This window comes from Spirillospora sp. CA-142024, from assembly GCF_050942325.1.
Taxonomy (GTDB): domain Bacteria; phylum Actinomycetota; class Actinomycetes; order Streptosporangiales; family Streptosporangiaceae; genus Spirillospora.
Genome location: NZ_CP192077.1, coordinates 496,965 through 551,473, shown reverse-complemented (window position 1 = coordinate 551,473; position 54,509 = coordinate 496,965). Strand labels below are relative to the sequence as shown.

Here is a 54,509-nt window from a genome sequence, read left to right as displayed (position 1 = left end):
ACCGCGACGGTCGTGGACCCGAGCCGCTCGGTCGCCCGGTAGAGCGCCTGCACGCCGCGGGTCGTCGGCCGGCCCTCGATGTGGCCGTCGCCGAGCGAGTGCTCGGTGGCGATGACGCGGGGCGTCCCGGCCATGCGGGCGGCGATCCGGCCGTAGACGCACGCCCGGTAGAGGTGCGTGTGGACGACGTCGTACCGTCCCCGGCGGATCAGCCGGGCGAGCCGGGGCAGCGCCGCGAGGTCCCGGTTGCCGCGCATCCCGATCTCGTGGACGGGGACGCCCGTGCGGCGGATCTCGGCGCCGAGGGTGCCCGTCCGGGTGAGGGTCGCTACCTCGCAGGACACCGGCAGGTGGCGCAGCAGCAGCGCGAGCTGGCGTTCGGCGCCGCCGTGCTCCAGCCCGGTGATGACGTGCAGGACCCGGGTCACACGCGGCTCCGCCGGCGCAGTTCGTGGCGGACGAGCTTCACGCGCATCCGGAGGGGCCCGTCCCGGTCGCCGACGTAGGTGCGGGGCAGCGCGTGCCGGGCCGGCTCCTCGGGACGGATGTCGCACGCGTAGTCGTAGCCGGCCGCCCGCACCGCCTCGATCTCGCGGGCGGTCGCGTGCCCGTAGGGGTAGGCGAAGCCGGTGACGGGCCCGCCGGTCAGGTCCTCCAGGACGGCCCGGCTCTCCTCCAGTTCCTCGCGGAGCTCGGTGTCGTCCGTCCCGGGCAGCGAGACGTGGTGGCGGCCGTGCGAGGCGACCTCCATGCCGGCGCCCGCCACGATCCGGACCTGCTCGGCCGTCATGAGGGGTTTGCGCGGACCGTCGTCCCAGGCGTTGTAGGTGCCGATCCGCCCGGACACGACGAAGACCGTCGCGCCGAACCCGTACCGCACGAGCGTGGGGACGGCCCTCGTCGCGAAGTCGGCGTACCCGTCGTCGAACGTGAGCCCGACGAGGCCGCGGGCCCGGCCGGCGTTGTGCGCGTCCAGCAGCTCGGCCATGCCGACGCCGCGCAGGCCCCGCGCCCGCAGCCACCCCAGCTGCCGCTCGAACCGGGCCGGCGACACCGTCACCAGATGCGGGTCCTCATCGAAGTGGTCGACCGAGTGGTACATCAGCACCGGCGGCGCCGGCCGGGCGGCTCGTGCGGGGGGCGTGGGAGGTCGTCCCCTCACAGGGGACCGCGCCGGTTCTGTCAGGCGTGTCGGTTCGGTCGGCTTGCTCACTGGTATCCCCCGATTCGGTACGGCCGCGCCGGACGAGCGCGCCGAGCGGCGCTGAAGTGATCCACGGCGAGAGCAGGACGCCGAAGGCGACCGCGGTCACGAGCCCGCCCGCGGCGAGGTGGACGGCCGCCGGCGCGTCCAGCGCCCCGGCGGCGAGCAGGCCCGCCGCGCAGGCCCCGGCGGCGGCGAGCACGAGCCGGGACACGTCGGCGCCGACCCGGCGCAGCGAGATCGGCGCGACGCCGCGCCGCAGCCCGGCCAGCAGCAGGACGGCGGCGAGCGTGATGCCGGCGGCGTTCGCGGCGGCCAGCGCGAGCGTCCCGGCGGCCGCGGCGAACGCGCCCGCCACCGCCGCGGTGACGGCCAGCCCGATGCCGAGCACGGCCGCCGGCCGCCAGGTCGGCCGCTTCTGCGCGAAGAACGCGCGGGCGGCGAGACCGACCGCCGACTGCCCCCACAGGCCGAGCGCGTAGACCCGCATGATGGACGCGGTGCTGCGCGTGTCCGCGGCCGTGAACTCGCCGTGCTGGAACAGCACCCTGACGACGGCGGGTGCGAACGCGACGAGGAACGCTGTCGCCGCGAGCACCATCGCGCTCGCCACGACGATGTCCTGCTGGACGCGGCGGGCGACCTGCGTGGTGTCGCCGTCCGCCGACGCGCGGGCGAGCCTGGGGAACGTCACCGTGACGATCAGCAGCGACAGCACCATCGGTACCTGCGCGACCTTCTGCGCATAGTTCAGGTGCGAGATCGACCCGTCCGCGAGCCCGGACCCGAAGAACCGCTCCACGAACACCTGCGCCTGCCGCGTCACCGTGTAGACGACGACGGGCGCCACCGCCGCGAGCCCCAGCCGCACGTCCACGCTCCCGGACGGAGTGGGGGCGTCGCGGAGGCAGCGGAGGAAGGCGGGGGTTTGCACCGCCACCATCAGGGCGCTGCCGCCGGCGACGCCGATGGCGGCGCTGGTGATGCCCATGAGCCCCGACAGGCCCGCAATCAGGGCGAGAATGCCGATGTTGTAGGCGAGGTAGATGGCGGCGGGCGGGCCGAAGCTGTGGTGGGCGCGGAGCGTGGCGCTCATGAAACCGGCGAGGCCGAACGTCACGACGGTGATCGCCGTCAGGCGGACGCACAGAACGGCCGGGCCGGGCTCGGTCAGGCCGGGCGCGAGAACCTTCACCACGAGAGGCGCGGCCACCACGAGCGTGACCGTGACCAGGGACAGGCCGAGCAGCATCCGGGCCAGGGTCGTGCCGACGAGAGGACGCAGGCCGTCCCCGCGCGCGAGGAGCCGCGTGACGACGGGGACCATGAGCAGCGCCATGGCGTCCTCGATGAGGAGGGGCGAAACGGTCTCGGGGATCGTCCAGGCGACGAGGAACGCGTCCGTGCTGCTGCTGGCGCCGAACAGGTGCGCCATGGCGAGGTCGCGCAGGAAGCCGAGCGCGGTCCCGGCGGCGATGAGCACACCGGACAGCACGGCCGCACGCCCCACGGAGGTCACCGCTCCACCTCCCCGAGCGCGCGGGACGCGGTGATGCCGAGGACGATGGCGGTGAGCGCGCACGTCGGCCCGCCCATGTCCGCGTAGAGGAAGTTGACCAGCAGGAACACCGTGAGGGCGACGGCGGCGAGCCAGAACGGGTCGCGGACGCGGCGGCGCGTCCACAGCCCGGCGACGATCATCGCGAGCAGCGTCGCGAGGCCGGCGAAGCCCACCACGCCCTGCTCGGACAGGAACAGCAGGTACTCGTTGTGCGGCGACAGGAGCGGCTGCCGGACGTACCCGTTGACGGGGTCGGCGGTCTCGCTGCCGGACGACAGTTCGATCGTGGCGTAGGTGTCGCGGTAGGCCGGGAAGTTCTTCACGCCGACGCCGGCGACGGGATGGTCCTCCCAGATCCGGACGGCGGCGGCCCACAACGCGTACCGGTCGTGCACGGACTGGTCGGGGTGGCCGATCGTGCTCACCATCGACTTCGAGCGCTCCACGACCGCCTGCCCGCCGCCGCCCGCGACGCCGGCGAACACGAGGAGTAACGCCCCGCAGCAGGCCAGCACCTTGACGGCCGTCCACCGGTCGAAGATCACCAGGGTGAGGACGGCGGCGGTGCCGAGCGCGATCCACGTCCCGCGGCTGAGCGCCAGCGCCAGCGCGGCGGCCAGCACCACCAGCCCGGTGAGGGCGGCGGGGACGGCGAAGACGCCGCGCCCGGGCGCCGACAGCGCGAACGCGGTCAGCACGAGGAACGCGAACCCGGCCACGATCGACATGGCCATCACGTCGAGGGAGCCGAACGTGCCGACCGCCCGGATGTTCTGGCCGCCCATCGACGCGCCGTTCCCGGTGACCGCCTGCCAGATCCCGTAGCCCGCCTCCACGAGCCCGAGGCCGAGCACCGACGAGCAGACGATCGCGAGGTCGCGCCGCTCCCGGACGAGCAGCACGACGGACAGCGGGACCAGCACGAAGATCTGCAGATCGCGGACGAACCCCGCCACACTGGATTCGATGTCGGTCGAGAGCACGGTGCTGACGCCGAGCGCGGCGATCAGCGGCCCGAACGCGGGAAGCGCGCGGCGCGGCATCTGGACCCGCCCGGTGACCAGCAGGAACGCGGCGACCAGCACGAGCGCGCCGCTGGCGACGTCGCCCATGGTGACCTGCACGCCTGGCCCGAACGCCTCCGCGCCGGGCGGGATCCCGACGGCGGCCACCGCCGCGGCGATCAGCCAGCTCGGGCGCCTCGGCAGCGACCCCGCGAGCCGGAGCGCGGGCGCGTGGGCCGTCATCCGGAGTCCCGGCAGAGCATCGCCCGGGCCGTCAGCAGCAGGATCCTCAGGTCGGTCGCGAACGACCAGTGGTCGATGTAGTGGTTGTCGAGCCTCGCCCGCAGCTCGATGGAGGTGTCCCCGCGGAACCCGTGGATCTGCGCCCACCCCGTCATCCCGACAGGAACGCGGTGGCGCAGCACATAGCCGGGGCAGGTGCGGGAGAACTGCTCCACGAAGTGCGGGCGTTCCGGGCGGGGCCCGACGAGGCTCATGTCACCGCGGACGACGTTCCACAGCTGCGGCAGCTCGTCCAGCGACGTGTTGCGCAGGAACCGGCCGACCCGTCCCATCCGCTCGTCGTTCTTCACCGTCCAGCGGGTGTCGGACTCCCGCTCGTCCGCCGGCTTCAGCGTCCGGAACTTCAGCAGGACGAACTCCTCGCCGCCGAACCCGATCCGCCGCTGCCGGAACAGCACACCGGGTCCGCCCTCGATCCGGACGGCCGCCGCGCACACCGCGAGCACCGGCAGGGCGAGGACGAGGAGCGGGCACGCGACGGCGAGGTCCAGCAGGCGTTTGGCGATGCGGGCCACCGGATCGCGGAGCCGCCAGTCGACCCGGGCGCACGGCAGCCCGGCGAGGTACTCGCGCCGCGCCGGCGCCACCGGGACGACGTCCGACGGCGGCTGGACGAGGAGCGTCTCGCAGGGCAGCCCGAACGAGATGCGCAGCACCGCGCCCAGCTGGCCGGGGTCGACGTCCTCGGCGACGACGACCAGCGTGTCCACCCCGTGCTCCTCGACGAGTGTGGGCAGGTCGGCCGTCTCCCCCAGCACGGGCGCGGCGCCCGGCGGCCCGGCGGGACGGCCTGCGGCCACCTGCCCGACCGCCGCGAGCCCGAACTCGCCACGTTCACGCAGGATGTCGAGCATGTGGGCGGCTGTTTGCCCCGTCCCGACGACCAGGGCGGACCGGGCCCGGGACCGGCGGCACCGGTACGTGCGGACGGCCGCGTTCGCGAACGCGCGGACGCCGAGCTGGACCGTCCCGCACAGGGCCGCCGTCCACAGCAGGAGCGTCCCGTCCGACAGCAGCACGGCCGCGACGGCGCCGACGAGCAGTGTCCGGGCGAGAAGCTGCGGCAGGTCGGCGAGGAGGGAAGGGGTACGGCGCGCCCTGTACAGCCCGCCGGACGCGTTGAGTGCGATGACCGCCAGGGCGGCGAGGCCCGGCAGGAGGCCGCCCCCGTTGAGGGCCACGGCCGCGGCCATCGTCCAGCCGTCCACGACGGCGAGGCACACCGGATACAGTCCGGCCAGGATTCGCGCACCGGTGGCGGCACGGCGGACGGTCGTTCCGCCGCCCGCCGGCATGAGCTCCGGGGCCGCGCCGGAGTCGACGGAGGGACTCAGCCCCTGGGCTCTCATCGCGCGTCCCTTCACAGACAAGAACTCACCTTGCGGGGGCCGTCGCAGGCGGCCACGGACCAGCATCGCAGCTGGTCAGAGCGTGGCTCGCCGCTTTTAACCAGGCCCGCCACTCTCTTGAGGAGAAGATCGACGATGCGTCCCGAGGGCGTACTGGACCGATAAAGATCCCGCGAATGGGCCACCCGATGCGAACCTTCGCGGGACCATGGACGTCTACAAGTGAGTCGGACGCCGAGAACCGGCCGTCCCGCCCTCCGCGGCGGGCCGGGAATAACGGGCCGTTCCGTGAGCGATCTTGTTGCCGTCCCGCGTCACGCGGGCCCGGCGGGATGTTGAGGGAGAACGGTGCGAGGTAAGGCGTTGGCGATGGCGCTGGTCCTGGGCCTGGCTACCGCGTGCGGCGGCAGCAGCGGCGGCGAGGGCGGCGGCGGAACGACCACGAAGGGCGACGACGGCGCCCCCCAGGTGACGATCACTCCGGCGAACGGCGCGGGCAAGGCCCGGCCCGACGAGGGCGTGACGGTCACCGCCGCGGGCGGCAAGCTCGGCCAGGTCTCGGTCAAGCTGAAGGGCGCCGACGTCCCCGGCACGCTGTCCGCCGACAAGACCAAGTGGCACTCGACGTGGACGCTGCGGCCCGGCGGCTCCTACCAGGTGTCGGCGACGGCGACGTCCGGGAAGGGCAAGTCCACCACCGCGACCAGCGCGTTCCGCGCCAGCCGCGCCACGGCCGCCACCCGCGTCAACAACGTCGTGCCGAGCCAGAACGAGACGGTCGGCACCGGCATGCCGATCCTCGTCCAGTTCAACAAGGCCGTCCCGGACAAGGCCAAGCCCGCGATCGAGCGGGCCATCGAGATCTCCTCCACCACCCCGACCGAGGGCGCGTGGCGCTGGCTGAGCTCCGGCGAGTCCTTCAACGGCCTCCCCTCCGTCGTCTTCCGTCCGAAGAGCCCGTGGAAGGCGCACCAGACCGTCACCGTCAAGGTCCACTACGCGGGCCTGAAGATCGGCGACGACGTCTTCGGCGACAAGGACGTCACCCGGACCTTCAAGATCGGCGACTCCCACACCGTCAACATCAGCGCCACGACCCACCGGGCCGTCGTCAAGAAGAACGGCCGCACCGTCCGCACCTGGGGCGTCAGCCTCGGCAGCGGCGGCGACGTCCAGGGTGACGGTGTCGACCACCTGCTCACCACCAGCGGCGTCCACCTGACCATGGACCACGTCCGCCTGGAGCGCATGCGCCCGCCCGGCAAGAAGAAGGGCGACCCGGGCTGGTACGACGAGAAGGTCCCGTTCGCGACCCGCATCTCCAACAGCGGCGAGTACATCCACCAGAACATGGACGACCCGTCCTGCCTCGGGAACCGCAACTGCAGCCACGGCTGCGTCCGCTCGCCCGCGAACGACGCCCAGTGGTTCTTCTCGTGGTCCTACCGTGGCGACCTGGTCAAGATCACCGGCACCAAGCGCAGCCTCCAGTGGACGAACGGCCTGGCCTACTGGCAGCTTCCCTTCGCCACCTGGGCCAAGGGCAGCGCCCTCGGCAAGACGATCACCACCACCCAGGGCTGACCTCCACGAACACGGGCTGACCAGCCACTAGTCTTCGCCTTCACCGTCCTTGTGCGACCGTGGAGCGAGCCGTGGCGTCGAAGATCGTCCTGCATATCGGCCTTCAGAAGTCGGGCACGACCTTCCTGCAGCAGGTGCTGCAGGCGGGCAGTGAGACGCTCGCCGAGGCGGGCGTCCGCTACCCCGTCCCCCTGGACTGGAACCGGGGGAGGCGGACCGTGGCCAACCACGAGTGGCCGAGCTACGGCCTGCTCGGCACCGAGTACCCCTGGGTGTCGAAGCAGCGGGCGTCCGAGGAGCAGGGCCCGTGGCGGGCCCTGCTGGACGAGGTGAAGTCCTGGCCGGGCACGGTGCTCCTGTCGGCCGAGGCCCTGTCGGTCGTCCGGAAGCCCGCCGTCCACCGGCTCCTGGACGCGCTGGGCGTCGACGACGTCGAGGTCGTCATCACGGCCCGGAGCCTGGACCGGTCGCTTCCCTCGCTCTGGCAGCAGCACATCCGCAACGGCCGGACGGTGAGCTTCGAGACGTATCTCGCCGGCCTCGCCGCACAGCGGGACAAGGGCTGGGACGACATCGAGACCGACCCCGCCGCCCACATCTGGCGGGCGTTCACCTTGAGCAGGCTGGTCCGGCGCTGGTCCGAGGCAGGGGCCGCCCGCGTCTGCGTGGTGACGACCCCCGGCAGGCCGCCGCACCTTCTGTGGCAACGCTTCGCCGAGGCGACCGGCCTGCCCGACCTGCCGATCGGGCTCGACGGGCGGACCCACACCGGCCTGACGGCCCCGGAGACGCTGGTGCTCTCGTCCATGAACGCGGCCATCCAGGAGACGTCCTGGAGCAGGCAGGACGCCGACCGGGTACGGCGGGTCGTCATCGACCGGCTCCAGACCCGCGAACACCGCGGAGGCAAAGTCGTCATCCCACCTGACTGGCGCGCTCGTCTCGCCGAATGGAGCGAGGATGACCTCGCCGCTCTCCAGCGCACGTCCGCACGCATCGCCGGCGACCTCGACGACCTGCGCTACACGTCCTCCCAGGAGGGAACCACGCCGACCGCCGAAGAGATAGCGCAGACCGGCGCCATCGCAGCGGTCGCCCTAGCGGAACTCGCCCTGCACGAGGGCCTGCTCCAACGCAACACCCGCCGCCTACGCCGCCGCCTCCTCCCCTGACTCACCAGGTGGACGGGAACACGCACCATCGGCAAGAACCATCGGTGTGTCAGCGTGCGCCAGGGCGCATCGCGGCCGCGGCGTCCGCGGCGACGGTGAGCGAGTCGGTGAGCGGTCGGCCGAGCAACTGGACGAGGTCGGAAGTGGTGTTGCCGAGGAACCCGTGGCGGACGCTGGTCGCGATCGAGGCGAGCATCGGCGGCTGGAACGGGAGCAGGGCGTCATCGGCGAGGAGCCGGGCGCGGTACTCGCCGAGCCCGATCGTTCGGTGCGCGACAGCGAGGTTTTCGGCGATGTCGGTGGCGGTGATCGGTTCGCCGACCAGGTCATAGGTCGTGCCGGCGTGTGCTGCCGGGTTACCGGCGACGACGGCTGCGGCTGCGGCCAGGTCCACCCGCGCCACCGCAGAGAGGGCGCCCTTGCCGAACGCTGATTCCAGGCCGTCGGCGGTCCAGGTCAGCAACGCGCCAAAGAGCTCGGCATAGAGCCCGTTGCGCAGGATCGTCCAGCCGAGTCCACTGGCCTTGATCATCTGCTCGGTGGTCCGGTGGGCGAGCGCGAAGCCGAGGTGGTCACCGCCGCTGGTCAGGCTGGTGTAGACCATGTGGCCCACGCCGTCCCGCACCGCAGCGTCAAGAACGGCCCGGTGACGAGCTATGACCTGGTCGTCCTCGGCATACCCCGCCGAGACGAGGACCAGCGTCGAAACGGCGGTGAGGTCGAGGGTCGCAGGGTCGTCGAAGTCGATGCGCCGCCGCCCATCGGCGGGCGATCGACTGCCGCCCAAGGCGGGCACCTTGCGCTCGGCCAACTCCTGGAGCGTGCGGGAGGCGAGCTGTCCGTTGGCGCCGGTCACCATGATCATTGTGGTTCTGTCTCCTACCGTGGTTCTCTTGAGTAACTACGGTGAGATCTTCAACCGACTGCGGTCGGCCCACAAGGAGGCAGTTTCGTGTCAGTGACGCACACCGGTGTAACCGCTGGAGCCGCTGAGCTGGAGCCGTGCGGGAAGTCGAACCATCCCGACTGCGGGATCCGAGACGTCCTTGACCGGGTTGGGGACAAGTGGTCGGTCCTCGTCATCGTCGAACTCGCCAACGGCCCGCGGCGGTTTCGGCAACTCCAGCGCGCCATCGATGGAATCTCCCAACGAATGCTGACCCTGACGGTGCGCCGGCTGGAGCGAGACGGCCTGGTCCTTCGGACCGTGTATCCGACCGTGCCGGCCCAGGTCGACTACCGACTCACCGAGACAGGCGCGAGCCTGACCCACCTCGTCAAGGCACTCGCCGACTGGTCGGTCGAACACCGTGCCGGCATCGCCCAGGCCCGTCAGTCCTACGACAGCGACCACCCCGACAACGAGATCCGATGATCAGCGAAACGTCATCGACGTCCTGACCCGCAACGCCTGACCGCAGCCACTCGCGCAGATCAAGAGGTCTGGACGGGCCGGAAAGCGGCAGGGTCCTCGCCGCGCCACTCCGGGCAGCGAGGCCGAGGCGGAGCACCTCTTCACCAGGTGGACGGGAACATGCGGTGCTTTAAGAGCAGATCGACCTGCTCCGCCGCGGCCTTGGCGTCCCCGCACGGGAAGAGGTACCCGGCCCGCCCCCGCTGAGCCTCGTGATAGGCCCACCTCCCACCGGCGACGGCTCGCACGCACCGCCACCCCCGTGCCCTGACCGCGAGCGCAAGGACCTCCAGGTACCGGACAGCCGTCCGCCGCCCCCGCCAGGTCCGCCACAGCACGACGTAGCGCCTCAGCACGCGACCCTCGCCCACACCCACTTGCCCGGCTTGGTCGGAGTCACTCCGCACTCGGCGGACAACGCCTGGACGAGCGGCATGGCCGTCGCGGCGGTCCTTGAGGCCGCCCCGGGCGACCTGGCGCAGCCCGTCGTGGTCGATGATCACGTCCCGTGAGACCTTGAGCTTGATCGAGCTGCGCTCCAGATCCAGGTTCAGCTGGAGCCGCCCGCCAGGCGTGGCGGGCAGGTGGCGCAGATCCAGGACGGTCGCGCCGCGGCGGCCGCGCAGCTCGATCCGGTCGGCGCGGGTCCAGTCGCCCAGCTTCTTGACGGCGGTGTGGCTCGTGGTCACGTGCTCGACGGTCGTCGCGCCCATCATGCTTCCTCTCGATAGTCGTGTATCTTGATGCTCAAGACATTTTTAGTTTGACGGTCAAGAGGTTTGAATGTCAAGAGAAAACTGGGACGAGCTTCGCCAGGCGGTCGCCGAGGAGATGCAGGCGATGCAGGCGGCCGTCGACGCCTACGACGAGGCGGCCGCGAAGGTACTCGGCGTCAACCGGACCGACCTGCGCTGTCTGGAACTGCTCAACCGGCACGGCGAACTGACCCCCGGGCGCCTGGGTACCGCGCTCGGCCTGACCGCCGGGAGCGTGACCGCGATGCTCGACCGGCTCGAACGCCTCGGCTACCTGACCCGCTCCCCCGACCCCGGCGACCGCCGCAAGGTCCTGATCCAGATCACCGACACCGCCCGCCAGAAGTCATGGGACCTCTACGGGCCGTTCGTCACCGAAGGTGAGACCTTCATGCGCGACTACACCACCGCCGAACTGGAACTGCTGGCCGGTTTCCTCCGCCGCTCCCGCGAGCTGTACGAACGGCATCTGGAACGCACCCTCCGACTGCGCGATCACCGATAGGGGGCGGCCGGGCACCACCTGCCGACGTCCGCGCTCCCGGCGCCGAAGAACTTGGCATCGCGGTCGAAGTCCCCGCGAGTGGTGAAGGTGACTTTGATCGGGCTCCCGGGAACGTCACGGGCTGCTGGCACACTGATCCGATGGACGAGCAGGAGATCGGGCGCTGGGTTGAGCTGGGCCACCGGCTCAAGGTCAGTCCGGGGGTGCACCGGCCGTCGACGTTCTCGGCGTTCCTGGCCTCGACGTTGGGCGACGCCCGCGACCGGGTCGTGGTGGACGCCGGGTGCGGGGCCGGCCTGGTCGCCCTTGCCGCCCTGGAAGCCGGGGCACGGCACGTCATCGCCCAGGACTACGACGGCGCGGCCCTGGAGGACACCGCCCGAAACGTCACCAACCTGCTCGGAGCCGAAGCCCGCAAGCGCCTGACCCTGTGGGAGGCCGACTGGCGCCTTCTCGGTCCGATGCGCGCAGACCTCCTGGCGGTCAACCCTCCGCAGCGCCCCTCCGCGCTGATGCCCGACGTGCCCGCCGACCAGCGTCATCTTCACGACGGCGGTGGCGCGGACGGCCTCGACGGCATCCGGCTGGTCCTGGCCCACACCACCGCCCACCACGTCCGGACCACGGCGGCGTCGGTACTGGACCCGGGCGCGCTCGACGTTCCCGACTGGGACGGCCCCCGACTCGTCGCCCACGCGGACCTGCCTTTCGCCCCACCATGGCGCAGCCTCCTCCCCGACCTGCGCGGCCAGGTGAACATCTGGCAGTTCACTCGTCGCAACGACGTGCGCGCTTGAGCTGCGACCGGTGATGCTTGGCCTGCCGCCTGCGCTGCTTGGCCGCCGTGCTCATCGTGAACACGTAACGCGGCCACTTGTCAGGATCGATCGCCTCACTGATCAGGGCCGCCAGCCATTCCCGGGCCAGCTCACGGTTGCGCCGACCGCCGTCAGGCCACTCGTCCATGACCATGACCGTGACCACTCCGTCGGCTGCCCCGTCCTCACGGATGTACCGGTTCTGAGCAGCGCGAACATGAACGCGATTGCCAAGCCGCTGTAGGGCGTGTTCGCGCTGTTCGCCATCGAGGATCGTGGTCGTGGTCAGGTTGAGGCTGAGCGAAACGGGGCTGAACCACACGCCCGCATCCTGACCGGGTGGCATCCGCCCCGAACGTGGACATCCCCACCGCAGTTCTTCCTCCACCAGTTGCACGGACGCGAGCCTCCGCCTCCTCGAAGCATGCGAAAAGCGGCCCTCCTCCGTGGAGGAGGGCCACCGGTGTTCCTTGGGGCCACGAGGGCCCCGGATCACCTTCAGCGTTCCGGAAGGACCTCCTCGGCCAGCCGAGCGGCCTCCTCGTCGGACTTGCCATCGGCCACGGCTTGCTTGTGGACCCTGTCACTCTCTGCGAGGAGTTCTTCCCTCGTCGGTTCCTTAGGCATCAGCCCTCCTTGGTTTTCGCGAAGCCTGAGGCTCCGAGCCACAGGCCAGAAGAAACCGTCCGGGCTTGCCCAACATCCGCATCATGTTCGGAGCGGGCATCGGCGGCGGCTCACACCGGTCGGTGTCCGCGTATCACGATCGTTGATGCGAGTCCGGCCCCGGCGCGGACGGTAGACACCGGCATCACCCAGCGGTGCCGACATCGGTCCCAACTCAAACCTGGAGTTCCCATGAGCACACTCGGCCTCGAGCCCGGCGCCTCCCTCAAGGTCGCGGTCGGCGTCAAAGCTGACGTGCACATCATCGTCGAGGATGACAGCGACACCGTCGAGGCCACCCTCGACGCCACCGGCGACCCCTTCCGGGAAGCCGCCGAAGGCGCCCGCCTCGACAAGGCGGGGCCAACGATCTACCTGGCGGTCACGCCGGCTTCCCCCGTGTGGGAAGTACGAAGCGGTCTCGGCAACAACACCTTCAACGGTCCCGTCGTCGTGCAGACGGGCTCCGGATGCACCCAGAGCGTGCACTTCGGAGGCGGAGGCATGGACGTCCGATCCGGAGACGGAGACGCCGACGGAGACGCCGACGGAAGCCTGAAGATCACCATCAGGGTCCCCAGCGGCGTCCAGGTCGACGGCATCGTCCTGGGAGACATCACCGTCTCGGGCAGCTACGACAGGAACCTCTTCACCATCGAACCCAGGGGTGGAGAGATGACCTACCTCTGAGGTTCACCCCTCCGAGGAACAGTCAGGGGGCCCGGTGTTCACCAGACCCTCTCGTTTGAAGCCGGCCCTGGGACCATCGACACAACTTGATCATGTTTTCCGGATGCTCCGGTGGCGGCTCGTGGCTTCTGAGATCATTTTCGGCGGCTCATTCTCGTTACCACGGAGGCTGCCGATGCGCATGCGAGCTCCGACGCTCGTCGTGGCTGCTGCGGTTCTGACCGCTCTGGGGATCAGTCAGGCGGACGCCCGGCAACGGGACGCCGGTACTGAATCCACCCGGCAGCAGGTCTTCACCCAGGCGGCGGGCACTTACCGCGTCCCCCAGAAACTGCTGCTCGCCGTCTCCTACCTGGAGTCCCGGTGGGACGCCAACCGGGGGCTGCCGAGCACGAGCGCCGGCTTCGGGCCCATGCACCTGACCGACGGCACGCTCAGCCGCGGCGTCGAGCATCTCGCCGGTGGCAAGGAGGATCCCCGGGGCGACCTCTCCCGTTCGCCGCTTCTCCCGAAGGGCGCCGTGAGCACCCCCAAGGCGGCCAAGGCGGGACCGGACACCCTGCACCAGGCCGCCCGGCTGACCGGAGCCACCGCGGACGCGCTGCGTTCGGACCCGGCGGCCAACATTCGCGGCGGCGCCGCCCTGCTCGCCCAGTACCAGCGTGATCTCCACAAACCGTTCAGCGCCGACCCGTCCTCCTGGTACGCCGCGGTGGCCCGCTACGGCGGCGGCAACTGGTTCGCCGGGCAGGTGTTCGACGTGCTCCGCACCGGCGCGTCCCGCACGACCGACGACGGTCAGCGGGTCACCCTCGCCGCGACTCCCGGGATTCGTTCCACCGGCGCGGCGGACAACGACGAGCAGACCGAGTGCCCGCCCGGCCTCGGCTGCGAATGGGTGCCCGCGCCGTACCAGCAGCTGAAGCCGGACGACCCGACGAGCTACGGCAACCACGATCTGGCCGACCGGCCGAAGAGCCAGAAGATCGACTACATCGTCGTCCACGACACCGAGACGCCCTACCCGAACGCCCTCGACCTGGTGAAGACCCCGACCTACCTCGCCTGGAACTACACGATCCGCTCAGGCGACGGGCACGTGGCCCAGCACCTCAAGGCCAAGGACGTCGGCTGGCACGCGGGCAACTGGGACGTCAACAGCAAGTCCATCGGCGTCGAGCATGAGGGCTACCTCGCCCAGGGCGGCGCCTGGTACACCGAGGCGATGTACCGCAGCTCCGCCGCGCTGGTGCGGTACCTCGCCGGCAGGTTCGGCGTGCCGCTCGACCGGGCGCACATCCTGGGCCACGACAACGTGCCGGGCGTCGACCCGGCGCACGTCCAGGGCATGCACGAGGACCCCGGGCCGTACTGGGACTGGGCGCACTACTTCACGCTGCTGAACCGGCCGCTGCGCGCGAGCGCCGGCGCGCGGTCGGGCGAGGTCATGATCCTTCCCGACTACGGCACGAACGTCGTGCCGTACACCGGCTGCGACGCCGCCGCCCCCTCGGCGCCCTGCCCGCCGCACGGCGGTGGCTCGATCATGCTGCGCACCGAGCCGCGCGACGACGCGCCGCTGGTCAAGGACATCGGCAAGCACCCGTCGGACGGCGCCGCGACGATGAGCGTGTACGACCACAGCGCCCGCGCCTCGACCGGCCAGAAGTACGCGGTGGCGGACCGGCAGGGCGAGTGGACGGCGATCTGGTACCTCGGCCAGAAGGCGTGGTTCCACAACCCGGAGAGCCGGCGGCTGGCGGTCGGCGTTCGCGGTGTCGTCGCGACGCCCAAGCCGGGCCTGGAGTCGGTGCCGATCTACGGTCGGGCCTACCCGGAGGCGGAGGCCTACCCTTCGGACGTGCCCGTACAGCAGCTCGCTCCGATGCAGTACACCTTCGCCGCGGGCCAGGCGTACGCGGTGACCGGGGCACGGTACGGCGAGTACTTCTACTCGAAGACGTACGACACCGCGAGTCAGAGGGTCGTGCGAGGGAAACTGAAGTACTACGAGATCCAGTTCGGCCATCGCGTGTACTTCGTGAAGGCTTCGGACGTGGTGCTCAAGCCCGTCAGGTAAGAACCAGGGGTGTCGCATTCGGCGTCTCTCGCCCGTCATAGAGGGTGAGAGACGCCGAATCTTGGGGAGGTCGCGGATGCAGTACGCCTTGATGATCTATGCCGAGCCCGGCCTCGGCGAGGGGCTCTCGGACGTGGAACGTGAGGCGGTGCGCGCCGAGTATTCGGCGCTGGCCGAGGACACGCGGTGCGTCGCGGACGCGCAGTTGGAGCCCGCCGAGACGGCGACCTGCGTGCGCGTGACCGGCGGCCGGACGCTGCTGACCGACGGCCCGTTCGCCGACACCAAGGAAGTACTCGGCGGTCTCTGCCTGATCGAGGCGGCGGATCTGGACGAGGCGCTGGAGGTTGCGGCGCGCCTCCCGGCCGCCCGGCTCGGCGGCGTCGTCGAGGTCCGTCCGGTCGTGCGGCACTGATCGTGCTGGAGCAGGTCTTCCGCGACGAGTGGGGCCGGGTGCTGGCCTCGCTGGTCGGGTACCTCGGCGACTTCGACAGGGCCGAGGACGCCGCGCAGGAGGCGTTCGCGATCGCGGCGCGGCGCTGGCCCGCGGCGGGCGTCCCGGCCAACCCGGGCGCGTGGCTGGTGACGACGGCCCGCAACCGGGCGATCGACCGGATTCGCCGGGAGCGCACCCTGGCCGAGAAGATCCACCTGCTGCCGCCGCCCGAGCCGGTCGTGGACGAGGTCGACGACACCGTGATCAAGGACGAGCGGCTGGAGCTGATCTTCACCTGCTGCCACCCGGCGCTGCCGCTGGAGGGGCAGGTGGCGCTCACGCTGCGGGCTCTCGGCGGCCTGGAGACCGCCGAGATCGCGCGCGCCTTCCTGGTCTCCGAGGAGACGATGAAGCGGCGCCTGTCGCGCGCCAAGGCCAAGATCAAGGCGACCGCGATCCCGTTCGCGGTCCCCGGCGCGCGGCTGCTGCCCGACCGGCTCGACGCGGTGCTCGCCGTGATCTACCTGATCTACAACGAGGGGTACAGCGGCCGGGTCGACCTCGGCGCAGAAGCCGTCCGGCTGGGGCGAGTGCTCGCCGAGCTCATGCCGGACGAGCCGGAGGCGCACGGGCTGCTGGCGCTGATGACGATCCATCACGCCCGGCGGCGGGCCCGGTTCTCCGGCGAGGACCTCGTGCTACTCGACGATCAGGACCGGTCGCTGTGGGACGCGTCCCAGATCGCGGCGGGACGGGCGGCGCTCGACCGGGCCCTCGCGCTGGGCGGGGGCGGCCCCTATGTCGTCCAGGCCACGATCGCGTCGCTGCAGACGCGGGAGCGGATCGACTGGCCGCGGGTCGCCGAGATGTACCAGCGGCTGGCCGACCTCACCGGCTCCCCCGTGGTCGAGCTCAACCGCGCCGTGGCGGTCGCCCAGGCCGGCGACCCCGCCGCGGCCCTGCGCGCCGTCGACCGGCTCGACCTGGACGAGTACCTCTACCTTCACTCGACCCGCGGCGAGCTGCTCCAGCGTCTCGGCCGCGACGCCGAGGCACAGGCGGCGTACCGCCGGGCGCTCGAACTGGCCACCTCGGCGCCCGAGCGAAGGTTCCTGAACCGACGCCTCGAAAAATTCTGATCCGGGCTGTCCCCCCGGCGGGTCCCCGTTCGTCGCCTGAGTATGAGCGACATAGAAACCACGGACATCACACCTGCCGCCGACTCGATCCCCGGCTACCTGATCGGCACCTGGAAGGCCGACCCGGCGCACTCCGAGATCGCCTTCTCCGTCCGGCAACTCATGATCAGCAAGGTGCGCGGGCGGTTCACCGACTACGACGTCACGCTCGTCACGGGCGAGGACCCGCTGGGCTCGTCGGTGACCGCGACGATCGACCTCGCGTCCATCGACACCGGCAACGGGCCGCGTGACGAGCACCTCCGCTCCGCCGACTACCTGGACGTCGAGAAGTACCCGACGATGAGCTACCGCTCCACCGGCGTCCGCCGGACGGACGACGGCTGGGCCGTCGACGGCGAGCTGACGCTGCACGGCGTCACCCGGCAGGTGCCGCTGGACGTCGAGGTGAACGGCTTCAGCCCGGACCCGTTCGGCGGTCAGCGGGCCGGCTTCTCCGCGACCGCGCGGATCGACCGGCGCGACTTCGGCATCGACATCAGCGTCCCGATGGACGGCGGCGGCATCGTGGTCGGCGACAAGGTGTCGATCAGCCTCGAAATCCAGGCCGTCCTGCAGAACTGACCACCTCGTAGACCCGAAGGAGAACCGACATGTCATCAGATCAGGCGGCCAGGAACAAGGCGACCTTCCACCGCATGCACGACGCCATGAACAGCGGCGATGCGGAGCTTTTCGCGAGGGCGATCGACGAGTGCGTCGATCCGGACGTGGTGATCCGCACGCCGTTGCCGATCGAGGAGACGGGGGCGGAGGCGCTGAAAGAGGTGTTCAGGAGGCTCACCCGGGCCTTCCCCGACCTGCACGTCGCGGTCGAGGACGTGATCGCCGAAGGCGACAGGGTCGTGTCCAGGAACACGGTCACCGGGACCCACAAGGGCGAGTACATGGGCGTCCCGCCGACCGGCAGGTCCATCACCTACAACGAGATCTTCATCTACCGCTTCGCGGACGGCCGGGCCGCCGAGACCTGGGGCGTCGTCGACGTCCTCTCGCAGCTGCGCCAACTGGGCCTCATGCCCGAACGCCCTTCCTGACCGCGGCGGCGTGGCCGGCGCCCCCATCCTCCGATCGGTGGATGGGGGCGTCGCCTTGGCCCATCTGCGGCTCCGGCTCGTGTCGCGAGACCACCGTCAAGACCCATCTGCTGCACATCTACCAGAAGCTCGGCGTCCGCGACCGCGCCTCCGCGGTGGCCGCCGCCTACGAACGCGGCCTCCTCGGCTAGCGGCGGATTAATGGCGGATATTGGTCCGCGAGAGGGGTGCAGATCGGGACATTTCACTAGGATGCTCGGGTGCGCGAAGATCAAGAAGTCCGGGCGGCCGACGACGGCGACAGCGTCCTGACCGCGCCGCTCCGGGTGGCGGACGCCGGCCCGGCCGAGGCGGACGAGCCGGCGGAGGAGCCCGTGGAGCGCAACACGATCATCGACACGGATCCGGCGCCGGTGCGGGCGTTCGGACGGGACGTGGAGCGGCTCGCCGAGCTGGTCGCGCAGCTGGTGAAGACCGCCGGCACGCTGGGCGACCGGCTGGACGGCGAGGTCCGGGGCGCGCTCGGCAGCGCCGAGAAGGCCCTGGCCGAGGCGCGCGGCGCCCGGCAGGAGGCCGCGGACGCCGACGCCCGCGCCGCGCAGGCCGAAGCCCGCGCCGAGACGGCCCGCCAGGAGACCACCGAGGCGCAGGAGGAACTGCGCAAGGGCTTGGCCGCCGCGAAGGCGAGCGTCACCGCGGCGCAGGAGAGCGAGGCCGCCGCGTGGAAGGAGGCCGGCGCCCACCAGCAGGCCCGCGCCACGTCCGCGAACGAGGCCGCGCACGCCGAGGGGCTCCGCAAGCGCGCCGAGGCGGCGTGGAGCACCGAGCACCAGGCCCGGACGGACGCCGAACGCGAGCGCGACGACCTGGCCACGCGGCTGTCCGCCGAGCAGACCGCGCTCGCCACCGCGCGGACCGACCTGGCGGACGCCCGCGCCCAGCTTGAGGACACGCGTGCCAAGCTGGAGACCGCGACCGACGCGGAGCGGCAGCTGCGGGCCCAGCTGAGCGTCGTCCAGGGCAAGGTCGCGGGGCTGACGGGGGAACGCGACTCCGCCGCGGCGCGCGCCGAGGCGCTGGCCGTGCGCGCCGACCGCGCCGAGCAGCTCGCCGACTCGGCCGCGGCCCGCATCGACACCGAGCGGGCCCGCGCCGACCGTGCCGACCTGCGCGCGGACGACGCCGAGACGCGCATCAACCGGGACGCCGCGACCGTCCGCGCCCTGCAGGACACGCTGCGCGCCGCGCTGGACCTCCCGTCCATGGAGGATCTCGACGACGGCCGCGGGGTGCGGGTCGGCGAGTCCGGTGCGGTGACCGTCCAGCCCGGCGGCCTCATCGGCGTCGACCAGGTCCCGGAGATGATGGACGGGGAGCTGGCCGGCCGCTTCGCCCGCGCGATCCTGGCCGTCCGCGTCCACCAGGCCACCCGTCGTCTCGCCGACGAGGCGGCCGTCGAAGACCCTGCCCTCGAAGACCCGGTCGTCGAGGACACGGCCTCCGAGGAGTAGGACGCTCGCCGGGCCCCGGCTACTGGGAGCTCTTCGGGATCTTGCGATCGGACGGCCGCTTCCGGCGGGACAGCATCCATGCCGCCCCTCCCAGCAGCGCCAGGAGGAGCAACCCGAAGACCGCCCCGGCCCGTTCCGACGCGCTCATGCCGCGCACCGTCCACCCGAGCCAGACCAGTGCCCCCATCGCGACGGACACGCTGACCACGAGATAGGCGACGACCCACGTGCTGAAGTAGACCCGCTTGCGCGGCGCGGCGGGCGGCTCGGCCAGTTGAGCCGCGGGCCCTGAGCTGGCCGCTTCCGGGCGCTTGTAGTAGGCGTACGGCCCCCATACGCCGCAGGGCTCCCACCCGTCCGGCCCGAGCCGCTCGGTGAGCTCCTCGCGTTGCCGCACGCCGGCCGTCTCGCGGCGGTACCGCCAGCGCATCGGCCGGTGCGGATCGCGGCGGCAGACGAAGCCGCCTATGCGGTCGAGCCCGTCGACCTCCCACCCCTCGGCGCCGAAGCGGTTCAGCAGTTCCCGCTCCTTGAGAGCATCGACCCGCAAGACCCAGCTCTCGGCACCGTCCTCCGGCTCCTCCGCGACATCGGCCACGCCCGTGCGATCCCGCTCGGTCAGTTGCGCCGCCATTTGCTCCACCGGGCCGAACTCCTCCTCCGGCTCGCTGCCAGCGTCCTCGGCATGCGCCTGCAGCTCCCCCACCACCGCCTCGATGCGCTCCTGCGGCAACTCCTTCTCCCGCAACAGCGCGGTGAGCTTCTGGAAGTACGTGACAGAGTCCGTCATGCCCTGCTCTCCCTCGCGTCCAGCATCTCTTTCACCGTGTGGTGGAAGGCCAGCCACGCCCCGCCCTGCTCTGCGAGGTCGTGCCGGCCGTCGGCCGTCAGCCGGTAGTAGCGGCGTCCCGGGCCGCGTTCCGCGGCCCGGAACTCCGCCTCCACCAGGCCCGCCTCCTCCAGCCTGTTGAGCACCGGATACAGCGTTCCGCCCTTGATCCGGCCCAGGCCGGCGCTGTCGAGCCGCTTGGCGATCTCGTATCCGTAGCTCTCGCCACCGGTGAGGCAGGAGAGCACCAGCAGATCGAGCACTCCCTTGAGCCAGCTGGCCCGCCTGTCTGTAGCCATACCTAGATGACACCACAGCGTAGGTAGGAATGCAATCTATTCTGGTTCTGGATCTACCGCAGCGGCTCAGGCCGGGGTCTGCTCGCGGGCCTGCCCCCGCCCTCTGGCCACGACCTCCACAAGGCGGACGCAGAGCATGACCAGGGTGAAGCCGATCAGGCTCTTCACCAGCAGGCTGGCGAGGTTCGGGAACTCGTCGGACGCCCCGATGTGGAAAAGGCCCACCCGGACGACGAGCGGCGCGCCCGCGGTCGCCAGCAACGCGCAGACCCGGCGTCCCTGGCTTGAGCGCGACAGCGTGGCGGTGATGAGGACGGCGGTGGCCAGCACGGCGGCGAGCTGCACGTACCCCCACCTCTGCGCGAAGTTGACCAGCCCGTTGGGGTCGCGCATGCTCACCAGGCCGAGGTCGCCCTGGTAGACGAAGGTGAACAGCGGCTGTGTCGTGAGGAGGATGAGCGCGGCCGCCATGGCGGTGACCCCCGCGATGCGTACACGGCCCAGGAGGCGGGCGCCGTGGCGAGGGCCGGGGGACGCGACAAGGGAAGCGGTGGCCAGCAGTGCGAGCGGCAGCGGGACGCCCGCGAGGGAGGCCGCCACGAAGGCGTAGGGATCTTCCTGGAATGTCGTCCCCCAGATCACGAGGACGACCTGGGCGGCGGTCACCGCGCAGGCCGCCGTGGCGGCGGGGCGGCGGGCGCCGTTCCAGGCCAGGGCCGCGATTCCCGCCCAGGCGAGCCAGTACGGTGCGGTCCCGAAGTTGACGGCGAGCCTGCCCGGCAGTCCCGCGCCTTCGTTCACCCGATCGGCGACGATCAACGACATCTGCGGGACGTTGACGGCGAACCGGACCCCGTCGGCGACCAGCATGAGCATCGCCAGGAACCCGGCCATGGCGAGCGCTCCGGGCCACGCAGACCCGGTGGCCCCGCCGGCGGCGCGGCGCAGCCGGATCCGGACGGCCCCGTACAGCAGGTCGGCGGCGTCGGCGAGGGACGGCCGGGTCTGATCCGGACGGGCCGCGGACAGCAGGACGTCCAGCATCTCCGTCTCGTGCCCGGCACGGTGCTCGGCCGGATACCAGGCGAGGAGCCGACGGTAACGGGCTTCGAGCGCGCTCACCGGTACCCCCTCGGAGAGAGGCCGGCGAAGGCGGGGGTGGCCCCGCCGCCCAGGCGCGGGAAGGCGGCGAGCCTGCGGGCTGCGATCCTCGTCCGGTGGTGGAGCGCCTCGACCTCGGCGGCGAGCGCGGCGGCGCCGTCCTCGGTGAGCCGGTAGTAGCGGCGCAGCCGGCCGTCCACGACCTCCTCGCGGTCGGGGGCGATCAGCCCCTCGGCCTGGAGCCGGTCCAGCGCGGCGTACAGGGTGCCGGCGCGCAGCCGGGTCCGCCCGGCGGAGATCTGCTCGACGTCGGACATGATCCCGTACCCGTGCTGCGCGCCGTCGGCGAGCGCGGTCAGGATCAGGAACGTCGGTTCCTGCATCGATTTGGGCATACGATCTTTATATATCGATCATCTGACTATGGCAATCGGAGTGCGGCGGGGGCTCCCTCCGGGACGGCGGGCCTGCCCGGCATGACCCGGTCGACGCGCCGGTAGGGGCCGCCGGGTTCGGGGCGGGGGTCCTTCTCACCGCGGTTCGGCCAGAACGCCATGGCGCGTTCGGCCTGGGCCGTGATGGTGAGGGACGGGTTGACGCCGAGGTTCGCGGTGACCGCAGAGCCGTCCACGATGTGCAGCCCCGGGTGGCCGTGGACGCGGTGGTACGGGTCGACGACCCCTGTTTCCGGATTCTCCCCGATGACGCAGCCGCCGATGAAGTGCGCGGTCGTCGGGATGTTGAACAGGTCGAACCAGGTCCCGCCAGGTGTGGCGTCCAGTTCCTCGGCGAGCATCCGGACGGCGTCGTGGGCGACGGGAATCCAGGTGGGGTTGGGCTCCCCGTTGCCCTGGCGCGCGACGAGCCTGCGTCGGCCCAGCCTGCCGCGCTTCTCGCCGATGGTGATGGAGTTGTCGGCGGTCTGCATGACCAGGGCGATCACGGTTCGCTTGGCCCAGTCCTTGAGGGACAGGCCGCGCAGGATGACGGTCGGGTGCCGGACGGACTGGCCGAGGAACTTCAGCCAGCGGGGCGCGCCGCCTCCGTCGACCAGCAGCGTCCGGATGACGCCCATCGCGTTGTTGCCCGCGCCGTAGCGGGTCGGCTCGATGTGGGTCTTGTCGTCCGGATGGAAGGACGACGTGATGGCGAGCCCGGTGCTGTGGTCGACGTCCTTCTCGCGGTGCCAGACGGTCATGCGCTCGACGCCGAGGAGCGCTTCGGAGTTGGTGCGGGTGAGCTCGCCGAGCCGGGGCGACAGGTGCGGGAGGCGGCCGGCCGCGCGCATCCGGTGCAGGAGGCGCTGTGTCCCGTAGGTCCCGGCGGCGAGGACGACGTGTTCGGCGGTCAGCGTCCTGCGACGTTTCCTCAGCGGTGTGGAGTGTGCGGTGGCGACCTCGTAGCCGCCGTCATCCCTGGGCGTCAGGCCGGTCACGGTCGTGTCGGGAATGACCTGGACGCCCGCCTTCTCGGCCAGGTACAGGTAGTTCTTGGTCAGCATGTTCTTCGCGCCGACCTTGCAGCCGATCATGCAGGAGCCGCAGCCGGTGCAGGTCGTCCGGCGGGGGCCGGCGCCGCCGAAGTACGGGTCGTCGGCGTCCTCCCCCGGCCGCTCGCCGAAGAACACGCCGACCGGCGTCGGGTGGTAGGTGTCGCCGACGCCCATCCGGTCGGCGACGCGCTTCATCGCCTCGTCGGCCGGGGTGACGAGGGGGTTCGTCGTGACGCCCAGCATGCGCCGGGCCTGGTCGTAGAACGGCTCCAGCTCGTCCTGCCAGTCGGTGATGTGCCCCCACTGGCGGTCCTTGAAGAACGGCTCGGGAGGGACGTACAGGGTGTTGGCGTAGACGAGCGAGCCGCCGCCCACTCCGGCCCCGGCGAGAACGAGGACGCCGGCCTTGCCGCCCACGAGATGGACGCGCTGGATCCCGCGCATCCCGAGCCGTGGCGCCCACACGTACCTGCGCAGCCGCCAGGACGTCTTGGGCAGCGTGTCCTCGTCGAAGCGGCGCCCGGCCTCGATCACGGCGACCCGGTAACCCTTCTCGGCCAGCCGCAGGGCTGACACGCTGCCGCCGAATCCCGAGCCCACCACGATCACGTCGAAGTCGAAGCCGTCACCGGGGTCCACCGCGCACACCACCTTCGGGAGAAGGAAGGGGCCGAGTGTGCTCCTCCGCCACGTCGCCCACCATGCACACAACGCAACGATCCAGACCCCGCCCTTGTCACCCGGGTGACAAGGCAACGGGTGACGGCCCTGGCCGTCACCCGTCGCTCGTCATCCGTCACCAAGCCTTCGGCACCTGCCGAAGCCCCGTACACGAGGGGCCCGGCGTCAGCCAGGCCCCTCCCTTCCGTTCCTCAGTGCCGCCTTCGGTCTTCGGTCAGGGGGCGTTGACCAGCCCGACCGGCGGCACCTTGACGGTGCGCTTGCCGGGCTTTCCACCGAGGATCACCTTGCGCAGCGAGATGTTGTTGCCGAGGTTGCCCTCGAAGAGCCGGTGCGCCGGGTTGGCGATCACCTGGATGTAGTAGGTCCCGTTGGGGAGTTTCGTCACGTCGAATGACTGGCCCGGCAGGGACTGTTCGTAGGTGTCACCGGAACCGACGTCGAGGACCTCGCGCACCGAGAGCGATGACAGATCGCCGCAGGCGGTGTGCAGGTCGGTGTTCTCGGGCTTCCAGTTGGCGTTCTTGACCAACTGGTTGATCGCGTCGGTGTCGGCCAGGCAGAAGGCCTCCTTCTGGCTGCGCACGACCTCCTTCTTGTCGGCCCGCAGAAGCCGGTAACCCGCGAAGTCCTTGAAGTGCCAGTGCTCGTGGCCGTCCCGCGGGTCCCATTCCATGCCGCCGGTCTTGACGTAGCCGACCTGCTTGCCGCTGCCGTCGAAGAAGTACTGGTAGGCGTCCATCAGTCCCTGCTTGACGCGGAACCCGTCCACGACGAGCGGGGAGGGGCCGGCGTTCCAGACGTTGGCGCTGAAGGCGAGGTAGTCGCGCTTGGCGGGGGCGGCGGTGCTCCTCTCCTCGCCGTGGTTCACCTCGATCCCCCATGCGGGCAGGGCGCGCAGGTCGGGCTTGGGCCCGGCCGGGACGCCTCCCTTCCCGGCCGGCTTGGGACCGGGCTTGAGCCTGGACGGTGCCGGGGTCCTGCGCGGGGCGGCCCTGTTCCCGCCGTCCTTCAGGGTCTTGACGGTCACCTTGATCTTCTTCGACGCGGCCGGGATGCCGAAGAACTGCCGATAGGGCTTGGTCACGCTGACGGCGGCGGTGTACTTGCCGTCGGGCAGCTTCACGGGGGCGTCGCCCTGCTCGGTGAGGTTGGTGGCCCAGCCGGCCTGGATGCCCCAGAAGGACCCGAGCGTCCACGGATTGTCGGAGCACCCGATGGGATAGGGAGACTTGTCGGGTGCGCCGGGCTTGACGCGGGAGGCCCCGGCGGCCGGGCAGGCGTCCTGGACGCGGTCCAGGACCTTCTTGCCCTTGGCGTCGGTCAGGGTGATCCGCAGGAACTTGGAGAACCCCGCGAAGCTCTTGACGAGCCCGGCCGGGAGGGGCTTGGACCGGTTCCCGGTGATCCAGGAGGCGGTGACCGGGTTCCGGTAGGACGTGCGCTGGACGTGCATCTCGAAGGGGGAGCCGGTGGCCCCGAGATAGACCCCGAGGTCGAGAGTGGTCTCCGGCGCGTCCTTGGACCTGGTGAGGGTCACATCGGACGAGGCGGCCAGAAGTTCGAGGCCGCCTTTGGGGGGAGCCGCGGCCTGTGCCGCGTGCACGCCCCCGACGGCGAGCGCGGAAACGCCCGCGAGGGCGATGGCGATGGAACGGCCCGTGCGTGAATCCCTGCTGATGACAATCCTCCATTGTCGGCGCCCGTGCGTCGCCGGGCGGACGGGTGGGGTGCGGGGACCTAAGGATGACGCCGGAACGACCACGACGGTTTTCCGCGAATTTGTACGGATTTCGTGACATAGCTCAGCGAAATCACCGCTCCACAGACCGTGCCAGGAAAATTGCCGAGTTATCTCTGACCCAAGTCGGGGTTATGGTGCGGGACGAAATCACCGTGCCGCGCCTAGGGCGCCGGTGGCAGGCACGGCGTTCTGGTACTACATGAGCCCGGCGTGGCGCCGGTCGCCGAGCACGCCGGGAGGCTTGACACGCAATCGCCCTGGTCGGTGGGCCGACCGTGAACGATCAAGGTCAGACGGGCGGCATCAGGTCGCTCTCGCTGATGGTGTACGTCAGCAGGGGGTAGACGAAGTCCGTTTCATTGTTCTCGCGACGCCGTAGTCGGTAGAACTCGCGCCTCTGCTCATCGTCGGCCGACATGAGGCGCGCACCCTGCGGAAGATATACCTGTCCGTCGCGAAACCGAACGACCGTCTTTGACGTCCGATAGGTCACACCCAACCATTGGTTGTCCATCGTCTGCACGGGCGCGTCGAGTACGATCTTGTGCCGTAGTCGTCGATTCGTGTCGACAGAAAACGCGACGATACTGTTGTGGGCGAGGGGGATCTCGAACTTCTCGCCACCGGACCTCTTTGATTCGAAGATCAGCTTCCTCGGCGGGCCCGCTTCGGGATGCCGGTAGCAGGAGAAAACGGCGATGAACGAACCGTCGGCCAGATCGAGAGCTTGGTCGGAATGGCTCCCCATGGTTTTGTAAGCGTTCGTGTAGTTCTCAATGAGAGCGTTGTTGAAGCCAACCGGAAGCGCCGCACGTTCCTGAATCCGTTGCGCCAGCCGATCGTGCACCGCCCGGAAACGCTGCGCCGGGCTGCCGTATCGGGAGGTGGTACGCACGAGAGGCACACCATCCGCCTCGTCGATCTTGGTAAGAACGGCGCCACGCCGACCTTTTCCTACGTCTTCCAAACGAGCCGACGCGGACAGCTCCGCGAAGAGATTCTCCTCGGTCGGCAAAGCGCACGAGAGAATCTCACCGGAGATCCTAGACTCGGGGGGCAACGTAGTCTCCCGTGTTCATACTGAAGAGGAACTCGTCGCCGTAATCAATGAAGGACGAGGTCTTGTTCTCCTCGGCGTACAGCCTGCGCAGCTCGTTCAGGCCCTCCGGCGTGGGCGGCTCCAGCTTCACCAAATCCCCGCCCAACTTGAGGAACGTGTGGCCGTTCTTATGGACGGCTTCGGCGCCCGAACAGCGCACCACATACCCCAGGCGGACCGGGAGCAACTCGGCGTCCAACATCGAGGACCGGATTTCGTGCGTATAAAGGCGGTTGGTGGACAACGGCATGAAGAACACGGAGCCGGGGTAGAGAGTCAGGGTGAACTGCTCGGGGAGCGCGACCTGGTCGCGTTCTTCGGTCGGCTCCTTGAGGCGAAAGCGAAGCTTGGTCAGCCCGCTGATACTCTTCACACCGTAGTCGAAGGCGTCTTCGGCAAGGGGTTGCAGCTTGTCGAGCTGGTCATAGAAGGTGCAAAAGGCCATGATGCCGTTGACGGGCATGTCCTTGGTCTTGTCGGCATGGGCCGAGATCTTGGCCTTGGACTGCTTGCGCTCGGGCGTGGCAAGGGTGTTGTGGTAGATCTGAGCGAGGACGTGATTCAGCGGTGCCTGGTTCCGGAACACGGCCGCGGCCTCGCGGTTCAGGGCCTCGACGATGCCCGTGTCGGTCGGCCGAAAACTCTCGGTCGGCCCCGAGAGATTCGTGGAGCACCGGAGCAGACGGAAATGTAGTTCGTCACCGTCTTGTGTGACCGGCGTCAGATAGATACCGCTGCGATGTGCTGTTCCAGGCTTGGTGGACTCCGTCAGGGACTGGAACGCGTGCTCCGCACGGATCCGCCCGAAGTGATCGGCGCCGAGGTCGAAAAAGCGGCGGTAGTACACGCCGACACCGTGTACGCGGATGGGAACCTGGCCGAGGTCGACGAGGGTCCAAGGTTCGTCGACATCCTCGTGGTAACCGTGTGATAGCTCCCGGATCACGAACACCCGGGCCACCGCATGCAGTTGGCGGCCACTGATCCCGGATACATCGCCACACAGGTAGACGGTCTTCTGCGCCAGGTCGAGCGAACCGGAAACCAGGTCCTCTGGCGTAATCGTGGACCCGAAGAAATCTCTGATCAAGTCATCATCTTGCAATGTCGAAGGCGCGACCAAGATATTTCCCGCGTCTTCGATAAAGGCTTCTGTTCGCTCTGTTGCATACATCGAACCGCGCTGCCATTCGCACTATGAGACACGAACCCGCAGAACCAGCCGGACGGCCTGCCGATTCATTCGACCCATTCCATGAACTTCCGGACGGTAGCGGATGCAAGATTAGCATCCTCCCCGCAGAGACTGCCACGTAACGACCGGGCCGGCCACGTCGATGATCAGTTGCTGAGCGGATGATCAGCACGGACGGACCGAAGCACCCCCGGCGGACGCTCGTGATCATCCAACGCCTCACCTGCCGCCCCTTGGAGGATCGTGTGCCGCTCCGCGCCATATCGACGCAGTGCACTCTCCGGCTGAGACATGAAACCGGCCGCAGGCCAGACAGCAAGCATAAGTCGCTGGTCCAGATCTCCTTTGTCGACAGCACCCGTGTTGTCCAGCGTCCGGAGCACGGCAAGGCCAAGGAAGTGGTTGTATGCGACCATTGTGGCCGGACCGTCGACTTCACCGTTTTCAGCGTCAAGCGCACGCATCGGGCCCGCACCTTGTGGTTCGCGCTGCTGATGGCCTTGCTAACGCTGCCCGTGGCGGCGGGCATACTTTTCTTCGACATGTTCGCCAGTCCCGACTTGGGCCTTATCGATGCCATTCCTGCCTGGCTGTTCACCACGGTGGCGACTGCTGGCATGCTGTCTCTGTGGGTCATCGGTTACAGCTACTTCTACTGGTCGGACGAGTTCGGCATCAGGTCGCCCTACCGATGGCGACACACCGGCCAGTCGGCCATTCCCGACAACCATCGAGGAAATTTCATCGCGAAATGCATAGGCACCTGGGACCAGCAAGACCCGCCCCCCACCCCCAGCCCGCCCTCCTGAGCCGTCCCCCGCCTGTCCAGATGTAAGGCTGCCTGTTCGGTTCGCCGTTTTGGGTCGATGAACCCGCGGTGATTCAGGCCGAGCGCAACGAGGTGTCGTGAGACTCCTACGAGGCTGTGTTCGACGGACTCATCTTCCCCACCCGACGGCGCGTGTTCTCGCGGGCCCGTTACGGGCAACTCCAGACCGGCCTGCCCGGGATCACCATTTACCTGCCAGTCGAGCGCCTGCGCGAGTTGGAAAGATCCGGTGTGGTCCGGCGCCGGCTCGACACAGACGGCAACAGCCTCCGGCAGAGGCGGTGCGGGCGGTCAGGAATGTGTAGAGGTTGCCGCACTCGCCGGAGGACGCGGCATCAGGGCAGCTGGACACCTGAAGTCGGCCGCCTCACCCTCTCCCGAGAGTTGGGCTCCTCCGTCACGTCGCGCACCGTGCACACAACGCAACGATCGGACCCCCGCTTGTCACCCAGGTGACCGAGGCCGGGCGTCGGAGCGGGTCGCGGCGCACGTCCCGCCTATCGATGGCGGGCCGTCTCTCCCACGGGGGCGACGCACACCCAGCGCCCTTTGATCTGCTTGGCTGCTGCACGGACTTGGACTATCTGCGGCGGGGCGTCGCCATCCGGGCGACCGTGGGGGGACAATGGTCCTCGTCCAGAAGACCTGAGGGGGTTGTGGTGGCGAGGCAGCGGCACACGATGGCGACGGTCCGGTGGACCCTGCTGGCGGCCGACTCGCTCGCCCTGCTCCGACGCTCGCGCTCGGGAGCATCACCGCTCGCTTCACGGCCGGGTTCGCGTACGGCGTCGGCCTTCTGGTCCTGCTCACCGGCTGGCGGATCATCGCCGGCACGCCCAATCGTCCCGAGGCCCGGCCCGTGAGCGCCCGCCAGGCCTCGACAGATCGCTGATCAGCCGCCCGGCGCGGGTTAGGCCGCAGGATCGGTGGACGCATGAGATGGTAGCCATGTCACAGACCGGGCGGGAGACGGACAAATGCTGGAGCGCGTGCAGATGGTCGCGGCGACGGTAATAGCGGCGCCGAAGGATCCGAACACTGAGCAACTTGCCAACTGGCTCCGCGACATCTTCGGGCCGATCTTCCTCGTGGTGATCAGTATCGTCGGATTGTTCTTCCTGTTCACCCGGGAGATCACAAGGTTCATCCAGTTTCTTGTGCTGGCGATCGCCATCGCGGTCATCTTCTACTATCCCGGCATCATCACCGCGGTCGCCGGCGGGATCGTCCGGGCCCTGGGCGTCGAAGGCAGCCAGTAGGCGAACGCACGCCTGGCGTCTCACCCCGGGGACGTGCGGCGGCGGGAGGGACGGCGTCGCGGTCGCCGGGCCGCAGGTGAGCGCCCAGAGTGTCACGCCCGTCTCCAGCGCCTGGCGGCCGAGCCGGTCGAGCGGCTCGCGGCCCTCGGGACGCGCAGCGAGTATCCGCTGGATTCCGTCCAGTACCACCAGGATGCGGGCCCGGTCCCCGCGCCGGTCCGCGATCGCGGTGCCCGGGTTCGGCAACCCCGCGCCACCCACACCAGCACCGCCGCCAGCAGCGCGACCGCCTATCCCCGCCGCGCTCCATCCGCAAGCGCGTTGCCGATCTCACGCAGCAAGAGGTTGCGCCCGGCACGTTCGACCGTCCGCACCACCGACCGCATCACCCCGCCGTCCCAACGGCCGCCGGGGGTCGAAGTGACGGCGTCGCCTATGGCCACTGCCCGGCCCCCGGTATGTCCCAAATCACCACGCGGGCACGGACAAGCGGGTCTGTACTCGTCATGTGCGCCTCCAGTATCGACAGCCGCGCCACCTGGCCCGCCGCCGTCAGCACGCACACCGCATCCCCCTCATCCACTTCGACCTCGTCGGTCTCTTCCGTGGCCGCGGCGTCCTGGCACTGCGCGGCCCCCGGCCGACCCTTCACCCGCACCACCTGCGCATCGTTCTCCGCCTCCACCAATGCCTTCAGCCAGTTGCCGCGGATATCGAGCTCTTCGTCCCGGTCGGTGAGCCGTGGCGGCACCGCCTCCAGATCCCGCCGCGACCGCGGACCATCCAGGGTCAGCGCCCCCCGCCACCGCACCACCGGCTCCGCCGCGGCCAAGCCCGATGCGGCCCGTGACGGGCGAGATGAAGACGCCGCCGGGACGCCCGGCTTCGGCGGCGAGCCCGCCGCGGCCCCTCTGCCGGCACCGCCGTCGCCGCCGGACACCAGCGTGATCGCAACGGTCACCAGCCCCAAGAGGGCCACGGCGCCGACCACCCCGGCGATCAACACGTACTCGCGCGGCACGCCGTCCTGCGCCCTCCGCCACCCCCATGGTCGCCCTGGTAGCCGTTCCCGTGATCGTCCCGGTAATCGGCCCTGTGCCCAGGTGGCGCCATCCCGCCCCGCCTCCCTGATCAGCCGGTACCAGTCCATCTTGCTCGGCGCGGGAAACACTGTGAATGCCCCCCGCAAAAGGTAGGTTCGAATTGCATCTTCCGGCTGAGAACCAGGGCGATTTCAGAGTCGGTTGCCGGTCGCCGACTGCGACGCTATGTGCTCAGTGGAACGGCTCACATGGGACGGCGGCCGATTCTCGATGCCCCAATGCCGCCGGGGCGTGGCCGCTCACCGCGCTGGGCTCGCACGCCCTGGGCCCGGCACGGGACCGGTCGACGTCTCGCGCACCTCGCGCACTGGTCGCCCGGCCAAGCCTGGCTTCCATGCGGCGAGGCCGGTTCTCAAATGGCGATCCGGGCCCACACGACCTTGCCCGGGCTTCCGTTCATGTACCGGTATCCGCAGCCGCCGGACGCGAGGAGCCGGACCATCACCAGGCCGCGTCCGCTCTCGGCGACGGAGTTCTCGTCCACTACGACCGGCGGCGCGTGCGACGGGTCCCAGACGCGGAACTCGACGGCGCCGGCCAAGAGGGTGACCCATGCCTGGATCTCGTGGCCCTGGACGGCGTGCACCACGGCGTTCGTCGCCAGCTCAGACATGATCGTCCGCCCGACGTAGTCGTGCTGCATCAGGCCCCACGCCTCACACGCCTCCGTGACAAGAGATCGGGTCAAATACACACTTTCGGGGTAAGCGCGCCACCGAAGCCCGAACTCGTTCCGCGCTTTTAGTGGCTGATTGTCTCGCTTGCCTTGGATGCCATTCATTGTGCCCGCCTTTCGTGGCCGAACTCTGGCGACAGATTGCCGCCTCCAGATACGATTAAGACCGTTCAATTAACCAACCTGTACTTTTTGGATCATGAATGCCCTCCGCGAACGAGCTTGATCCAGACAACGACCACTGGCACTGGCTGGCCTGTGACCTGCGAATATGGCGCATCGAACGGAACATGACGCAGGCCGCCCTGGGCGAGATGCTCGGCGTGACAAAATCCCACGTTTCGAACTGGGAATCGGGCCGCGAAAATATCCCCATGAAGCACGCCGAAACTCTGGACCTGATTTGGCGCGCTCGCGGGCATTTTGCCCGGCTTCGGCGACTGGCTGAGAAATCACACGATCCGGGCTGGTGGTCCCAGTACACCCCGCTTGAGGCGAAGGCGTCCCGCGTGAGCTACTGGGCACTCGCCATCGTCCCCGGTCTCCTCCAGACCAGGGACTACGCCCATGCTCTGCTTGAAGACGGTCAGATCATCGAGGATGTTGAGGCGACCGTCGCCGCGCGCATGGCCAGGCAAGAAATACTTGAGCGGGAAAGGCCGCCTGAGTTGCGCGTCCTGATCAGCGAGGCCGCACTAGAGCAACCTGTCGGCGGGGCAGAGGTCATGCGACAACAACTCGCCCATCTGATAACTCTCAGCAGCAGGCGCAACGTCATCCTTCGCGCGATACCTCGCACGGTCGGTGCGCACATCGGCCTCGACGGCTCGTTCACCCTGCTGACCGGAGAGCGCTGGTCTGCGGCCTACATGGAGGCCAACACAGGTGGCAGACTGACGCATGACCCCACGATGCTTGAGGACTTCGTAAGGCGTTTCGACCTCATCGGCGCGGAAGCCTTGTCTGCGTCCGCCTCACGAAGCCACATCGCACGGATTATGGAGGCCATGCAGTGATCGAATGGCGCAAGTCCAGCCGAAGCAACGCATCCGGCAACGAGTGCGTGGAGGTTGCCGCTCTTGCTGAAGGGTGCGGCATCAGGGACAGCAAAGCCCCCGATGCCGGGCACCTCACGCTCTCCCCCGAGAGCTTCACCCGCCTCGTCGCCCGTGTGAAGCGCGGGGAGTTGAATCGTTAACCCTGCCCACGTGTACTCGGCCTCGCCTTTGGCGAGGCCGTTCCCTTTGAGGCGGGTCCCTCGCGGGAGGGAAGACCGCGGTTCTGGTGGGGGAGGTGGCGGGCAGGAGGGCCTGGCGAGCATGTAGTCCTTCGCGTCGAGGAGGACCGCATGACCACCGCTCGTCCAGTTCCCAGGTGGGCCGATCGGGTCGCCCACGTCATCCCGCTCACCGTCCTGCCGTCCGGGCTGTGGCGGGTCGCCCTGGGGCTCGGTGTGCCCGTGGGGTTCGCTGAGGGAAGCGACCTCGCGGACTTCCCGCATCCGATCGGGACGCCGTACGTCTTCACGCTCAGCATCGTCACGGAGTGCCTCGCCCTGCTCGCGCTCGGGCTGGTGCGACCGTGGGGTGAGGTGTTCCCGCGCTGGTTCCCGCTGGTCGGCGGGCGGCGCGTGCCGGTCTCGTTCGCCGTCGCCGCCGCGTCGATCGGTGCCGCGAGCGTCACGGTCATCGGCGTGGCCGGAGCCTTGGGCTGGTCGGACGCGATGGCCGAGGGGGAGAGCCCGGACGGGGTCGCGGCGACCGTGATGACCCTCGCCTACGCGCCGTTCCTCGCCTGGGGCCCGCTGCTGGCGATCCTGACCGTCCACTACTGGCACCGCCGCGTGACCAGGCACGGGAGGGACCATTCGGCCCCGACAACCTGTCGAGTGTGAGAGAAGTGCCGGTCCCCACGCGGTGAACGCGCGAGGACCAGCGGATGTTGCGCCTTGCAGCGCTTACAGAGCTGAGGAGCCTAGGCTCCTCGGCGTCCCATCACGCGGACGGGTGTCCCGGAGGGAGCGTGGACGGCACGGGGTCGGGATGGAACGACCCCGTGTTCTCGTTGTACTTGGCGGGCTCGGATCCCGGAGGGGGCGTGGCCGCCACGGGCTCGGGCCCCCACGACTGCCTGTCCTCGTCCCACTCGGCAGGCTCGGGCGTGTCTGCAGTCCTGGCCATTTTACTGGCCTCCTTCGGTTTGGTTTTCGACTGCTTGCAGTCATGGACTATAGAGCGCCGAGGGCTGACGACGAACGCCCGGTCGGGCCTGCCGCGAACCCGTGCGGTCACTGGAAGGCCGTCCGCCAGGTGTTGTCAGGTACACCCCATGCTCGGGTTCTGGGCCCAGTGTGGCCGTCCTTCTCGGCCGGAAGTCTTGATCACGTCAGCAAGATCTCCGAGGAGGAACCCATGTTGCGCATCGTCTCCACCCTCGTCGCCGGGACGGCTCTGGCGGCGGTCGCCGCGCCCGCCGCGAACGCCGCCACCACGTCCCACGGGGAGCACGGACTCGACCGCAAGGTGAAGGCGGCGGCGGACCGGCTCGTCGCCGACGGTGCGCCGGGCGTGATCGTGATGACCCGCCGCGGCGGCCATGTCTCGCATGTGACCGCCGGAGTGTCGGACCAGGCCACCGGCGCCCCGATGGACCACCGGCTGCTGGTCCGGGTCGGCAGCGTGACCAAGTCGTTCACCGCGACGGTCGTCCTGCAACTGGCCGCCGAACACCGGCTCTCGCTGGACGACACCGTGGAGAAGTGGCTGCCGGGCGTCGTGCGGGGCAACGGCAACGACGGTTCGAAGATCACTGTCCGGCAGTTGCTCGCGCAGACCAGCGGCCTGAACGAGTACGTCATGGACCCGCGCGTTCTGGGCGACCCCGACCGTGACTGGACGCCCGCCGAACTGGTCGCCATCGCGATGGAGAAGCCGCCGGCGCACGCGCCCGGCGCGGACTGGAACTACGCGAACACCAACTACATCCTCGCCGGAATGATCATCGAGAAGGTGACCGGGCGCCCGGTCGGCACCGAGCTGCGGCAGCGCCTCTTCACCCCGCTCCGGTTGCGGCACACGTCCTACCCGACGACGTCCAAGACGTTCCCCGGCCCGTACGTGCACGGCTACTACCCCGGTTATGGGGACGTCAGCACGCTGATCAGCCCGTCCAGCGCCCGCACGTCCGGCGGCATCGTCTCCACCGTCGACGACGTGGCGAAGTTCAACCGGGCGCTGTTCACGGGCCGGCTGCTGCCCGCGCGGATGATGCGGGAGATGAAGACCGTCCGTCCGGTGAACGACGACGGCGTCATCGAGGACTACGGGCTTGGCGTCGCCCGCATCAAGTTCTCCTGCGGATACGCCTGGGGCCACGACGGCGGCTTCCCCGGCTACCGCACCTGGTCGTACACGAGCACGGACGGCCGCAGGCAGGCGATGCTCACCTACAACACGTCCGCGGTCGAGCACGACGAGAAGTTCCGCGCCGACCTCACCAAGGCCGCCGACACCGCTTTCTGCGCCTGATCCTCGGTAAGCGCCCTGCCCTCGCCGACGCCGCGTCGGCGGACGGCAGGGCGCCGAGGCATGGCGGCGGCCCGCGATCCGTCGGTGATGATTGCCTTGTGACCACTACTCTGCGGCCGCGGGTCCGCCTGCTCCTCGCGTTGGGCGTCGGCCTCGGGACGACCGGCCTGGCCGCCTGCTCCACCGAAGCGCGACCGGCCGGCGCGGCGCCCACCGCTTCACGGCCGGTCCCCTCGCCGTTGACGCTGCGCCCGTCGCCTCCGCCGCCCACCTGCACGCCGGACGGCATCAGCGTCTCGATGGACGAGCCCGACGCCGCGATGGGACTCCGCGCCGCGACGATCACGCTCCGCAACTGCGGTGGCCGCCCGTACCGGCTGAACGGCTACCCGTCCCTGCGCGTCCTGGACGAGAACCGGCAGCCGTTCAATGTCGACGTCGTGCGCGGGACGACGCAGATCAAGGACAGCGGGCCGAAGCCGCTGACGATCCGTCCCGGCGAGGCGGCGGTCTTCGACATCGTCTGGCGGAACCTGGTCACCGAGGCGACCACGGAGGCGGTGACCGGAAAGTACCTTGAGGTCCGGCCCGCCCCTGGACGGCCCGCCGTGGTCGTCCCATCCAACGGGCCGCTCGACCTCGGGAACACCGGCCGCCTGGAGGAGACCGCGTGGCGGCAGCCCCGCCGCTGACTCAGCGAGGCGGCGCCTGGACCTTGCCGATGCCGAGGGTGTTCTCCGCCGGCATCAGCCCGGTCTCCAGGACCTTCACCAGGATCGGCATCGTGAGCTGCGCGAGCCGGTCCGCCTTGTCGGCGCCGAGCGTCCGCCACGGCTCGTAGGCGAGGTCGTCGGTCGTCCGCTCGACGGCGTCCCGCAGCTCGCGGCCCTTCTCCGTCGCGGCGCCCCGGGCGTCGATCAGGCCCCGGGACGCGAGCCGGTCGCGGGCGGCGGACCACTCGTCGTCCGTCCAGCCGCGGCTGGCGAACGTCTTCTCGGACGCCGCGCCGATGGCGGCGAACGACACGAGCGCCTCGGCCGGGTCGAGCCCGCGGGTGAGGAGCGCGGCCACGTGGCCGTCGCCGCGCTGCTCGCGCAGAATGCCGATGGCGTGCCACAGGGCGAGGTGCGGCTCGTCCGGCCAGGGCATGTCGGCGTTGGCGGCGGCGATCGGGCGCCCGGCGGTGCTCGCGGCCTCGGCGGCGGCGCGGGCCAGTGCGGCGGCCTCGGCCAGGTCCGGGTCGCCGACGCCGTCGCCGAGCAGCGTCCGGTACATGCCGTCGACGGCGCGGGTGCGCCCCTCCAGGACGCGCTCGGGCGGCGCGACCGTCCAGGCGGCGGGGATGTGCTCGGCCACCATGCGCGGGCTGAAGCTGTAGAAGGCGGCCGACACCCGCTCCTTGCCCGCGGCGCCGAGCGGCGCGGCCCGCCAGGCGAAGTAGCTCGGCCAGCGGGTGTCCACCGCGAAGCCGAGCCGTCCGGCCTCGGCGAACACCTCGGGCGAGTACCAGAACAGGGCGTGCAGGGGTTCGAGCTGGTGCCACATCTGCCGGGCCAGGCCGGGGTTCTCCGTCATCGCGGTTCCTCTCTCGGGATCACCCCACTCTATCTTGACACTGCCAAGATTGCACCGGGCCGGCGTTCATGACGCGGGAAGGCCAGGAGTGCGAGGAGGGCCAGGGCGACTCCGGCGGCGCGGAGCGCGAACGGCCCCGTCTCGCGCGGCCACGGCTCCCCGTAGAGGAGCGTCGCCGAAAGGAGCAGGTGCGTCTTCGCGGTGACCGTGACGACGGTGACGACGACCGTGAGGCGGCAGCGTTGCAGGCCGACCGACAACAGCCCGACGCCGAGGACCCCGGCGAGGAGGAACAGGTACGGGTGCGGCGAGGACGGCAGGTCCGCCCAGCGGCCGGCGGCGAGCATCATCGCCATGCCCTGCCCGAAGACCTCGGTGGCGCCCAGCAGGACGCCCGCGCCGAGCCCGTAGGCGATGCCCGTCAGCGGTCTCGCGTGGCGGCCGCCGACGGCGCGGTCGCGCACGCAGAACATCCACAGGGGCAGGACCAGCGAGGGCACGAACACCAGTGCGGCCCTCCACGGCGGCAGCGCGGCGGCGGCCCCGTCCAGGCGGTGCGGCACGTCCGGGACCGGCAGCACCGAGAGCGCCGCGGTGACCATTGCGGCGACGGTGAGACCGACGGCGATCCATTCGCGCGAGGTGGGCCGCTCGCCGAACCCGCTCATCCCGATGGCCAGCAGCGGGACGAGGCCGAGCCCGTAGGCGGGCAGCGTCGCGGCAACGGGGAGGGTGACCAGTGCCGTGGCCGACAGCGCGAAGCCCGCCAGCAGCACCAGGAGCCCGGCGAGCCAGCGCGGGCTGCGGAGGAACCGTCCGGCGGCGTGCAGCGGATGCCGTCCCGAGACCGGGCTCATCCGCCCCAGGGCCATCTTGAAGAGGACATAAGCGACGATGTAGACGGCCTGCGCGGCGCAGGCGAGGACGACCGCTTCCATGGCGCACCTCCTCGGGTGGGCATCAGCCTGACATGAGGAAGGTGTCCGGTGATTCTCGCCGGAAGACGGAGAAATTGCCGATTTTATGCACCGCGGTGAGCAGTACCGCGGTGCTCCTGTCCCGGAAAGGCCAAGATCAATGCGCCCGTTGCGTTGCCCGATCACTCACCGCAGGTGAATGATTGCGGTGCGCTTCCGAATCCGAGTGTGGTGATGCAGTGACCGTGGGGATGGAACGGCTCGGTGAACCGTTCGGCTTCACCGGCGAGGGCGACGGCGGCCGGCGGGCCCGCCGGCTCGTCCGCGAGCGCGCCGCGAAGGTCGTCACGGACGAGACGCTCCTGGACGACGTCGAGCTGATGACGGCCGAGGCCGTCGCCAACGCCATCCTGCACGGCTCCGGGATCGTCAGCGTGACGGTCGCCACCGACGGCGGGCGGCTCCGCGTGGACGTCTGCGACGACGGGCCCACCCAGGCCGATCCACACAGGCGCCCCCGCCTCGACCACGGCCGCGGCCTCACCGTCGTGGACGCGCTCGCCGACGAGTGGGGGCTGGACCAGTCGCCCCACCGCACCCGCCTCTGGTTCGTCGTCGACGCGCGACGCCCGGCCGCCGACGCGTGACCGGCCGCAGGTTCCTCCGTCAGCCAGCGTCCGGACGGGTGTTCAGCACGCTGCGCACGACCTTGCCGGTGGCGTTGCGGGGCAGGGCGTCGAGGAAGTGGACGTCGCGCGGGACGGCGAAGCGCGCCAGATGGTCGCGGACGTGGGCGCGCACGGCGTCGGCGTCGAGCGTCCCGCCCTCGCGGACGACGACGAACGCGGCGGTCCGCTGCCCGAACTCGTCGTCCGGGACGCCGACCACCGCGACCTCGCGCACCTGCGGAAGCCGCTCCAGCACCTCCTCGACGGCGCTCGGGAAGACGTTCTCGCCACCCGAGACGATCATGTCGTCGTCGCGGCCGTGCACGTACAGGCGGCCCTGCTCGTCGAGGTGGCCGACGTCGCCGAGGCTCATCAGGCCGTTGCGCATCTCCTTGGTGCCGCCCTCGGTGTAACCGAGGAACAGCAGCTCGTTCGCGGAGAAGATCCGCCCGGGGGCGCCGGGCGGTAGCTGGGCGCCGGCGTCGTCCAGGATCGCGAGCTTCGTCCCGGGCGGCGGCGTGCCCGCGGTGTCCGGGTGGGCGCGCAGGTCGGCGGGCGTCGCGATGGTGACCCATGACGTCTCCGTCGACCCGTACAGGTTGTAGAGGACGTCGCCGAACTCGTCCATGAACGCGGTGGCGAGCGTCGCGGGCAGCGCGGAGCCGCTGACGGCCGCGATCCGCATCGAGGACGTGTCGTACTCGCTCCGCGCGGCCTCCGGGACGTCCAGGACACGCTGCAGCATGACAGGGACGGCGACCAGGGCGGTCGCTCCGGTGGCGTCGATCGTCCTGAGCGTCCGCTCCGGGTCGAAGCGGGTACGCAGGACGACCGTGGCGCGCAGCGAGACCGCGATCTGGAGCATCGCGTAGCCCCAGGCGTGGAACAGCGGCGCCTCAATGAACATGCGCTCGTGCACCCGGTACGGGATGCGCGACAGGATCGACACCAGCGGCGACAGGCCGGGGCGCGGGTGCCGGTTGGCGCCCTTGGGGCGGCCGGTCGTGCCGGAGCTGAGGAGGATCGTCCAGCCCGCCTTCGCGGGCGGCTCGATCGGCGTGCCGGGCGCGGTGCCGATGAGGTCCTCCAGCTCCGAGCCGGGCCCGCCGGCCTTGACGACGTGGATGTTCTTCGGCACCGCCGCGATGAACCCGGCGAACTCCGCGTCGGCGATCACGACCTCGACCCGCTGCCGCCGCAGGACGGCGACCAGCTGCTCGGCGCCCATCCCGGTGTTCAGCAGGACGAGCTCGGAGCCGCGTTTGCTGCACGCGACGAGCGCCTCGACCATGCCGCGGTGGTTGCGGCAGAGGACGGCGACGCGGGGCGCGCCGTTGAACCGCCCGAGCGCGGCGGCGAGCCGGTCGGTGCGGGCGTCGACCTCGGCGTAGGTCAGCTCCCCGGCGTCGTCGGCGATCGCGACGACGTCCGGATCGCGGGCCGCGGCGGAGGCGACCGTCCCGCCGAGCAGGGTGCCCCAGCGGCGCAGGGCGTTCAGCTGGCGGGCGACCCTCAACGGCGGTCCGGGGCGCCACAGCCCGCTCCGGGCGAACATGCCGCCCGCCCGCGCGACCGACGCCGTGCGGCGCCCGAACTCCGATCGTCCGCTCATCTACCGCCTCCGGGGTAGGGGGTTCCGGGTAACCGACCGTACGGACGGCGGGTTTCGTCCTCTTCTGATTCGACCCAGCTCTTCGGCCGGTCCGTTGTCACGGACCTGACAATGGCGCACCTTGCGCATCATTTTGCCTGGGTAGGCTGTGCTGACCATGGAGATCACCGGTGGAGTGCGCGAGCGCGGCGGCGGCCTCGCCGCTCACAAGGGCGGGCTGCGCGAACGCAAGAAGGAGGCGACGCGCCGCGCCCTGCACGAGGCCGCGATGCGCCTCTCCGTCGAGCACGGCCTGGACGAGGTCACCGTCGAGGCGATCGCGGACGCCGCCGGCGTCTCCCGCCGCACCTTCTCCAACTACTTCGCCGGCAAGGAGGACGCGCTCCTCTACGGCGACGCGCAGCGGATGACCTCTTTGCTGGAGACGTTCGAGGTCCGCCCGGCCGGCGAATCGTCCTGGACGGCGCTGCGCGCCTCGGTCGACGCCCTGTCCGCGGAGATCGGCGAGCTCGACCCGCGGTGGGCCGCGCAGGTGCGCCTCGCCCGCGAGCATCCGTCCGTCCTGGCCCGGCAGCTCACCCACTACGCCGAGTTCGAACGCGCCCTCGCCGAGCTGATCGCCGCCCGGGACGGCCTCCCGCACCTGCGCGCCCGTGTCATGGCCGGCGCGTTCATCACCGCGCTCCGCATCGCGTCCCTGACCTGGATCGAAGAGCGTCCCACCCGCCCCCTGGCCGAGGTCGCCGGGGAGACCCTCACCGAAATCGCCCGCGAGTACCGCTAGCGCCCGCGACCGGGTCCGGCGCCTCGCGCGATCGACATATCTTGCCCGCCCGTCTTGTACGGTGCGAGCCTTGGCCGCCGTCCGCCGCGTCCGTGAGGATCGGCGGCATGGACCTGCTGGACACTCTGGTCGACAAAGGACTGCGGCGCGAGCCGCCGACCCGGGCCGAGGCGCTCGCGGTGCTGGGGACCTCCGACGACGACCTGCTCGACGTGATGGCCGCCGCCGGCAAGGTGCGCCGGCGCTGGTTCGGGAACCGGATCAAGCTGAACTACCTGGTCAATCTGAAGTCGGGGCTCTGCCCCGAGGACTGCTCGTACTGCTCGCAGCGGCTGGGGTCCAAGGCGGAGATCCTGACCTACACCTGGCTCAAGCCCGGCGAGGCCGCCGCGGCAGCCGCGGCGGGCGTGGCCGGCGGCGCCAAACGCGTGTGCCTGGTCGCCAGCGGTCGCGGCCCGACCGGCAGGGACGTGGAGCGGGTCGCCGACACCATCGCGGCGATCAAGGAGCACAACGCGGACGTGGAGATCTGCGCCTGTCTCGGACTGCTGTCCGACGGGCAGGCGGAGCGGCTGCGGGAGGCCGGCGCCTACGCCTACAGCCACAACCTCAACACCGCCGAGGCCGTGTACGCGGACATCTGCACCACGCACGAGTTCGCCGACCGGGTCGACACCGTGCGGCAGACCAGGGCGGCGGGCCTGTCGGCCTGCTCCGGCCTGATCGCCGGCATGGGCGAGAGCGACGCGGACCTGGTGGACGTGGTGTTCGCGCTGCGTGAGCTGGACGTGGACTCGGTGCCGGTGAACTTCCTGATCCCCTTCGAGGGGACCCCGATGGCCGGGGAGTGGGCCCTGACGCCGCAGCGCTGCCTGCGGATCCTGGCGATGGTGCGATTCGTCTGCCCGGACGTGGAAGTCCGTCTCGCCGGCGGACGGGAGATCCATCTGCGGACGCTGCAGCCGCTCGCGCTGCACGCGGTCAACTCGATCTTCCTCGGCGACTATCTGACCAGCGAGGGCCAGGCGGCCAAGGCCGACCTGGACATGATCGCGGACGCGGGCTTCGAGGTGGAGGCGGCCGGCACGGACACGCTGCCCGAACATCGAAGGGACGCGCACACCGCCGGATCCGGCCCCGCCGACCTGGTGGCGGTGCGCCGCCGCGGCGCCGGCACCGGCCTGCCGCCGAACGCCTGACCGGCGCGGGGGTTCTTCGCCGCTAGGGCCGGGGGATGTTGCGGAGGTTGCTGCGGGCGAGGTCGAGCATCTTGCCGACGCCGCCGGTGAGGACGGTCTTGCCCGCGGCCAGCGCGAACCCCTTCACCTGCTGCGGGGTGATGTGCGGCGGGATGGACAGGGCGTTCGGGTCGGTGACGACGTCCAGGAGGTAGGGGCCGGGGGCGGCCAGTGCGCGTTCCATCACCGTCCGGACGTCCGACGGGCGCTCCACGCGGGCCGACTCGATTCCCACCGCGTGGGCGATCGCGGCGTAGTCGACGGCCTCGTGGTCGGTCTCGTAGGACGGGAGGCCGTCCACCAGCATCTCCAGCCGCACCATGCCGAGCGACGCGTTGTTGAACACGATGATCTTCACGGGGACGCGGTGCAGTTTCACGGTCAGCAGCTCGCCGAGCAGCATGCCGAGACCGCCGTCGCCGGAGACGGAGACGACCTGCCGGCCGGGCGCCCCGAACTGGGCGCCGATGGCGTGCGGGAGCGCGTTGGCCATGGAGCCGTGGACGAACGAGCCCATCACCCGGCGCCGGCCGTTCGGGGTGATGTACCGGGCGACCCAGACGTTGCACATGCCGGTGTCCACGGTGAAGATCGCGTCGTCGGCGGCCAGGTCGTCCAGCACGCTGGCGACGTACTCGGGATGGATCGGGATGTGCTTGTCGATGTCGCGCGTGTAGGCGGACACCACGTTTTCGAGCGCGCGTGCGTGGCGGTGCAGCATCTCGTCCAGGTACGACTGGTCCCGCTTCTGCTCGACCTTGTCCATCACGAGCCGGAGCGTCTCCCCCACATCGCCGTGTACCGCGAGGTCGAGCGGCGTGCGACGGCCCAGCTTCGCCGGATCGTCGTCCACCTGCACGGTGTTCCTGCCGGGCAGGAACGGGTCGTACGGGAAGTCGGTGCCCAGCAGGAGGACGAGGTCCGCGTCCTGCATCGCCTCGTAGCAGGCGCCATAGCCGAGCAGGCCGCTCATGCCCACGTCGAAGGGGTTGTCGAACTGGATCCACTCTTTGCCGCGCAGCGCATGACCGACCGGAGACAGCAGCTTGTGCGCCAGCTCCATCACCTCGGCGTGGGCGTCCTTCACGCCGGAGCCGCAGAAGAGCATCACCTTGCGCGCCTGGTTGAGCGCGTCGGCGAGCTGCGCGACCTGGTCGGACGGCGGCCGGACGATCCCCTTCCGGACGAGGAGGTCGTGCCGGCCGGCAGGCCCCGCCGCGTCCTTGCTGGCGGTGTCGCCCGGCAGCGTCAGCACCGCGACGCCGCCGAGCCCGACCGCGTGCTGGATCGCGGTCCGCAGAATGCGCGGCATCTGCGCCGGGGTGACGATCGACTCGCAGAAGTGGCTGCAGTCGGCGAAGACCCGCTCGGGATGCGTCTCCTGGAAGTACCCGCTGCCGATCTGCGTGCTCGGGATCTGCGACGCCAGCGCGAGCACGGGCGCCCCCGACCGGTGCGCGTCGTACAGGCCCTGGATCAGGTGCGTGTTGCCGGGACCGCAGCTGCCCGCGCACACGGCGAGCCGGCCCGTGGTCTGCGCCTCGGCCGCCGCCGCGAACGCGCCCGCCTCCTCGTTGCGGACGTGCACCCACTCGATGCCGCCCGTCCGGCGGACTGCGTCCACGACCGGGTTGAGGCTGTCGCCCACCACCCCGTAGACGCGCCGGACCCCGGCCTGCCGCAGCACTTCGATGAACTGGTCGGCGACGGTCCCCATCGTCCCTCCCCTGCACTCCGCTCCCCCGCATCGACGGAATGCCCGATGATCTCCGGCTGACACTCGCGTCCCGCCGGGGTTAAATAGTCAATCCATGAATCGGATCGGGGGCGCGATGAGCACCGACGGCGGCGAGGAACTGGACTTCTGGTCGTTCGTCGACCTCGCCGGGCGGCGGCTGTCGGACGAGTTCGGGTTCCCGCACCGGCTCGCGACGCGGCTGCTGCTGACCCTCAACCGGGCGTCGGCGATCGTCACCTACGACTTGGAGTCCACGGTGCACCGGCCGCGCGGGCACTCGTGGGCGGCGTTCCGGCTGCTGTTCGTCACCTGGCTCGCCGGGCCGCTGGAGCCGGGACGGGCCGCCACGCTCGCGGGGATGAGCCGCGCCGCGGTGTCCAACCTGACGAAGACGCTGGTCGCGGACGGAATGATGGACCGGGCGCCGGGCGAGCGGGACGGTCGCTCGGTGATCCTGTCGCTCACCGAGCGCGGCCGGGACGCGATGCTGGAGATCTTCGCCGGGCAGAACGAGCGCGAGCGCCAGTGGGCCGGCGTGCTGACCGAGACCGAACAGCAAATGCTGATCATGCTGCTGGACAAGCTCATCGCGGGGCGCGGCTCGTTCGACGTCCGCGAACGGAGCTGACGGCCCGCCCGCCCCGCGCGCTCTGGCGGCCGGGTTAGGCCCTTCCCTCGGTGGGAGAACCGTCGTAGTGTCGACAGAAAGTAGTTAATGCATTAATCATCGGAGGCGATGGAGCATGGCCCACTACCGCCGGGTCGGCCACGTGCCGCCGAAACGCCACACCCAGCACAGGGACGGCGAGGAGCGGCTCTACTTCGAGGAACTGATGGGCGAGGAGGGGTTCTCCTCCGACTCGTCGCTGCTGTACCACCGGGAGATCCCGTCCGCGATCGTCGACTCCCAGGCGTGGGACGTCCCGGACTCGGCGACGACCCCCAACCATCCGCTCAAGCCGCGCCACCTCAAGCTGCACGAACTGTTCCCCAAGGAGACGTGGGCCGAGACCGACGTCGTCACCGGCCGCCGGTTGATCCTCGGCAACAACGACGTCCGGCTGTCGTACGTGGTGTCAGCCGCCGACTCGCCCCTCTACCGCAACGCGACCGGCGACGAGATCGTCTACATCGAGTCCGGCACCGCGACCGTCGAGACGGTCTTCGGGACGCTCTCCGCCGAGCAGGGCGACTACGTCATCATCCCCACGTCCACCACGCACCGGTGGCTGCCCACCGGCGACCAGCCGCTGCGCGCGTACGCGATCGAGGCGACCGGCCACATCGCGCCGCCCAAGCGCTACCTGTCGCGCTACGGCCAATTCCTGGAGAACGCCCCGTACTGCGAGCGGGACCTGCACGGCCCCGACGAGCCCCTCGCCCTGGACGGCTCCGACGTCGAGGTCCTGGTGAAGCATCGCGGCTCGCGCGGCGTCACCGGCACCCGCATGACGTACGCCCGGCACCCCTTCGACGTCGTCGGCTGGGACGGCTGCCTTTACCCCTTCACGTTCAGCGTCCACGACTTCGAGCCGATCACCGGCCGCGTGCACCAGCCGCCGCCCGTCCACCAGGTGTTCGAGGGCCACAACTTCGTCGTGTGCAACTTCGTGCCGCGGAAGGTCGACTACCACCCGCTGTCGATCCCGGTGCCCTACTACCACTCCAACGTCGACTCCGACGAGATCATGTTCTACTGCGGCGGCGACTACGAGGCCCGCAAGGGCTCCGGCATCGGGCCGGGCTCGGTCTCGGTGCATCCGGGCGGGCTGGCGCACGGTCCGCAGCCCGGCGCCTACGAGCGCAGTATCGGCGTCGAGTTCTTCGACGAGCTGGCCGTCATGGTGGACACGTTCCACCCGCTCGAACTCGGTGAAGGCGGATCGGCCTGCGAGGACGAGGCGTACGCGTGGACCTGGGCGAGGCGGCGATGATCCCCGCGTTCGCGATCGGCCTGTGCGACGACGCGGCCGTGTTCCCGCCGGGCCTCACACCGCTGGCCGAGGCCGTCCCCGCCCACCGCGACCACCGTTCCGCCCCGTACGCGGAGCTCGTCGGGCCGCTCGTCCTGCCGGCGACCGCGCTGGACGACCTGTACCCGCTGCTGGGAAGCGAGCCCCTCGACCTGTCGATCACGGCGCCGAGCGGGCCGTGCCAGGCGGCGAAGGCGATGGCCGCCGCCGCCGACCTGGTCCTCGACGTGCGGGGCCTGGAGGTCGCCGTCCCGCCCGGCATGGGCCCGGACGAGTTCTTCCGCGTGCTCGGCGGCGTCGATGCGCCCGTCTACGTCGAGATCCCGCGGGACGACCGCCGTCCCGCGTTCGTCGCGGCGGTCGCCGCACGGGGCCACCGCGCGAAGTTCCGCACCGGCGGGGTGAAGGCGCACCTCTACCCGAGCCCGGACGAGCTGGCCGCCGCGATCAAGGCCGTGGTGGACGCCGGTGTCCCGTTCAAGGCGACGGCGGGGCTGCACCATCCGGTCCGCAACACCGACCCGGAGACGGGCTTCCACCAGCACGGCTTCCTGAACCTGCTGCTCGCGACCGACGCCGCGCTGGCGGGCCGGCCGGCCGGCGACCTGGCCGCCGTCCTCGCCGATCGCGACGCCGCGTCCGTCGCGTCCCGCGTCGCCGCGCTCGGCGAGCCGCGGACGGCCGCCGTCCGCGCTCGTTTCCTGTCCTTCGGGACGTGCAGCATCACCGACCCTCTGACCGAACTCGCACACCTCGGCCTGCTCGCCTCCACACTCCAGGAGTCCTGCCGTTGACCCGCATCGCGATCCCCGAAGACTCCCTCTTCGGGCCCGCCAACCTCCCCTACGGCGTCTTCTCGACCCCGGGCACCGCTCCCCGGGTGGGGGTGCGCGTGGCCGATTCCGTCGTGGATCTGGCCGCCGCGCTCGGCGATGACGTCTTCGCCGAGCCGTCGCTGAATCCCTTCATGGCGCAGGGTCACGCGCGCTGGGTCGAGGTCCGCGAACGGGTCCTCGATCTGGTCTCGGGCGACGTTCCGGACGCGGCCGTCCATCCCGCCGACGCGGTCACGCTGCACATGCCGTTCGAGGTCGCCGACTACGTGGACTTCTACGCCTCCGAGCACCACGCGTCCAACCTCGGCCGCCTGTTCCGTCCGGACTCCGAGCCGCTGATGCCGAACTGGAAGCATCTGCCGGTCGGCTACCACGGCCGCGCGGGCACGGTCGTGCCGTCCGGAACGGGCATCGTCCGGCCGTCCGGGCAGCGCCGATCCGAGGACGGCCCCACGTTCGGTGAGAGCCGCCGCCTCGACATCGAGGCCGAGGTCGGTTTCGTCGTCGGCACCGGGTCGTCCCTTGGAACGCCTGTGAGTGCGGACGACTTCGGCGAGCGCGTCTTCGGCGTCGTCCTGGTCAACGACTGGTCGGCCCGCGACATCCAGGCTTGGGAGTACGTGCCGCTCGGCCCGTTCCTAGGGAAGAGCTTCGCGACGTCCATCTCTCTTTGGGTCGTCCCGCTCCTCGCCTTGGAAACGGCCCGCGTCGCCACACCGCCGCAAGACCCGGAGCCGCTCCCTTATCTTCACGAAAAGAACCCGTGGGGCCTGGACCTCGCCCTTGAGGTCACATGGAACGGACAGGTGGTCTCCCGCCCGCCCTATCGGGAGATGTACTGGTCACCGGCCCAGATGTTCGCGCACATGACGGTGAACGGCGCCTCGTCCCGCACCGGGGACCTGTTCGCGTCCGGGACGGTCTCGGGCCCGGCCAAGGACCAGCGCGGCGCCTTCATCGAGCTCACCTGGGGCGGCAAGGAGCCCGTGACGGTCAACGGCGAGCCGCGCACGTTCCTGGAGGACGGCGACGCGGTCTCCATCACCGCCACCGCCCCCGGCCCCGCGGGCACCCGCATCGGGTTCGGGGACGTCAGCGGGCGTGTCCTTCCCGCCCGTCCACCGGTCAGCCGCTGAGCGCCGTCCGGAAGCCCGTGCGCCAGTCGGGGTGCACGGGCTCCCAGCCCAGTTCGCGTCTCGCCTTGGCGTTCGAGCCGCCCCTCGCGCGCGTCATCATGTAGACGCCGGCGTCGCCGGCGAACAGCCGTCCCAACCACACCGGCACGTGCCGTGGCGGCTTCGCCCCGAGAACGCCCGCGACGAAGGGCAGCCACTCCCTGAACGGCGCGGGCTCGTCATCGACGATGTTGTAGACGCCGTGTCCGTTCTCAAGGACGGCCATCACCGCTCCCGCGGCGTCCTCCACATGCAGATAGGACGGAGCGCCGTCGCCGTCCCCCACGACGGGCATCTGCCGTTTGCGCACGGCCTCCAACTGGACACCGCCGACGTCCAGCGTGGTGCCGGGCCCGTAGAAGAAGCCGTACCTGAGGCACACGTTGTCCTGGGACGCGGTCGCGACCGACTCCTCCAGCCGCCGCATCGACGCGAACGTATCGGCCATCGCCTTCGGCGGATCCGGATCGAACCCTTCGTCCTCGTCCTTCGCATACGAGCCGCCCGGCGGATACGCGGACGCCGCGTAGCTCTGCGCGATGACCCGCGCCCCGCCGTTCCGCTCCACGGCCGCGAGCAGATTCGCCGTTCCTTCGGTGCGAAGCCGGTTGGTCTTCGCGAAGTACCGCTCGAACTTCCGCATGTTCCCGCCGAACGAGGACAGCGCCGTCGCCTGGCAGACCACCACGTCCGGCCGCGCGCTCGCCACCACGGCCTCCGTCGCGGACGCGTCGAGCACGTCCAGCACCAGGGCCTCGGCCCCGATGATCGCCGCAGCCCCGGCTTCGGACGTGGCCGTCCCCACGACCGTGTGCCCGTCCGCCACGAGCAACGGCACCAGTTGCCGTCCGACGACACCCGTCGCCCCGACGACCAAGACCCGCATGCTCACTCACCTCCCGCGATCACCTACCCACATGACGGACTGCATCCGGAACATGTGACCGGCACGCTCAAGGGGGGAGCGCGGGATCCGGGTGGCGAAGGCGGCCAACGCCTCGTCCCCACCCATGAGGGGCGGTCAACCGGACACGGGACGCGACGCACGTCCCAAAGGAAGACGGGGAGAGGCTGCTTGCAGCCCCTCCCCGCGAGTGGATGGTTGTCAGCCGGTGGGCCACGGCCTGCGCCGTAACCCACCGTGGATGGAACCCGGTCCGGGGGAGACCCCGGTCGGGTTATTACTGCTCTTCGGCTCCGGCGTCGCCGGGATGCCCGGACGCCGACCCCTGCGAGTCGGTCGCCTCTTGGTTGGCGGCCCCGGCCGCCTCGCCGCCGGCCTCGGAAAGCGCCTCGTCGGCCTTCGAAATAGCCTCGTCGGCCTCGGAAAGCACGTCGGTCGCGTCGGCGATCGGGTTCGGGACCGCGAGGACAGGGTCCGCCGGCTCATCTACCTTCTGAGCGTCGGCGTTCTCGTCCTCATGTACGTCCTTCAGCGGCCAGACGAACGTCACGCAGGCCGAAGCGATGATGACGCCGAGCCCAGTCCAGTAGAGGACCAGGGTCGATCCGCTGAAGTGCGCCCACTCCGCCTCTTGAGGCACCAGCAGGGCGGTCACGAACGCGGACGCGCCCGCCGCCAGGAGCGGCTCGAAGGCGTCGACGACGCCTCCCTGGTCGCCCCGGAGGACCCGCCCGGCCCGAGCCTGCAAGATCATTGCGAGGAGGATCGTGCAGACACCGGCAAGGGCGCATACCGCCCAGAGCGGAACCTGCCCGATCTTGAGGTGGACGGGGGTCGTGATCACCGCGAACTTCTGGTTGTCCACCAGAAGCACAGCGCCCGCCAGGACGAGCCCGATGGCGAAGTTCGCCCCGGACAGCCCTTCCCTGATCAGGTTGCGCTTCTTGAGCGTTCCGTAGGCGGCCGTGAGGTACAGCCACTGGCCGAAGCCCTGGATGACCTCGTAGACCAGGCCCAGCGCCAGGTCCTCGGTCGAGAGGGAGCCCGTGTGCAGCAGGGCCAGCCCGAAGCTGACCGTGATGATGACGACACGGACAGCCAGCTGGAGAATCGCCCGCCGGCGGGTCTTCTCGACCCGGCAGGCTTTCCAGATCCCGTCGATGTTGACGCACAGGGCGCCGGCCAGCGCGAAAGTGCTGCTGAGCGCGAGGCCCATCTTGTCGACGGCCATCAGATACACCACGAACGAAAGCAGGTTGCCGACAAACGCGGCCACCATTGCCTTCAGCGCGGTCCTGTCCCACTTGCTCTTCGCGAAACCGCCGTTGTGGATCGTTCCCAGGAAGAGCGGGGTCGAGCCGAAGAGGACGGTGATCGCGAAGACGGCAATGGATGCGGTCATGGGTTCGACACCGGGCACGATGGCGAACCCGAACTGTTGGATGAGCCTCATGACGATCAACGTCACGACGCCCATCAGAAACGGACTTGATACACGTTTCATTTGCGATTCTCACCTTCTTTTGTTTTGATCGGTTCCCGAGGAACCGCGCGTCCCGGCCTGTGGCCGGGACGTGTCACGCGGTTCTGGAACCCTGTGAACACGTCCGGCCACCGGTTGGCAGGACAGTCGTGACCTGAGGCCACGACCTAAGAGATACTGTGCGACAACTGCCGTCTGCGGCAACCCCGTTACCGCTCGGATCGTAATTTTCCGCACAGTCCGACTGATATGTTTCGGACTTGTTACCGACTATTTATCCGCGAAGCTTCCGGCTTTGCACACCTGAACCGACCGGCGTGTTTCCGCCGGACCGCGCCGTCTCAGCGGATGCCGGCGAGGAAGGCGAGCATGGCGGCGTTGACCTCACCGGGCGCCTCCATCTGGACGAAGTGCCCGGCCCCTTCGATGACGTGGACGCCGCGCAGGCCAGGGACGAGGTCGGCCATCGAGTCCCCCGCGCCGGCGCCCATGATCTCCCGGACGGGGTCGCGGTCGCCCACCACGAACAGTGTCGGAACGGTGACGGGTTCGTCCGGGCGGGCCTGCTTCTCCCGCCACACATGGTCACCGGCGCGGTACCAGTTGAGGCCGCCGGTGAACCCGGTCCGCTCGAACTCGGCCACGTAATAGGCGAGTTCGCCCTCGGTAAGCCACGGCCACGGCAGCGGCGGCGCCTCGGGGAGCACATCGAGATAACCGTTGCCGTCGCTTGAATGCCGCCAGATATCGAGATACCGGTAGCCGCCGCTCAGTGCCCAGAAAACATTGGCCAGAAAGCGCCCCGGATCTCCTGCGAGTTCTTCGTCGGCCGGGCCCTTTTTCTGGAAATAGTGCGTGTGAAGGAAATGGCGCTCAGCGGCGAGCGCGTACAACTCGCTCGGCGAACGCTTCGAGACGGGCACGCGCGGCACGCTGAGCTGGATCAGCGCCTTGACGCGTCCGGGAGCCCACTGCGGCATGTCCCAGACCAGCGCGGCCCCGAAGTCGTGGCCGATGAACACGGCCTCGTCGATGCCCAGTGCGTCCAAGACTCCGACCAGGTCTCCGGTCGTGCGCCGCCGGTCGTACTCCTCTGGGGAGCGAGGGCTGCCGCTGCGCCCGTATCCGCGCATGTCGAGAGCGATCGCCCGGCATCCCGCCGCGGCCAGAGCCGGGAGCTGGTGCCGCCAGCTGTACCAGAGGCCCGGAAAGCCGTGGCACATCACCACCGGGACGCCGGAGCCCTGCTCGGCCACGTGAAGGGTGACATCTCCGACGTCCAGCATTCGGTGACGGACGCTTCCCTCTCCGAGGCTCATGGGGCGATCATCGGCGTCCGGCCACGGCGGGTGGCCCGGCCTCCCGTTCACCGGGACGACCCGCCCGATCGGCGATCGGGCGGGCGCCGGGGAGCGGCGTCAGAGATGGACCGCGACCACGGCCGTCAGTTCGACGCGGGGTTGCGGAGCGTGACGTTGATCCGGTTCCACGCGTTGATCGCGGCGATCGTCATGACGAGGGCGGCGAGGGACTCCTCGTCGTAGTGGTCGGCGGCGTCGTTCCAGACGTCGTCCGGAACTCCGTCGGGGTTGTCGCTGATCCGCGTAGCGGCCTCGGCCAGGGCCAGCGCCGCCCGCTCCTCGTCGGTGTAGAAGGGCGACTCGCGCCAGGCCGCCACCGACCACAGGCGCTCGTCGGTCTCCCCGGCCTTCTTGGCGTCCCGGGCGTGCATGTTCACGCAGTACGCGCAGCCGTTGATCTGGCTCACGCGCAGCCTGATCAGATCCAGCAGACGGTGCGGGACGCCGCTGGCGTTGATGTACGCCTCCAGCGCGAGCATGGCCTTGTAGCCGTCGGCGGCGGGCTTGAGAACGTTCATTCGTGCCTGCATGGATGCTTCCTAACCTGGATGTTTCTTATCCAGAATTGACCGATGGCCGGACGCCCTTGCGGACGCGGCCGGGATCAGGTCCGCAGGTTCGCGAACCAGGCGCGGGTCCTGCCGGGGGTGGCCGGGACGCGGCGCTCCACGATCACGCGCAGGTCGTCGAGGGTCTGCCCGGCCAGCTCCCGGCGCCAGGCGAGGTCCGCCCGCCGCATGGACTGGGAGACGACGCACAGCCTGCGGTAGTCGGCTCCCTCATGGTCGCCGGGTCCCTGCCGGAGGATCTCCTCGCAGCGGAACGCCTCCTCCGGCCCCTCGATCGCGATCACCATGTCCAGGAGGGTGATGTCCTCGGCTCGGCGGGCGAGCCGGAACCCGCCGCGCGGCCCGGGGGTGGACGCGAGGATCCCGGCCCGGGCCAGCGCCTGCAGCTGCTTGTTCAGGTAGGCCGCGGGCAGCTCGTAGAACGCCGCCATCCTGGCCGCCGTCACGGCCTCACCCGGCTCCAGCCAGGTCAGGTTGAGACAGCTGTGGATCGCCCATTCGACTCCCTCGCTCATCCGCACAAATCTGGATACTAGACATCCAGGATTACCCTCGCAACCACCGGGGCCGACCCCGGACACTACGTGTCCGGCGTTAGAGTCCCGCAAGTGAGCACCGTGAATCCCGCTTTCCGCGCGGCGACGCCGGCCGACGTCCCCGCGCTCGTCACCCTCGTCGAGTCGTCCTACCGCGGCGACTCCAGCCGCACCGGGTGGACCACCGAGGCCGACATTCTCGGCGGCCGGCGCACCGACCCCGACATGGTCGCCGCCGCGGTGAACGACCCGGCCGGGCTGATGCTGGTCGCCGAGACCGGCGGCGCCCTGGCCGCCTGCTGCCAGCTGGAGAACCGCGGCGGGCACGCCTACTTCGGCATGTTCGCCGTGCGTCCCGCCGCCCAGGGCGGCGGGCTCGGCAAGAAGGTCCTCGCCGAGGCCGAGCGGCTGGCGCGCGAGGAGTGGGGCGCGACCGAGATGCACATGACGGTGATCAGCGTCCGCGAGGAGCTGATCGCCTGGTACGTCCGGCGCGGATACGTCCGGACGGGCGACACGAGCCCCTTCCCCTACGGCGACGAGCGCTTCGGCCTCCCCAAGCGCGACGACCTGGAGTTCGAGCTCCTGGTGAAGAAGCTCGGCTGAGCACCCGTCCGATGAGTTCCGCGGCGGTCGCCGGTCTGCCTGTGGGTACGGCGGACTCAGGAGGACCCATGAAACTCACAGTGACGACATTCATCACCCTCGACGGCGTCGGGCAGGCGCCGGGCGGACCCGACGAGGACCGCAGCGGCGGGTTCGAGCACGGCGGCTGGTCGTTCCCCTTCGCCGACGAGGACTTCGGACGCGCCGTGTCCGGCTGGTTCGCCGAGGCGGACGCCTTCCTGCTCGGCCGCAGGACCTACGAGATCTTCGCCGGGCACTGGCCGAAGATGACCGACGAGAACGACCCGGTCGCGTCGAAGCTGAACTCGCTTCCGAAGTACGTCGCGTCCCGCACGCTCGGCACGGCCGAATGGGCGGGCACCACGATCCTGGAAGGCGATGCCGCCGAGGCCGTCGCCAAGCTGAAGGCCGAGCCCGGGCGCGAGCTCCAGGTGCACGGCAGCCTCGACCTGGTCCAGACGCTGATCAAGGCCGGGCTCGTCGACGAGGTCCGCGTGCTGATCTTCCCGGTCGTCCTCGGCACCGGCAAGCGGCTGTTCGACGACATCGTCCCGACCGGGCTCCGGCTCACCGACTCCAAGGTCACGAGCACCGGCGTGACGATCCAGACCTACCAGCCCACCGGCCGCCCGGCCTACGGCTCGTACGCCTCGCCCGAGTGACGCCTACGGACCGGCCGCCGCGCCGCCGAACACCCGGAGGAGGCGTTCCAGGCGCCTGACCGCATATGCCGGGCCCGGCGCGGCGGTGATACGCCCGGCCAGCGCGCCGAACATCAGGCAGTCGGCGACCACGCCGTCAAAGGAGCAGTCCGCCAGGTTCCGCACCACCACGTTCCCGAACTTCTCGTAGTGGTCGAACCACGCCGGACCCGAACCCGTGCTCGGCGGTGCTGTTTGAGGCTTAACCGATGCTCAATCAGCGTGGCCCGCGTCGATGCGCTGGCAACATTCAAGAACCACTTCAATGAGACGATTCAAGGTATGAAGTTCGTTCTTGAAGTGGACATGGGTGAAGGCGCCGTGGCCGGGGATGCCGCGAGTGAGCTGGGTCGGATCCTGCGGTACTGGGGCGGGAACGTCCGGCACTACGAGTTGAAGCCGGGCGACGGCTCGGTCATCTACGACTCGGACTACGGCGAGGTCGGGCAGTGGCACATCGTCGCGGACGCCGAGTGAACATCGGTCAAGGGCCGGCCGGGACCAGGCGGAAGGCCACGAAGGCGGGGAGATCCTCCAGCTTCGCGTGGTCCTCGGGGTAGCGGTCGGCCATTTCGGAGACGGGGCGGGGTTCCAGCAATTCCTCGATGAGGAACCCCGCCTCCCGGAATTCCGCGCAGATCGACGTCAGGGGACGGCGCCACGCCCTGATCGGCCAGTCCCGATGAGGGC

At 70.1% G+C, this 54,509-nt stretch carries 62 protein-coding genes (2 of these 62 cut by a window edge); 31 read left to right on the top strand and 31 right to left on the bottom strand.

All coding sequences use genetic code 11. The features are described 5' to 3' along the window. The 5 genes in view from ACQPZP_RS02840 to ACQPZP_RS02820 are tightly spaced (each overlapping or abutting the next) and all read right to left on the bottom strand, a layout consistent with a single transcriptional unit that may run on beyond the window. A protein-coding gene (locus tag ACQPZP_RS02840) for a glycosyltransferase (RefSeq protein ID WP_433476054.1) crosses the window boundary here: on the bottom strand, positions 1–428 show its start. 688 nt of this gene lie to the left of the window's left edge; only the first 428 of its 1,116 coding nucleotides appear in the window; the start codon lies at positions 426–428; its stop codon lies beyond the left edge, outside the window. Next, positions 425–1,102 (bottom strand): polysaccharide deacetylase family protein, encoded by a 678-nt coding sequence (locus ACQPZP_RS02835; RefSeq protein ID WP_433476053.1) that lies wholly within the window; start codon positions 1,100–1,102, stop codon positions 425–427. The genes ACQPZP_RS02840 and ACQPZP_RS02835 overlap by 4 nt, the downstream gene beginning before the upstream one ends. Then, on the bottom strand, positions 1,074–2,723 hold the full coding sequence (locus tag ACQPZP_RS02830) for a lipid II flippase MurJ (protein WP_433476052.1): 1,650 nt from the start codon (positions 2,721–2,723) through the stop codon (positions 1,074–1,076). Before ACQPZP_RS02830 ends, ACQPZP_RS02835 begins: the two co-directional genes overlap by 29 nt. Next, positions 2,720–4,012 (bottom strand): O-antigen ligase family protein, encoded by a 1,293-nt coding sequence (locus ACQPZP_RS02825; RefSeq protein WP_433476051.1) that lies wholly within the window; start codon positions 4,010–4,012, stop codon positions 2,720–2,722. Before ACQPZP_RS02825 ends, ACQPZP_RS02830 begins: the two co-directional genes overlap by 4 nt. Beyond that, positions 4,009–5,436, bottom strand: coding sequence for a sugar transferase (locus tag ACQPZP_RS02820; protein WP_433479539.1), 1,428 nt, complete (start codon positions 5,434–5,436; stop codon positions 4,009–4,011). Before ACQPZP_RS02820 ends, ACQPZP_RS02825 begins: the two co-directional genes overlap by 4 nt. A gap of 354 nt (positions 5,437–5,790) precedes the next feature. Here ACQPZP_RS02820 and ACQPZP_RS02815 point away from each other — a divergent pair, with 354 nt between their 5' ends. After that, entirely contained in the window at positions 5,791–7,005 is a 1,215-nt protein-coding gene (locus ACQPZP_RS02815; RefSeq protein WP_433476050.1) for an Ig-like domain-containing protein, read from the top strand. A 71-nt stretch (positions 7,006–7,076) separates the two neighbouring features. Beyond that, positions 7,077–8,177 (top strand): hypothetical protein, encoded by a 1,101-nt coding sequence (locus ACQPZP_RS02810; RefSeq protein ID WP_433476049.1) that lies wholly within the window; start codon positions 7,077–7,079, stop codon positions 8,175–8,177. Positions 8,178–8,226: 49 nt separating this feature from the next. On the opposite strand, the gene ACQPZP_RS02805 is transcribed toward ACQPZP_RS02810, so the two are convergent. Continuing rightward, complete coding sequence (locus tag ACQPZP_RS02805; protein ID WP_433476048.1) at positions 8,227–9,042, bottom strand: NAD(P)H-binding protein; 816 nt, start codon at positions 9,040–9,042, stop codon at positions 8,227–8,229. Positions 9,043–9,129: 87 nt separating this feature from the next. Here ACQPZP_RS02805 and ACQPZP_RS02800 point away from each other — a divergent pair, with 87 nt between their 5' ends. Continuing rightward, positions 9,130–9,552 carry a winged helix-turn-helix transcriptional regulator gene (locus ACQPZP_RS02800; protein WP_433476047.1) on the top strand — a complete coding sequence of 141 codons (423 nt, stop codon included), beginning with the start codon at positions 9,130–9,132 and terminating at the stop codon, positions 9,550–9,552. Positions 9,553–9,692: 140 nt separating this feature from the next. Here ACQPZP_RS02800 and ACQPZP_RS02795 read toward each other — a convergent pair whose 3' ends face one another. After that, the gene (locus ACQPZP_RS02795) at positions 9,693–10,307 is read right to left on the bottom strand and encodes a hypothetical protein (RefSeq protein ID WP_433476046.1); all 615 of its coding nucleotides are present in this window, start codon (positions 10,305–10,307) and stop codon (positions 9,693–9,695) included. A 67-nt stretch (positions 10,308–10,374) separates the two neighbouring features. Here ACQPZP_RS02795 and ACQPZP_RS02790 point away from each other — a divergent pair, with 67 nt between their 5' ends. Both ACQPZP_RS02790 and ACQPZP_RS02785 read left to right on the top strand, forming a co-directional pair. Next, complete coding sequence (locus tag ACQPZP_RS02790) at positions 10,375–10,851, top strand: MarR family winged helix-turn-helix transcriptional regulator (RefSeq protein ID WP_433476045.1); 477 nt, start codon at positions 10,375–10,377, stop codon at positions 10,849–10,851. A 140-nt stretch (positions 10,852–10,991) separates the two neighbouring features. Next, entirely contained in the window at positions 10,992–11,648 is a 657-nt protein-coding gene (locus tag ACQPZP_RS02785; protein WP_433476044.1) for a 50S ribosomal protein L11 methyltransferase, read from the top strand. Here ACQPZP_RS02785 and ACQPZP_RS02780 read toward each other — a convergent pair. Continuing rightward, positions 11,620–12,066 carry an aminoacyl-tRNA hydrolase gene (locus ACQPZP_RS02780; protein ID WP_433476043.1) on the bottom strand — a complete coding sequence of 149 codons (447 nt, stop codon included), beginning with the start codon at positions 12,064–12,066 and terminating at the stop codon, positions 11,620–11,622. The two genes, ACQPZP_RS02785 and ACQPZP_RS02780, sit on opposite strands and share 29 nt — an antisense overlap. Before the next feature lie 101 nt (positions 12,067–12,167). After that, entirely contained in the window at positions 12,168–12,296 is a 129-nt protein-coding gene (locus ACQPZP_RS02775; RefSeq protein ID WP_433476042.1) for a hypothetical protein, read from the bottom strand. Positions 12,297–12,527: 231 nt separating this feature from the next. Between ACQPZP_RS02775 and ACQPZP_RS02770 the strand changes: the two genes are divergently transcribed. The 8 genes from ACQPZP_RS02770 (at position 12,528) to ACQPZP_RS02735 (ending at position 19,288) form a co-directional block, all read left to right on the top strand. Beyond that, entirely contained in the window at positions 12,528–13,025 is a 498-nt protein-coding gene (locus tag ACQPZP_RS02770) for a hypothetical protein (protein WP_433476041.1), read from the top strand. Between the two features lie 175 nt (positions 13,026–13,200). Further along, positions 13,201–15,105 carry an N-acetylmuramoyl-L-alanine amidase gene (locus ACQPZP_RS02765; RefSeq protein ID WP_433476040.1) on the top strand — a complete coding sequence of 635 codons (1,905 nt, stop codon included), beginning with the start codon at positions 13,201–13,203 and terminating at the stop codon, positions 15,103–15,105. Positions 15,106–15,181: 76 nt separating this feature from the next. Further along, positions 15,182–15,520 (top strand): YciI family protein, encoded by a 339-nt coding sequence (locus tag ACQPZP_RS02760; protein ID WP_433476039.1) that lies wholly within the window; start codon positions 15,182–15,184, stop codon positions 15,518–15,520. Between the two features lie 2 nt (positions 15,521–15,522). Next, positions 15,523–16,680: an RNA polymerase sigma factor gene (locus ACQPZP_RS02755; protein WP_433476038.1), complete on the top strand. Its 1,158-nt coding sequence runs from the start codon at positions 15,523–15,525 to the stop codon at positions 16,678–16,680. A 42-nt stretch (positions 16,681–16,722) separates the two neighbouring features. Continuing rightward, on the top strand, positions 16,723–17,304 hold the full coding sequence (locus ACQPZP_RS02750) for a YceI family protein (protein WP_433476037.1): 582 nt from the start codon (positions 16,723–16,725) through the stop codon (positions 17,302–17,304). 29 nt (positions 17,305–17,333) lie between these two features. Beyond that, the gene (locus ACQPZP_RS02745; RefSeq protein ID WP_433476036.1) at positions 17,334–17,777 is read left to right on the top strand and encodes an ester cyclase; all 444 of its coding nucleotides are present in this window, start codon (positions 17,334–17,336) and stop codon (positions 17,775–17,777) included. A gap of 41 nt (positions 17,778–17,818) precedes the next feature. Continuing rightward, entirely contained in the window at positions 17,819–17,968 is a 150-nt protein-coding gene (locus ACQPZP_RS02740; protein ID WP_433476035.1) for a response regulator transcription factor, read from the top strand. 69 nt (positions 17,969–18,037) lie between these two features. Continuing rightward, complete coding sequence (locus ACQPZP_RS02735) at positions 18,038–19,288, top strand: hypothetical protein (RefSeq protein WP_433476034.1); 1,251 nt, start codon at positions 18,038–18,040, stop codon at positions 19,286–19,288. A gap of 19 nt (positions 19,289–19,307) precedes the next feature. On the opposite strand, the gene ACQPZP_RS02730 is transcribed toward ACQPZP_RS02735, so the two are convergent. From ACQPZP_RS02730 to ACQPZP_RS02695, 8 genes are all read right to left on the bottom strand, one after another. Beyond that, the gene (locus ACQPZP_RS02730) at positions 19,308–20,078 is read right to left on the bottom strand and encodes a DUF2812 domain-containing protein (protein ID WP_433476033.1); all 771 of its coding nucleotides are present in this window, start codon (positions 20,076–20,078) and stop codon (positions 19,308–19,310) included. Further along, the gene (locus ACQPZP_RS02725; protein WP_433476032.1) at positions 20,075–20,416 is read right to left on the bottom strand and encodes a PadR family transcriptional regulator; all 342 of its coding nucleotides are present in this window, start codon (positions 20,414–20,416) and stop codon (positions 20,075–20,077) included. The genes ACQPZP_RS02730 and ACQPZP_RS02725 overlap by 4 nt, the downstream gene beginning before the upstream one ends. Positions 20,417–20,482: 66 nt before the next feature. Then, entirely contained in the window at positions 20,483–21,538 is a 1,056-nt protein-coding gene (locus tag ACQPZP_RS02720; RefSeq protein ID WP_433476031.1) for a hypothetical protein, read from the bottom strand. Then, a complete protein-coding gene (locus tag ACQPZP_RS02715) occupies positions 21,535–21,900 on the bottom strand; it encodes a PadR family transcriptional regulator (protein WP_433476030.1) in 366 nt (121 codons plus the stop codon). Before ACQPZP_RS02715 ends, ACQPZP_RS02720 begins: the two co-directional genes overlap by 4 nt. Positions 21,901–21,938: 38 nt before the next feature. Further along, positions 21,939–23,648, bottom strand: coding sequence for an FAD-dependent oxidoreductase (locus ACQPZP_RS02710; protein ID WP_433476029.1), 1,710 nt, complete (start codon positions 23,646–23,648; stop codon positions 21,939–21,941). A gap of 256 nt (positions 23,649–23,904) precedes the next feature. Continuing rightward, positions 23,905–25,296: a lysyl oxidase family protein gene (locus ACQPZP_RS02705; RefSeq protein WP_433476028.1), complete on the bottom strand. Its 1,392-nt coding sequence runs from the start codon at positions 25,294–25,296 to the stop codon at positions 23,905–23,907. 427 nt (positions 25,297–25,723) lie between these two features. Continuing rightward, complete coding sequence (locus tag ACQPZP_RS02700; RefSeq protein ID WP_433476027.1) at positions 25,724–26,449, bottom strand: alpha-ketoglutarate-dependent dioxygenase AlkB; 726 nt, start codon at positions 26,447–26,449, stop codon at positions 25,724–25,726. Positions 26,450–26,477: 28 nt separating this feature from the next. Beyond that, positions 26,478–27,623 (bottom strand): hypothetical protein, encoded by a 1,146-nt coding sequence (locus tag ACQPZP_RS02695; protein WP_433476026.1) that lies wholly within the window; start codon positions 27,621–27,623, stop codon positions 26,478–26,480. A 266-nt stretch (positions 27,624–27,889) separates the two neighbouring features. Between ACQPZP_RS02695 and ACQPZP_RS02690 the strand changes: the two genes are divergently transcribed. The 3 genes from ACQPZP_RS02690 to ACQPZP_RS02680 all read left to right on the top strand — a co-directional run bounded on the left by ACQPZP_RS02690 (position 27,890) and on the right by ACQPZP_RS02680 (position 29,816). Further along, positions 27,890–28,537, top strand: a complete 648-nt coding sequence (locus ACQPZP_RS02690) for a hypothetical protein (protein WP_433476025.1) — start codon at positions 27,890–27,892, stop codon at positions 28,535–28,537. Between the two features lie 116 nt (positions 28,538–28,653). After that, positions 28,654–29,013 carry a winged helix-turn-helix transcriptional regulator gene (locus tag ACQPZP_RS02685; RefSeq protein ID WP_433476024.1) on the top strand — a complete coding sequence of 120 codons (360 nt, stop codon included), beginning with the start codon at positions 28,654–28,656 and terminating at the stop codon, positions 29,011–29,013. Between the two features lie 521 nt (positions 29,014–29,534). Continuing rightward, a complete protein-coding gene (locus tag ACQPZP_RS02680) occupies positions 29,535–29,816 on the top strand; it encodes a hypothetical protein (protein WP_433476023.1) in 282 nt (93 codons plus the stop codon). A 433-nt stretch (positions 29,817–30,249) separates the two neighbouring features. Here the strand turns inward: ACQPZP_RS02680 and ACQPZP_RS02675 are convergent, their stop codons facing one another. Continuing rightward, positions 30,250–30,837 carry a hypothetical protein gene (locus tag ACQPZP_RS02675; protein ID WP_433476022.1) on the bottom strand — a complete coding sequence of 196 codons (588 nt, stop codon included), beginning with the start codon at positions 30,835–30,837 and terminating at the stop codon, positions 30,250–30,252. A 434-nt stretch (positions 30,838–31,271) separates the two neighbouring features. After that, positions 31,272–31,700 carry an ATP-binding protein gene (locus ACQPZP_RS02670; protein ID WP_433476021.1) on the bottom strand — a complete coding sequence of 143 codons (429 nt, stop codon included), beginning with the start codon at positions 31,698–31,700 and terminating at the stop codon, positions 31,272–31,274. A 98-nt stretch (positions 31,701–31,798) separates the two neighbouring features. Between ACQPZP_RS02670 and ACQPZP_RS02665 the strand changes: the two genes are divergently transcribed. The 3 genes from ACQPZP_RS02665 (at position 31,799) to ACQPZP_RS02655 (ending at position 33,489) form a co-directional block, all read left to right on the top strand. Beyond that, positions 31,799–32,611, top strand: coding sequence for a helix-turn-helix domain-containing protein (locus ACQPZP_RS02665; RefSeq protein WP_433476020.1), 813 nt, complete (start codon positions 31,799–31,801; stop codon positions 32,609–32,611). Further along, positions 32,608–32,793, top strand: coding sequence for a DUF397 domain-containing protein (locus ACQPZP_RS02660; protein WP_433476019.1), 186 nt, complete (start codon positions 32,608–32,610; stop codon positions 32,791–32,793). The genes ACQPZP_RS02665 and ACQPZP_RS02660 overlap by 4 nt, the downstream gene beginning before the upstream one ends. A 150-nt stretch (positions 32,794–32,943) precedes the next feature. Next, entirely contained in the window at positions 32,944–33,489 is a 546-nt protein-coding gene (locus tag ACQPZP_RS02655; RefSeq protein ID WP_433476018.1) for a hypothetical protein, read from the top strand. 100 nt (positions 33,490–33,589) lie between these two features. On the opposite strand, the gene ACQPZP_RS02650 is transcribed toward ACQPZP_RS02655, so the two are convergent. Then, positions 33,590–33,775: a hypothetical protein gene (locus ACQPZP_RS02650; RefSeq protein ID WP_433476017.1), complete on the bottom strand. Its 186-nt coding sequence runs from the start codon at positions 33,773–33,775 to the stop codon at positions 33,590–33,592. Positions 33,776–34,006: 231 nt separating this feature from the next. On the opposite strand from ACQPZP_RS02650, the gene ACQPZP_RS02645 reads away from it, so the two are divergent. After that, positions 34,007–35,122 (top strand): serine hydrolase domain-containing protein, encoded by a 1,116-nt coding sequence (locus tag ACQPZP_RS02645; RefSeq protein WP_433476016.1) that lies wholly within the window; start codon positions 34,007–34,009, stop codon positions 35,120–35,122. Between the two features lie 98 nt (positions 35,123–35,220). Next, complete coding sequence (locus tag ACQPZP_RS02640; RefSeq protein WP_433476015.1) at positions 35,221–35,814, top strand: DUF4232 domain-containing protein; 594 nt, start codon at positions 35,221–35,223, stop codon at positions 35,812–35,814. A 1-nt stretch (position 35,815) separates the two neighbouring features. On the opposite strand, the gene ACQPZP_RS02635 is transcribed toward ACQPZP_RS02640, so the two are convergent. Both ACQPZP_RS02635 and ACQPZP_RS02630 read right to left on the bottom strand, forming a co-directional pair. Next, complete coding sequence (locus tag ACQPZP_RS02635) at positions 35,816–36,697, bottom strand: SCO6745 family protein (RefSeq protein ID WP_433476014.1); 882 nt, start codon at positions 36,695–36,697, stop codon at positions 35,816–35,818. Positions 36,698–36,726: 29 nt separating this feature from the next. Continuing rightward, positions 36,727–37,635 (bottom strand): hypothetical protein, encoded by a 909-nt coding sequence (locus ACQPZP_RS02630; protein ID WP_433476013.1) that lies wholly within the window; start codon positions 37,633–37,635, stop codon positions 36,727–36,729. Positions 37,636–37,853: 218 nt separating this feature from the next. On the opposite strand from ACQPZP_RS02630, the gene ACQPZP_RS02625 reads away from it, so the two are divergent. Then, the gene (locus ACQPZP_RS02625) at positions 37,854–38,261 is read left to right on the top strand and encodes an ATP-binding protein (protein ID WP_433476012.1); all 408 of its coding nucleotides are present in this window, start codon (positions 37,854–37,856) and stop codon (positions 38,259–38,261) included. 19 nt (positions 38,262–38,280) lie between these two features. On the opposite strand, the gene ACQPZP_RS02620 is transcribed toward ACQPZP_RS02625, so the two are convergent. Continuing rightward, positions 38,281–39,894 carry an AMP-binding protein gene (locus tag ACQPZP_RS02620; protein ID WP_433476011.1) on the bottom strand — a complete coding sequence of 538 codons (1,614 nt, stop codon included), beginning with the start codon at positions 39,892–39,894 and terminating at the stop codon, positions 38,281–38,283. A 157-nt stretch (positions 39,895–40,051) separates the two neighbouring features. Here ACQPZP_RS02620 and ACQPZP_RS02615 point away from each other — a divergent pair, with 157 nt between their 5' ends. Both ACQPZP_RS02615 and bioB read left to right on the top strand, forming a co-directional pair. Next, positions 40,052–40,678, top strand: a complete 627-nt coding sequence (locus ACQPZP_RS02615; RefSeq protein WP_433476010.1) for a TetR/AcrR family transcriptional regulator — start codon at positions 40,052–40,054, stop codon at positions 40,676–40,678. A gap of 107 nt (positions 40,679–40,785) precedes the next feature. Beyond that, the gene (gene bioB, locus ACQPZP_RS02610) at positions 40,786–41,877 is read left to right on the top strand and encodes a biotin synthase BioB (protein ID WP_433476009.1); all 1,092 of its coding nucleotides are present in this window, start codon (positions 40,786–40,788) and stop codon (positions 41,875–41,877) included. A gap of 22 nt (positions 41,878–41,899) precedes the next feature. Here bioB and ACQPZP_RS02605 read toward each other — a convergent pair whose 3' ends face one another. Next, positions 41,900–43,633, bottom strand: coding sequence for a pyruvate dehydrogenase (locus ACQPZP_RS02605; RefSeq protein WP_433476008.1), 1,734 nt, complete (start codon positions 43,631–43,633; stop codon positions 41,900–41,902). A gap of 94 nt (positions 43,634–43,727) precedes the next feature. On the opposite strand from ACQPZP_RS02605, the gene ACQPZP_RS02600 reads away from it, so the two are divergent. The 4 genes from ACQPZP_RS02600 to fahA all read left to right on the top strand — a co-directional run bounded on the left by ACQPZP_RS02600 (position 43,728) and on the right by fahA (position 47,599). Beyond that, positions 43,728–44,282 carry a MarR family winged helix-turn-helix transcriptional regulator gene (locus ACQPZP_RS02600; RefSeq protein WP_433476007.1) on the top strand — a complete coding sequence of 185 codons (555 nt, stop codon included), beginning with the start codon at positions 43,728–43,730 and terminating at the stop codon, positions 44,280–44,282. Between the two features lie 115 nt (positions 44,283–44,397). Further along, positions 44,398–45,588 (top strand): homogentisate 1,2-dioxygenase, encoded by a 1,191-nt coding sequence (locus ACQPZP_RS02595; RefSeq protein ID WP_433476006.1) that lies wholly within the window; start codon positions 44,398–44,400, stop codon positions 45,586–45,588. Next, positions 45,564–46,421, top strand: a complete 858-nt coding sequence (locus ACQPZP_RS02590; protein ID WP_433476005.1) for a hypothetical protein — start codon at positions 45,564–45,566, stop codon at positions 46,419–46,421. Before ACQPZP_RS02595 ends, ACQPZP_RS02590 begins: the two co-directional genes overlap by 25 nt. Continuing rightward, on the top strand, positions 46,412–47,599 hold the full coding sequence (gene fahA / locus ACQPZP_RS02585) for a fumarylacetoacetase (RefSeq protein ID WP_433479538.1): 1,188 nt from the start codon (positions 46,412–46,414) through the stop codon (positions 47,597–47,599). The genes ACQPZP_RS02590 and fahA overlap by 10 nt, the downstream gene beginning before the upstream one ends. On the opposite strand, the gene ACQPZP_RS02580 is transcribed toward fahA, so the two are convergent. The 5 genes from ACQPZP_RS02580 to ACQPZP_RS02560 all read right to left on the bottom strand — a co-directional run bounded on the left by ACQPZP_RS02580 (position 47,589) and on the right by ACQPZP_RS02560 (position 52,470). Next, positions 47,589–48,524, bottom strand: a complete 936-nt coding sequence (locus ACQPZP_RS02580) for an NAD-dependent epimerase/dehydratase family protein (RefSeq protein ID WP_433476004.1) — start codon at positions 48,522–48,524, stop codon at positions 47,589–47,591. The two genes, fahA and ACQPZP_RS02580, sit on opposite strands and share 11 nt — an antisense overlap. Positions 48,525–48,819: 295 nt before the next feature. Next, on the bottom strand, positions 48,820–50,019 hold the full coding sequence (locus ACQPZP_RS02575) for a hypothetical protein (RefSeq protein WP_433476003.1): 1,200 nt from the start codon (positions 50,017–50,019) through the stop codon (positions 48,820–48,822). Between the two features lie 347 nt (positions 50,020–50,366). Beyond that, positions 50,367–51,344, bottom strand: a complete 978-nt coding sequence (locus ACQPZP_RS02570) for an alpha/beta fold hydrolase (protein ID WP_433476002.1) — start codon at positions 51,342–51,344, stop codon at positions 50,367–50,369. 125 nt (positions 51,345–51,469) lie between these two features. Beyond that, entirely contained in the window at positions 51,470–51,916 is a 447-nt protein-coding gene (locus tag ACQPZP_RS02565) for a carboxymuconolactone decarboxylase family protein (protein ID WP_433476001.1), read from the bottom strand. Between the two features lie 74 nt (positions 51,917–51,990). Next, positions 51,991–52,470, bottom strand: a complete 480-nt coding sequence (locus tag ACQPZP_RS02560) for an RrF2 family transcriptional regulator (protein WP_433476000.1) — start codon at positions 52,468–52,470, stop codon at positions 51,991–51,993. Positions 52,471–52,563: 93 nt separating this feature from the next. Here ACQPZP_RS02560 and ACQPZP_RS02555 point away from each other — a divergent pair, with 93 nt between their 5' ends. Continuing rightward, positions 52,564–53,097, top strand: a complete 534-nt coding sequence (locus tag ACQPZP_RS02555; RefSeq protein ID WP_433475999.1) for a GNAT family N-acetyltransferase — start codon at positions 52,564–52,566, stop codon at positions 53,095–53,097. Between the two features lie 68 nt (positions 53,098–53,165). Further along, positions 53,166–53,780 (top strand): dihydrofolate reductase family protein, encoded by a 615-nt coding sequence (locus ACQPZP_RS02550; RefSeq protein WP_433475998.1) that lies wholly within the window; start codon positions 53,166–53,168, stop codon positions 53,778–53,780. Positions 53,781–53,783: 3 nt separating this feature from the next. Here the strand turns inward: ACQPZP_RS02550 and ACQPZP_RS02545 are convergent, their stop codons facing one another. Then, positions 53,784–53,951 carry a hypothetical protein gene (locus ACQPZP_RS02545; RefSeq protein ID WP_433475997.1) on the bottom strand — a complete coding sequence of 56 codons (168 nt, stop codon included), beginning with the start codon at positions 53,949–53,951 and terminating at the stop codon, positions 53,784–53,786. A gap of 150 nt (positions 53,952–54,101) precedes the next feature. Between ACQPZP_RS02545 and ACQPZP_RS02540 the strand changes: the two genes are divergently transcribed. After that, positions 54,102–54,296 carry a hypothetical protein gene (locus ACQPZP_RS02540; RefSeq protein WP_433475996.1) on the top strand — a complete coding sequence of 65 codons (195 nt, stop codon included), beginning with the start codon at positions 54,102–54,104 and terminating at the stop codon, positions 54,294–54,296. A gap of 7 nt (positions 54,297–54,303) precedes the next feature. Here ACQPZP_RS02540 and ACQPZP_RS02535 read toward each other — a convergent pair whose 3' ends face one another. Beyond that, positions 54,304–54,509, bottom strand: the final stretch of a protein-coding gene (locus tag ACQPZP_RS02535) for a class I SAM-dependent methyltransferase (protein ID WP_433475995.1). It continues 481 nt past the right edge of the window; the window shows 206 of its 687 coding nt (coding positions 482–687); the start codon falls outside the window, past its right edge; its stop codon occupies positions 54,304–54,306.

Bases quoted from the DNA above. Each gene is read 5' to 3' on its own strand.
- ACQPZP_RS02835 (WP_433476053.1), bottom strand. From the start codon at position 1,102: ATGTACCACTCGGTCGACCACTTCGATGAGGACCCGCATCTGGTGACG.
- ACQPZP_RS02825 (WP_433476051.1), bottom strand. From the start codon at position 4,012: ATGACGGCCCACGCGCCCGCGCTCCGGCTCGCGGGGTCGCTGCCGAGG.
- ACQPZP_RS02815 (WP_433476050.1), top strand. From the start codon at position 5,791: ATGGCGCTGGTCCTGGGCCTGGCTACCGCGTGCGGCGGCAGCAGCGGC.
- ACQPZP_RS02805 (WP_433476048.1), bottom strand. From the start codon at position 9,042: ATGATCATGGTGACCGGCGCCAACGGACAGCTCGCCTCCCGCACGCTC.
- ACQPZP_RS02795 (WP_433476046.1), bottom strand. From the start codon at position 10,307: ATGATGGGCGCGACGACCGTCGAGCACGTGACCACGAGCCACACCGCC.
- ACQPZP_RS02790 (WP_433476045.1), top strand. From the start codon at position 10,375: ATGTCAAGAGAAAACTGGGACGAGCTTCGCCAGGCGGTCGCCGAGGAG.
- ACQPZP_RS02785 (WP_433476044.1), top strand. From the start codon at position 10,992: ATGGACGAGCAGGAGATCGGGCGCTGGGTTGAGCTGGGCCACCGGCTC.
- ACQPZP_RS02775 (WP_433476042.1), bottom strand. From the start codon at position 12,296: ATGCCTAAGGAACCGACGAGGGAAGAACTCCTCGCAGAGAGTGACAGG.
- ACQPZP_RS02770 (WP_433476041.1), top strand. From the start codon at position 12,528: ATGAGCACACTCGGCCTCGAGCCCGGCGCCTCCCTCAAGGTCGCGGTC.
- ACQPZP_RS02765 (WP_433476040.1), top strand. From the start codon at position 13,201: ATGCGCATGCGAGCTCCGACGCTCGTCGTGGCTGCTGCGGTTCTGACC.
- ACQPZP_RS02760 (WP_433476039.1), top strand. From the start codon at position 15,182: ATGCAGTACGCCTTGATGATCTATGCCGAGCCCGGCCTCGGCGAGGGG.
- ACQPZP_RS02750 (WP_433476037.1), top strand. From the start codon at position 16,723: ATGAGCGACATAGAAACCACGGACATCACACCTGCCGCCGACTCGATC.
- ACQPZP_RS02745 (WP_433476036.1), top strand. From the start codon at position 17,334: ATGTCATCAGATCAGGCGGCCAGGAACAAGGCGACCTTCCACCGCATG.
- ACQPZP_RS02740 (WP_433476035.1), top strand. From the start codon at position 17,819: ATGGGGGCGTCGCCTTGGCCCATCTGCGGCTCCGGCTCGTGTCGCGAG.
- ACQPZP_RS02730 (WP_433476033.1), bottom strand. From the start codon at position 20,078: ATGACGGACTCTGTCACGTACTTCCAGAAGCTCACCGCGCTGTTGCGG.
- ACQPZP_RS02725 (WP_433476032.1), bottom strand. From the start codon at position 20,416: ATGGCTACAGACAGGCGGGCCAGCTGGCTCAAGGGAGTGCTCGATCTG.
- ACQPZP_RS02715 (WP_433476030.1), bottom strand. From the start codon at position 21,900: ATGCAGGAACCGACGTTCCTGATCCTGACCGCGCTCGCCGACGGCGCG.
- ACQPZP_RS02690 (WP_433476025.1), top strand. From the start codon at position 27,890: ATGATCAGCACGGACGGACCGAAGCACCCCCGGCGGACGCTCGTGATC.
- ACQPZP_RS02680 (WP_433476023.1), top strand. From the start codon at position 29,535: ATGCTGGAGCGCGTGCAGATGGTCGCGGCGACGGTAATAGCGGCGCCG.
- ACQPZP_RS02670 (WP_433476021.1), bottom strand. From the start codon at position 31,700: ATGAATGGCATCCAAGGCAAGCGAGACAATCAGCCACTAAAAGCGCGG.
- ACQPZP_RS02665 (WP_433476020.1), top strand. From the start codon at position 31,799: ATGCCCTCCGCGAACGAGCTTGATCCAGACAACGACCACTGGCACTGG.
- ACQPZP_RS02655 (WP_433476018.1), top strand. From the start codon at position 32,944: ATGACCACCGCTCGTCCAGTTCCCAGGTGGGCCGATCGGGTCGCCCAC.
- ACQPZP_RS02650 (WP_433476017.1), bottom strand. From the start codon at position 33,775: ATGGCCAGGACTGCAGACACGCCCGAGCCTGCCGAGTGGGACGAGGAC.
- ACQPZP_RS02645 (WP_433476016.1), top strand. From the start codon at position 34,007: ATGTTGCGCATCGTCTCCACCCTCGTCGCCGGGACGGCTCTGGCGGCG.
- ACQPZP_RS02635 (WP_433476014.1), bottom strand. From the start codon at position 36,697: ATGACGGAGAACCCCGGCCTGGCCCGGCAGATGTGGCACCAGCTCGAA.
- ACQPZP_RS02630 (WP_433476013.1), bottom strand. From the start codon at position 37,635: ATGGAAGCGGTCGTCCTCGCCTGCGCCGCGCAGGCCGTCTACATCGTC.
- ACQPZP_RS02620 (WP_433476011.1), bottom strand. From the start codon at position 39,894: ATGAGCGGACGATCGGAGTTCGGGCGCCGCACGGCGTCGGTCGCGCGG.
- ACQPZP_RS02615 (WP_433476010.1), top strand. From the start codon at position 40,052: ATGGAGATCACCGGTGGAGTGCGCGAGCGCGGCGGCGGCCTCGCCGCT.
- bioB (WP_433476009.1), top strand. From the start codon at position 40,786: ATGGACCTGCTGGACACTCTGGTCGACAAAGGACTGCGGCGCGAGCCG.
- ACQPZP_RS02605 (WP_433476008.1), bottom strand. From the start codon at position 43,633: ATGGGGACCGTCGCCGACCAGTTCATCGAAGTGCTGCGGCAGGCCGGG.
- ACQPZP_RS02600 (WP_433476007.1), top strand. From the start codon at position 43,728: ATGAATCGGATCGGGGGCGCGATGAGCACCGACGGCGGCGAGGAACTG.
- ACQPZP_RS02595 (WP_433476006.1), top strand. From the start codon at position 44,398: ATGGCCCACTACCGCCGGGTCGGCCACGTGCCGCCGAAACGCCACACC.
- ACQPZP_RS02580 (WP_433476004.1), bottom strand. From the start codon at position 48,524: ATGCGGGTCTTGGTCGTCGGGGCGACGGGTGTCGTCGGACGGCAACTG.
- ACQPZP_RS02575 (WP_433476003.1), bottom strand. From the start codon at position 50,019: ATGGGCGTCGTGACGTTGATCGTCATGAGGCTCATCCAACAGTTCGGG.
- ACQPZP_RS02570 (WP_433476002.1), bottom strand. From the start codon at position 51,344: ATGAGCCTCGGAGAGGGAAGCGTCCGTCACCGAATGCTGGACGTCGGA.
- ACQPZP_RS02565 (WP_433476001.1), bottom strand. From the start codon at position 51,916: ATGCAGGCACGAATGAACGTTCTCAAGCCCGCCGCCGACGGCTACAAG.
- ACQPZP_RS02560 (WP_433476000.1), bottom strand. From the start codon at position 52,470: ATGAGCGAGGGAGTCGAATGGGCGATCCACAGCTGTCTCAACCTGACC.
- ACQPZP_RS02550 (WP_433475998.1), top strand. From the start codon at position 53,166: ATGAAACTCACAGTGACGACATTCATCACCCTCGACGGCGTCGGGCAG.
- ACQPZP_RS02540 (WP_433475996.1), top strand. From the start codon at position 54,102: ATGAAGTTCGTTCTTGAAGTGGACATGGGTGAAGGCGCCGTGGCCGGG.